At 40.2% G+C, this 56,818-nt stretch carries 58 protein-coding genes and 1 pseudogene; 28 read left to right on the top strand and 31 right to left on the bottom strand.

Annotated features, from left to right (window positions below):
- Window positions 1-149 precede the first annotated feature (149 nt).
- The 8 genes from BCU94_RS09595 to BCU94_RS09560 all read left to right on the top strand — a co-directional run bounded on the left by BCU94_RS09595 (window position 150) and on the right by BCU94_RS09560 (window position 7,998).
- Window positions 150-761 (top strand): phosphoglycerate mutase family protein, encoded by a 612-nt coding sequence (locus BCU94_RS09595; RefSeq protein ID WP_198589282.1) that lies wholly within the window; start codon window positions 150-152, stop codon window positions 759-761.
- A 203-nt stretch (window positions 762-964) separates the two neighbouring features.
- Window positions 965-1,399 (top strand): acyl-CoA thioesterase, encoded by a 435-nt coding sequence (locus tag BCU94_RS09590; RefSeq protein WP_102438169.1) that lies wholly within the window; start codon window positions 965-967, stop codon window positions 1,397-1,399.
- A gap of 288 nt (window positions 1,400-1,687) precedes the next feature.
- Window positions 1,688-2,350 (top strand): response regulator transcription factor, encoded by a 663-nt coding sequence (locus BCU94_RS09585; RefSeq protein WP_076537614.1) that lies wholly within the window; start codon window positions 1,688-1,690, stop codon window positions 2,348-2,350.
- Window positions 2,320-2,961 (top strand): DUF938 domain-containing protein, encoded by a 642-nt coding sequence (locus tag BCU94_RS09580; RefSeq protein ID WP_102438171.1) that lies wholly within the window; start codon window positions 2,320-2,322, stop codon window positions 2,959-2,961. The genes BCU94_RS09585 and BCU94_RS09580 overlap by 31 nt, the downstream gene beginning before the upstream one ends.
- 189 nt (window positions 2,962-3,150) lie before the next feature.
- Complete coding sequence (locus tag BCU94_RS09575; protein ID WP_102438173.1) at window positions 3,151-3,996, top strand: D-hexose-6-phosphate mutarotase; 846 nt, start codon at window positions 3,151-3,153, stop codon at window positions 3,994-3,996.
- Window positions 3,997-4,201: 205 nt separating this feature from the next.
- Complete coding sequence (locus tag BCU94_RS09570) at window positions 4,202-7,438, top strand: YdbH domain-containing protein (RefSeq protein WP_157937394.1); 3,237 nt, start codon at window positions 4,202-4,204, stop codon at window positions 7,436-7,438.
- Window positions 7,439-7,465: 27 nt separating this feature from the next.
- Window positions 7,466-7,648 (top strand): YnbE family lipoprotein, encoded by a 183-nt coding sequence (locus BCU94_RS09565; protein ID WP_241901002.1) that lies wholly within the window; start codon window positions 7,466-7,468, stop codon window positions 7,646-7,648.
- A gap of 17 nt (window positions 7,649-7,665) precedes the next feature.
- A complete protein-coding gene (locus BCU94_RS09560; protein WP_102476248.1) occupies window positions 7,666-7,998 on the top strand; it encodes a YdbL family protein in 333 nt (110 codons plus the stop codon).
- Window positions 7,999-8,154: 156 nt separating this feature from the next.
- Here BCU94_RS09560 and BCU94_RS09555 read toward each other — a convergent pair whose 3' ends face one another.
- From BCU94_RS09555 to BCU94_RS09545, 3 genes are all read right to left on the bottom strand, one after another.
- Window positions 8,155-8,562: a hypothetical protein gene (locus tag BCU94_RS09555; protein WP_102438181.1), complete on the bottom strand. Its 408-nt coding sequence runs from the start codon at window positions 8,560-8,562 to the stop codon at window positions 8,155-8,157.
- Between the two features lie 13 nt (window positions 8,563-8,575).
- Window positions 8,576-9,214, bottom strand: coding sequence for a GNAT family protein (locus BCU94_RS09550; RefSeq protein WP_102438183.1), 639 nt, complete (start codon window positions 9,212-9,214; stop codon window positions 8,576-8,578).
- A gap of 223 nt (window positions 9,215-9,437) precedes the next feature.
- Window positions 9,438-11,333, bottom strand: coding sequence for a choice-of-anchor I family protein (locus tag BCU94_RS09545; RefSeq protein ID WP_102476247.1), 1,896 nt, complete (start codon window positions 11,331-11,333; stop codon window positions 9,438-9,440).
- 264 nt (window positions 11,334-11,597) lie between these two features.
- Here BCU94_RS09545 and BCU94_RS09540 point away from each other — a divergent pair, with 264 nt between their 5' ends.
- Window positions 11,598-12,809 (top strand): multidrug effflux MFS transporter, encoded by a 1,212-nt coding sequence (locus tag BCU94_RS09540; RefSeq protein ID WP_102476246.1) that lies wholly within the window; start codon window positions 11,598-11,600, stop codon window positions 12,807-12,809.
- Window positions 12,810-12,862: 53 nt separating this feature from the next.
- On the opposite strand, the gene BCU94_RS09535 is transcribed toward BCU94_RS09540, so the two are convergent.
- Window positions 12,863-13,468, bottom strand: a complete 606-nt coding sequence (locus BCU94_RS09535) for a LysE family translocator (protein ID WP_102476245.1) — start codon at window positions 13,466-13,468, stop codon at window positions 12,863-12,865.
- A gap of 412 nt (window positions 13,469-13,880) precedes the next feature.
- Between BCU94_RS09535 and BCU94_RS09530 the strand changes: the two genes are divergently transcribed.
- Together BCU94_RS09530 and ilvN are read left to right on the top strand one after the other, a co-directional pair.
- Complete coding sequence (locus BCU94_RS09530; protein ID WP_102476244.1) at window positions 13,881-15,599, top strand: acetolactate synthase 3 large subunit; 1,719 nt, start codon at window positions 13,881-13,883, stop codon at window positions 15,597-15,599.
- Window positions 15,599-16,093 (top strand): acetolactate synthase small subunit, encoded by a 495-nt coding sequence (ilvN, locus tag BCU94_RS09525; protein ID WP_076537586.1) that lies wholly within the window; start codon window positions 15,599-15,601, stop codon window positions 16,091-16,093. The genes BCU94_RS09530 and ilvN overlap by 1 nt, the downstream gene beginning before the upstream one ends.
- Window positions 16,094-16,501: 408 nt before the next feature.
- Here ilvN and BCU94_RS09520 read toward each other — a convergent pair.
- Window positions 16,502-16,666 (bottom strand): annotated as a pseudogene (locus BCU94_RS09520) (transposase); the annotation flags it as partial.
- Window positions 16,667-16,874: 208 nt separating this feature from the next.
- Between BCU94_RS09520 and BCU94_RS09515 the strand changes: the two are divergent.
- Window positions 16,875-18,296 carry a DEAD/DEAH box helicase gene (locus tag BCU94_RS09515; RefSeq protein WP_102476243.1) on the top strand — a complete coding sequence of 474 codons (1,422 nt, stop codon included), beginning with the start codon at window positions 16,875-16,877 and terminating at the stop codon, window positions 18,294-18,296.
- 174 nt (window positions 18,297-18,470) lie between these two features.
- Here BCU94_RS09515 and BCU94_RS09510 read toward each other — a convergent pair whose 3' ends face one another.
- The 3 genes from BCU94_RS09510 to BCU94_RS09500 all read right to left on the bottom strand — a co-directional run bounded on the left by BCU94_RS09510 (window position 18,471) and on the right by BCU94_RS09500 (window position 19,636).
- On the bottom strand, window positions 18,471-18,863 hold the full coding sequence (locus tag BCU94_RS09510; protein WP_102476242.1) for a VOC family protein: 393 nt from the start codon (window positions 18,861-18,863) through the stop codon (window positions 18,471-18,473).
- 83 nt (window positions 18,864-18,946) lie between these two features.
- Entirely contained in the window at window positions 18,947-19,366 is a 420-nt protein-coding gene (locus BCU94_RS09505) for a VOC family protein (protein WP_102438333.1), read from the bottom strand.
- A gap of 27 nt (window positions 19,367-19,393) precedes the next feature.
- Window positions 19,394-19,636 (bottom strand): hypothetical protein, encoded by a 243-nt coding sequence (locus BCU94_RS09500; RefSeq protein WP_102476241.1) that lies wholly within the window; start codon window positions 19,634-19,636, stop codon window positions 19,394-19,396.
- 115 nt (window positions 19,637-19,751) lie between these two features.
- Here BCU94_RS09500 and soxR point away from each other — a divergent pair, with 115 nt between their 5' ends.
- On the top strand, window positions 19,752-20,201 hold the full coding sequence (gene soxR / locus BCU94_RS09495; protein WP_102438202.1) for a redox-sensitive transcriptional activator SoxR: 450 nt from the start codon (window positions 19,752-19,754) through the stop codon (window positions 20,199-20,201).
- A gap of 234 nt (window positions 20,202-20,435) precedes the next feature.
- On the opposite strand, the gene BCU94_RS09490 is transcribed toward soxR, so the two are convergent.
- From BCU94_RS09490 to ushA (BCU94_RS09475), 4 genes are all read right to left on the bottom strand, one after another.
- Window positions 20,436-20,903, bottom strand: a complete 468-nt coding sequence (locus BCU94_RS09490; RefSeq protein WP_102438204.1) for an Hsp20 family protein — start codon at window positions 20,901-20,903, stop codon at window positions 20,436-20,438.
- A 306-nt stretch (window positions 20,904-21,209) separates the two neighbouring features.
- On the bottom strand, window positions 21,210-22,886 hold the full coding sequence (ushA, locus tag BCU94_RS09485) for a bifunctional UDP-sugar hydrolase/5'-nucleotidase UshA (protein WP_102476240.1): 1,677 nt from the start codon (window positions 22,884-22,886) through the stop codon (window positions 21,210-21,212).
- Between the two features lie 337 nt (window positions 22,887-23,223).
- Window positions 23,224-23,898 (bottom strand): carboxylesterase, encoded by a 675-nt coding sequence (locus BCU94_RS09480; RefSeq protein WP_102476269.1) that lies wholly within the window; start codon window positions 23,896-23,898, stop codon window positions 23,224-23,226.
- A 148-nt stretch (window positions 23,899-24,046) separates the two neighbouring features.
- Window positions 24,047-25,759, bottom strand: coding sequence for a bifunctional UDP-sugar hydrolase/5'-nucleotidase UshA (gene ushA, locus BCU94_RS09475; RefSeq protein ID WP_102476239.1), 1,713 nt, complete (start codon window positions 25,757-25,759; stop codon window positions 24,047-24,049).
- Window positions 25,760-26,232: 473 nt separating this feature from the next.
- On the opposite strand from ushA (BCU94_RS09475), the gene BCU94_RS09470 reads away from it, so the two are divergent.
- Window positions 26,233-27,240, top strand: a complete 1,008-nt coding sequence (locus BCU94_RS09470) for a glutathione S-transferase family protein (RefSeq protein ID WP_102476238.1) — start codon at window positions 26,233-26,235, stop codon at window positions 27,238-27,240.
- Window positions 27,241-27,277: 37 nt separating this feature from the next.
- Here the strand turns inward: BCU94_RS09470 and BCU94_RS09465 are convergent, their stop codons facing one another.
- The 3 genes from BCU94_RS09465 to BCU94_RS09455 all read right to left on the bottom strand — a co-directional run bounded on the left by BCU94_RS09465 (window position 27,278) and on the right by BCU94_RS09455 (window position 29,506).
- Window positions 27,278-27,505: a DUF3389 family protein gene (locus BCU94_RS09465; protein ID WP_102438220.1), complete on the bottom strand. Its 228-nt coding sequence runs from the start codon at window positions 27,503-27,505 to the stop codon at window positions 27,278-27,280.
- Window positions 27,506-27,588: 83 nt separating this feature from the next.
- Entirely contained in the window at window positions 27,589-28,071 is a 483-nt protein-coding gene (locus BCU94_RS09460; protein WP_102476237.1) for a peptidylprolyl isomerase, read from the bottom strand.
- 220 nt (window positions 28,072-28,291) lie between these two features.
- Window positions 28,292-29,506: a lytic murein transglycosylase gene (locus tag BCU94_RS09455; RefSeq protein WP_102438224.1), complete on the bottom strand. Its 1,215-nt coding sequence runs from the start codon at window positions 29,504-29,506 to the stop codon at window positions 28,292-28,294.
- A gap of 197 nt (window positions 29,507-29,703) precedes the next feature.
- On the opposite strand from BCU94_RS09455, the gene BCU94_RS09450 reads away from it, so the two are divergent.
- The gene (locus tag BCU94_RS09450; RefSeq protein ID WP_076537554.1) at window positions 29,704-30,063 is read left to right on the top strand and encodes a DUF2750 domain-containing protein; all 360 of its coding nucleotides are present in this window, start codon (window positions 29,704-29,706) and stop codon (window positions 30,061-30,063) included.
- Between the two features lie 100 nt (window positions 30,064-30,163).
- On the top strand, window positions 30,164-30,802 hold the full coding sequence (locus tag BCU94_RS09445) for a hypothetical protein (protein WP_102476236.1): 639 nt from the start codon (window positions 30,164-30,166) through the stop codon (window positions 30,800-30,802).
- Between the two features lie 69 nt (window positions 30,803-30,871).
- On the opposite strand, the gene BCU94_RS09440 is transcribed toward BCU94_RS09445, so the two are convergent.
- Complete coding sequence (locus BCU94_RS09440) at window positions 30,872-31,813, bottom strand: chemotaxis protein CheV (RefSeq protein WP_102476235.1); 942 nt, start codon at window positions 31,811-31,813, stop codon at window positions 30,872-30,874.
- A 218-nt stretch (window positions 31,814-32,031) separates the two neighbouring features.
- Here BCU94_RS09440 and BCU94_RS09435 point away from each other — a divergent pair, with 218 nt between their 5' ends.
- The 5 genes from BCU94_RS09435 to BCU94_RS09415 all read left to right on the top strand — a co-directional run bounded on the left by BCU94_RS09435 (window position 32,032) and on the right by BCU94_RS09415 (window position 35,559).
- Window positions 32,032-32,580, top strand: coding sequence for a lipocalin family protein (locus tag BCU94_RS09435; RefSeq protein ID WP_198590872.1), 549 nt, complete (start codon window positions 32,032-32,034; stop codon window positions 32,578-32,580).
- Window positions 32,581-32,665: 85 nt separating this feature from the next.
- On the top strand, window positions 32,666-33,214 hold the full coding sequence (locus tag BCU94_RS09430) for an LON peptidase substrate-binding domain-containing protein (RefSeq protein ID WP_102438229.1): 549 nt from the start codon (window positions 32,666-32,668) through the stop codon (window positions 33,212-33,214).
- Between the two features lie 248 nt (window positions 33,215-33,462).
- Window positions 33,463-34,125: a sigma-70 family RNA polymerase sigma factor gene (locus BCU94_RS09425; RefSeq protein WP_102476234.1), complete on the top strand. Its 663-nt coding sequence runs from the start codon at window positions 33,463-33,465 to the stop codon at window positions 34,123-34,125.
- On the top strand, window positions 34,118-34,795 hold the full coding sequence (locus BCU94_RS09420) for a ChrR family anti-sigma-E factor (protein ID WP_102476233.1): 678 nt from the start codon (window positions 34,118-34,120) through the stop codon (window positions 34,793-34,795). The genes BCU94_RS09425 and BCU94_RS09420 overlap by 8 nt, the downstream gene beginning before the upstream one ends.
- Window positions 34,796-35,385: 590 nt before the next feature.
- Window positions 35,386-35,559: a hypothetical protein gene (locus BCU94_RS09415; RefSeq protein ID WP_102438235.1), complete on the top strand. Its 174-nt coding sequence runs from the start codon at window positions 35,386-35,388 to the stop codon at window positions 35,557-35,559.
- Window positions 35,560-35,790: 231 nt separating this feature from the next.
- Here the strand turns inward: BCU94_RS09415 and BCU94_RS09410 are convergent, their stop codons facing one another.
- Window positions 35,791-36,786, bottom strand: a complete 996-nt coding sequence (locus BCU94_RS09410) for a 1-aminocyclopropane-1-carboxylate deaminase (protein WP_102476232.1) — start codon at window positions 36,784-36,786, stop codon at window positions 35,791-35,793.
- Between the two features lie 243 nt (window positions 36,787-37,029).
- Between BCU94_RS09410 and BCU94_RS09405 the strand changes: the two genes are divergently transcribed.
- Entirely contained in the window at window positions 37,030-37,443 is a 414-nt protein-coding gene (locus BCU94_RS09405; RefSeq protein WP_076537536.1) for a YccF domain-containing protein, read from the top strand.
- A gap of 108 nt (window positions 37,444-37,551) precedes the next feature.
- On the opposite strand, the gene BCU94_RS09400 is transcribed toward BCU94_RS09405, so the two are convergent.
- Together BCU94_RS09400 and BCU94_RS09395 are read right to left on the bottom strand one after the other, a co-directional pair.
- A complete protein-coding gene (locus tag BCU94_RS09400; RefSeq protein ID WP_102438239.1) occupies window positions 37,552-38,007 on the bottom strand; it encodes an EVE domain-containing protein in 456 nt (151 codons plus the stop codon).
- A 44-nt stretch (window positions 38,008-38,051) separates the two neighbouring features.
- On the bottom strand, window positions 38,052-38,984 hold the full coding sequence (locus BCU94_RS09395) for a LysR family transcriptional regulator (protein WP_102476231.1): 933 nt from the start codon (window positions 38,982-38,984) through the stop codon (window positions 38,052-38,054).
- A gap of 248 nt (window positions 38,985-39,232) precedes the next feature.
- Between BCU94_RS09395 and BCU94_RS09390 the strand changes: the two genes are divergently transcribed.
- On the top strand, window positions 39,233-40,393 hold the full coding sequence (locus BCU94_RS09390) for a homogentisate 1,2-dioxygenase (protein ID WP_102476230.1): 1,161 nt from the start codon (window positions 39,233-39,235) through the stop codon (window positions 40,391-40,393).
- A 72-nt stretch (window positions 40,394-40,465) separates the two neighbouring features.
- Window positions 40,466-41,506, top strand: coding sequence for a 4-hydroxyphenylpyruvate dioxygenase (gene hppD / locus BCU94_RS09385; protein ID WP_102476229.1), 1,041 nt, complete (start codon window positions 40,466-40,468; stop codon window positions 41,504-41,506).
- 80 nt (window positions 41,507-41,586) lie between these two features.
- On the opposite strand, the gene BCU94_RS09380 is transcribed toward hppD, so the two are convergent.
- The 10 genes from BCU94_RS09380 to speE all read right to left on the bottom strand — a co-directional run bounded on the left by BCU94_RS09380 (window position 41,587) and on the right by speE (window position 50,633).
- Window positions 41,587-42,303: a pseudouridine synthase gene (locus BCU94_RS09380; protein ID WP_102476228.1), complete on the bottom strand. Its 717-nt coding sequence runs from the start codon at window positions 42,301-42,303 to the stop codon at window positions 41,587-41,589.
- A 163-nt stretch (window positions 42,304-42,466) separates the two neighbouring features.
- A complete protein-coding gene (locus tag BCU94_RS09375; RefSeq protein ID WP_102438249.1) occupies window positions 42,467-43,345 on the bottom strand; it encodes a RimK/LysX family protein in 879 nt (292 codons plus the stop codon).
- Window positions 43,346-43,399: 54 nt separating this feature from the next.
- Window positions 43,400-43,750, bottom strand: a complete 351-nt coding sequence (locus BCU94_RS09370) for a DUF3802 family protein (protein ID WP_102438251.1) — start codon at window positions 43,748-43,750, stop codon at window positions 43,400-43,402.
- Window positions 43,751-43,807: 57 nt separating this feature from the next.
- The gene (locus tag BCU94_RS09365) at window positions 43,808-44,383 is read right to left on the bottom strand and encodes a YceI family protein (RefSeq protein WP_076537515.1); all 576 of its coding nucleotides are present in this window, start codon (window positions 44,381-44,383) and stop codon (window positions 43,808-43,810) included.
- Window positions 44,384-44,514: 131 nt separating this feature from the next.
- Window positions 44,515-44,964, bottom strand: a complete 450-nt coding sequence (locus BCU94_RS09360; RefSeq protein ID WP_102438255.1) for a YaiI/YqxD family protein — start codon at window positions 44,962-44,964, stop codon at window positions 44,515-44,517.
- A gap of 60 nt (window positions 44,965-45,024) precedes the next feature.
- The gene (gene pdxH / locus BCU94_RS09355) at window positions 45,025-45,663 is read right to left on the bottom strand and encodes a pyridoxamine 5'-phosphate oxidase (protein ID WP_102438257.1); all 639 of its coding nucleotides are present in this window, start codon (window positions 45,661-45,663) and stop codon (window positions 45,025-45,027) included.
- Window positions 45,664-45,869: 206 nt separating this feature from the next.
- Window positions 45,870-46,802 carry an agmatinase gene (speB, locus tag BCU94_RS09350; protein ID WP_102476227.1) on the bottom strand — a complete coding sequence of 311 codons (933 nt, stop codon included), beginning with the start codon at window positions 46,800-46,802 and terminating at the stop codon, window positions 45,870-45,872.
- Window positions 46,803-46,832: 30 nt separating this feature from the next.
- The gene (locus BCU94_RS09345) at window positions 46,833-47,762 is read right to left on the bottom strand and encodes an adenosylmethionine decarboxylase (protein ID WP_102438261.1); all 930 of its coding nucleotides are present in this window, start codon (window positions 47,760-47,762) and stop codon (window positions 46,833-46,835) included.
- A 50-nt stretch (window positions 47,763-47,812) separates the two neighbouring features.
- Entirely contained in the window at window positions 47,813-49,726 is a 1,914-nt protein-coding gene (gene speA / locus BCU94_RS09340) for a biosynthetic arginine decarboxylase (protein ID WP_102438263.1), read from the bottom strand.
- Between the two features lie 28 nt (window positions 49,727-49,754).
- On the bottom strand, window positions 49,755-50,633 hold the full coding sequence (gene speE / locus BCU94_RS09335; protein WP_198589280.1) for a polyamine aminopropyltransferase: 879 nt from the start codon (window positions 50,631-50,633) through the stop codon (window positions 49,755-49,757).
- Between the two features lie 498 nt (window positions 50,634-51,131).
- Between speE and BCU94_RS09330 the strand changes: the two genes are divergently transcribed.
- The 4 genes from BCU94_RS09330 to BCU94_RS09315 all read left to right on the top strand — a co-directional run bounded on the left by BCU94_RS09330 (window position 51,132) and on the right by BCU94_RS09315 (window position 54,609).
- Complete coding sequence (locus tag BCU94_RS09330; RefSeq protein WP_102438265.1) at window positions 51,132-51,965, top strand: S1-like domain-containing RNA-binding protein; 834 nt, start codon at window positions 51,132-51,134, stop codon at window positions 51,963-51,965.
- Window positions 51,966-52,043: 78 nt separating this feature from the next.
- The gene (locus BCU94_RS09325; protein WP_102438266.1) at window positions 52,044-52,706 is read left to right on the top strand and encodes a DUF480 domain-containing protein; all 663 of its coding nucleotides are present in this window, start codon (window positions 52,044-52,046) and stop codon (window positions 52,704-52,706) included.
- Between the two features lie 170 nt (window positions 52,707-52,876).
- Complete coding sequence (locus BCU94_RS09320) at window positions 52,877-53,710, top strand: ABC transporter permease subunit (RefSeq protein ID WP_102476226.1); 834 nt, start codon at window positions 52,877-52,879, stop codon at window positions 53,708-53,710.
- Window positions 53,707-54,609, top strand: coding sequence for an ABC transporter ATP-binding protein (locus BCU94_RS09315; protein WP_102438269.1), 903 nt, complete (start codon window positions 53,707-53,709; stop codon window positions 54,607-54,609). The genes BCU94_RS09320 and BCU94_RS09315 overlap by 4 nt, the downstream gene beginning before the upstream one ends.
- 698 nt (window positions 54,610-55,307) lie before the next feature.
- Here the strand turns inward: BCU94_RS09315 and BCU94_RS09310 are convergent.
- Together BCU94_RS09310 and rlmA are read right to left on the bottom strand one after the other, a co-directional pair.
- The gene (locus BCU94_RS09310; RefSeq protein WP_012155714.1) at window positions 55,308-55,514 is read right to left on the bottom strand and encodes a cold-shock protein; all 207 of its coding nucleotides are present in this window, start codon (window positions 55,512-55,514) and stop codon (window positions 55,308-55,310) included.
- A gap of 279 nt (window positions 55,515-55,793) precedes the next feature.
- A complete protein-coding gene (gene rlmA, locus BCU94_RS09305) occupies window positions 55,794-56,663 on the bottom strand; it encodes a 23S rRNA (guanine(745)-N(1))-methyltransferase (RefSeq protein WP_102476225.1) in 870 nt (289 codons plus the stop codon).
- Window positions 56,664-56,818 lie beyond the last annotated feature (155 nt).

Here is a 56,818-nt window from a genome sequence, read left to right as displayed (position 1 = left end):
GACTCATGTTACTTTACTAAGGTAAAGTGACTCATGTTATTTGACTAATGTAAGGTGACTCATGTTACTTGACTAAGGTTAAGTGACTAATATTAAGCGACTCTCGTTAATTACTTAATCAACAACTCCCCCCGAAAAGCGATAATAAAATGATGAGCTACCCTTCAGTAAAAATTATATTTCAGTTAAGCATCATATCGATAATTTTCATTGGATTAAGTTCGCCAATTCTCGCCACAGCCAATGAAAAAAACGCCGCAGTAAATAGCCATAATACTCCTGCTATGTCTAACGCTAGCGCATCAACGTCCCATAAAACCAGCACCATTTTTTTGGTTCGCCATGGTGAAAAACAAACTGGTGAAGATCCACAATTAACAGAACAAGGTAAAAATCGCGCCCTTGCTTTAGCGAATACCTTATCAGCAATTAAGCTTGATGCCGTTTATAGCACTCAATACCAGCGCACAGAGCAAACAGCGCTGCCAACAGCTAACTCACAATACCTCAAAATCAGTTACTATAATCCCAGAGAGTTAGCTGAATTTGCCAGCCAATTACAGCTTAATAGTGGCGCTAAGGTATTAGTGGTTGGACACAGCAATACCACCCCTAAACTGGTGAATTTACTGGGCGGCGAACCCGGCACTGAGATTAATGAAAAATCTGAATTTGACCGTTTATATATAGTAACGATATTTGCCCCAAGCAGTTCAGAAAAACCAGCAGCGCAGGTTAGTACCACATTGCTAAAGTATTAGCCTACTAAAGACCTGTGTTATTGGCCTTGTTGATTTAACCTAAAACAAGTTAGAGGCTCATGAAACTTGTGCATATTATTAATTAAACTTTGCTAATCTAAGGCTACTACTCCCTCGCACAGCTACCCTTTATTCCCGCTTAAACGTATAATCGCGCCACCTTGGCGAAGCCGCCACATAAAAGCATAATATTAGGTCGTTATATGCCCTCCACTAGTCAAACAGAAATCACATCACAGCTTAGTTTTCATGAAGATGTCGCTAAGCGAATCGAACAATCAGAGTCGCGAGTGATTAAAGCAATTTTCCCTTCCAATACCAACCATCACAACACCCTTTTTGGTGGCGATGCATTGGCGTGGATGGATGAAACCGCCTTTATTGCGGCCACCCGTTTTTGCCGTAAGTCTTTAGTTACTGTTAGTTCTGATCGCATTGATTTTAAAAAAGCGATACCGGCAGGTAGCTTAGCTGAGTTAATTGCCCGCGTTATCCACGTCGGTAACACATCAATTAAAGTTGAAGTGAATATATTCCTTGAAGATATGTATCAAGACAAGCGTGAGCATGCCATACGCGGGGTATTTACATTCGTCGCCGTTGATGAGCAGCGCGCTCCAACTCAAGTGTGGCCATAAACTCAAATTGCTATAAAAAACTGCCCATCATAAATCGTGATTGACCCTATTCAATGGCGAGTTGCTTATCAAAAAGCAGGTTTAAGTAACGGAATGACTCTTTCGCTCCGTTACTTTCTGTTTTTACGTACAATCATGCCTTTAACCCATAAGCTTATTAGACAAAAGTCTAAAATAATGAGTTAAATTGTTCGTTTGCCGCTTTGTATTTGATAAACCCTAGAATTTTATCTTACTTATCTGTTACATTAAATCTTCTTCACGTGCAAACAAGACTATTAAAAAGCCATGAAGCTACATAACTTAAATATAATTATTGCCGATGACCATCCATTATTTCGAAATGCATTAAGACAAGCGTTAAGTAATGCCTTTCAAGGTACCAATTGGTTTGAAGCAGACAGTGCTGAAGCGCTGCAACATATACTTGATGATAAAGCCAGTGAGCTTGACCTCATTTTACTTGATCTTCAAATGCCGGGATCCCATGGGTACTCTACGCTAATACATTTACGTGGCCATTACCCTGACATTCCTGTGGTGGTGATTTCAGCTCACGAAGATATCCAAACCATCAGTCGTGCTATTCATTACGGTAGCTCAGGCTTTATTCCTAAGTCGGCATCTATGGATACCCTTAAAGAAGCCCTTGATGGCGTTCTTCAAGGAGATATTTGGCTGCCTAAAGGAACTGAAGTACTCCCCGTTTCTGATGATCCTTCAAGCCAAATGGCCAGTAAGCTTTCAGACTTAACCCCGCAGCAATATCGGGTATTGCAAATGTTTGCAGAAGGCTTACTCAATAAGCAAATCGCCTATGACTTTGGTGTATCTGAAGCAACAATTAAGGCCCATGCCACAGCAATATTTCGTAAACTCGGGGTGAGAAACCGCACCCAAGCAGTTATCGCATTGCAGCAATTAGAAATGGAAAAGGTCGACCTATCTTAAGCGAACTCTCTCAACTGCCGTTTTCCCAAGCTTGTGAAAATAATAAAAAACCGATTTTAACTGAGTTAAAGTCGGTTTTTTCAAGTTCAACACAAGTATTAGAAATCGGCAGTGGTACTGGTCAGCATTGTGTTTATTTTGCTAAACATTTACCTCACTTAATCTGGCAAGCTAGCGATCAAAGTGATTACTTAGCCCAGCTTAATAGCCGCATCCACATTGAAGGTCCTGAAAACCTACTAGCCGCAATCGAACTTGATGTCACCAAGGCTTGGCCAAGTGCACAAATTGCGACAAACATTGATGGTTTATTTAGCGCCAATACTCTTCACATTATGAGCGAATCTATGGTAGTCGCCTTTTTTGAAGGCTTAGGGCAATATCTTAATTTACATGCTAATGTCGCAATTTATGGGCCGTTTAATTATCAAGGTCAATTTAGTAGCGACAGTAATGCGCAATTTGATATGTGGCTTAAGCAAAATAACCCTCAAAGCGGTATTAGAGATATAGAGTGGATAACATCACTTGCAAGCGATCAAGGCCTAAGCTTACAAGCCGACACCTCAATGCCGGCCAATAATCGCTTATTACATTTCAGCCGCAGCTAAATTAAATGATTATATTAAAGCACATCACTTAATACTTAATCTCGGCAACATTAGCATTATTGCTTATCGCTTTTGCCGAACACTAAAACCATAAAATCAAAGCCCAAATAGCTTAAGTTATGTCGCAAAACTTTGTAAGCTAGAGCTTAGTTATTTCTCTAACGATATCTACAACAAGGAACACGCATTATGGGTTCGGTTACCACTAAAAAACACCCAAACGGTTTGGAATTTGTCGAAGTTAATACCCCACTTTGTCAGGCACGTATATTTCATCAAGGGGCTCAAATAGATTTTTTCCAGCCCAAAGATAAAGCGCCTTTGTTATGGGTCTCTGATGCTGATGATTATCAGCCGGGTAACGGTATTCGCGGCGGCATTCCAATATGTTGGCCATGGTTTGGTGCCAGTGACATTGAAGGTTTCCCGCAGCATGGTTTTGCCCGCACCAGTTTATGGTCTTTAGCATCCGTTAAAATGCGCAATCAAATTGTTGATTTAGTGTTTACCTTGAAAGTTTCAGCCGAGCAGCAACAGTATTGGCCACATGATACTGAGGTAAGTGTATTATTTTCACTGTCTGAAACGTTAACTGTCAGCATAGTGAATAAAAACAATGCTGATTACCCAATTAACTTTACCCAAGCATTGCACAGTTATTTTCCTATTGAGGATATTCATCAACTTAAAGCCTCAGGCTTTAAAGATTCCAAATACATAGAATTTGCCAAAGGCCCTTTTGCCCAAGAGTCTGACGACGTGTTATTTGACCGTGAAACTGACCGAGTTTATACAGGTTTAGCACAAACCCAGGTACTGCATACTGCAGCTGGTGATATTGAAGTCAGCCGTGAAAACAGCCAGTCTGCGGTGTTATGGAATCCGTGGATTGATAAGTCCCAGCGTTTATCTCGCTTTAATGATAATGACTATCTCACTATGGTTTGCCTTGAAGCGGCTAACGTATTAGAAGATGAAGTTCACTTGCAAGCAGGTGAAAGTCATACCCTCACAACCCACATTCGCTGGCGATAAGCATAATTTGCATCAGTTATTTCCCTGTTAATAGCACAGCTTAACCTGCTGTTGTTAACAGGGTGATATCAGCGAGTAAACTGCTGTGATAAACTAGCTTACAATCAATATCTTAAAAGACTACTCAGCCCAAATGACAGTTCGCCTTTTTACTGTTAAACGATTCTTTATCCTATGCTTTTTTACCATTGCATTAGGCTTGCTTGTGCTGCAACAAAATTTTCGCCCTATCGCCTTAAAAGTACTTAACACCCTCACCTCGGCTTATGATATTCAGGTTAAAGATCTCGCGGTTAGCTTTGATACTGTTAATAAACTCAATTTTAAATTTATCTCCCTTGAGTATGAAGATAGTGTAATTAGCTTACACAATGCCGAGCTAAGATTAGTCGATGGCTATGGCGCATTAAAAAACATGGCTCTGACAATACAAGATTTTGAGGCTGTTACCGTAGAAAGAATTGATGTTAACTTAGGTTATTCATTTCTTAAGCGCCGTTTTGTGGGTAAAGATAACCAAGCAACAACTGACGCTGATGTCGGCCTGAGTATCAATCATTTGCCGTTCATTGAGCTGGCTAAGATAAATATTTACTGGGCTGATGATAAAGACTTAACTCAGCCGTTAATCGAGGCGCATAATTTAAGCCTTGCTGCCAGTGGTCAAAATCAAAACATAGCAGTTAATCAAACAAGTCGTAAAAAAAGCGCTGCTACATCTTTTGCTAGTTCAACTTCAACAATACTGACAGGTAAGCTGTTGCTTATGCAGCAAGAGTTTATTGATATTGCGCTAAGCCTAAATCCACGTGAGTGGCAGCTTAATTCCGATGTCGATATCAATAAAGTGCTCCAAAGCCTGCAATTGCTGGAACAGTCAGTGACTCAGAGAATAACGGCCACCACGAATACAGATGAACAGCAGGGATTACAACTATTATCCCAAGCTTTAGCCCCTGTAATAACGCCTATTTCAGCGGCAAATTATCAATTTAATGGCAACTGGTTAGGGCAAACACGATTAGATTTACCAAGTGGGTCAATCAGCAGTCATCACGAAATTAGCAATATTGAAATCGCGCCAACTGCTGACAATAACGTTAATAGTACTATTAGCTTTAAACCTGAAATGCCCATCAGCCTCGAGGTTAATTATCAGCCACAAGATACACATAATGCTAATCAGCGGGTATCAATTTCTTTAGCGCCGTTTTCGTGGCAGCAATCCACCAGCCCAAAGGCGCTTATAAAACTCAGCGGTTACTTAAATGATATTCAAGGTAATCGTGCAGATAGCGTTGCCAACGTGAATCAAAAAGTCGAAGATCGCCAAAATCTCGAAAAAAACCAAAGTGAGAACAATATACAGTCATTACTGACTCAAGTTGCTAAGCTTAGCCCCGAGACAAATACAGGATTACCTAAGGGTGACGCCACTATTGACTGGTCTTTGGCGTTTAACTCACCGACTTACATGGATATCACACTGGCTAACGATAGCCCAAACTCAAATAGCCATTATGATTTACATATAGCTTCATTCAATGCACAAATAGCCCATCCACTGCTTACTACTCAGCTCATTTTTACTGATAACAGCGCCGCTATTGCTAATGAAAACTACCAAGTAAAAAGCGCAATAAATGTTGATATCAACCAAGTTAAACCAATTGATTTAAGTCACTTAGATAATGTCGACAGTACTTTAATTATTGATGGCGCAAGCTTAACAGGCCAATTAGCTGTTGAGCATCAGCTAAGTCAAAATCACCCCACAACCAAAGTTAGCCTCAAACAAAACGCTCAATTACAGCTTAGTGATTTAAGCTTAATATCTGCCAACAAACTTATTGCCTTTGAGGGACTGAACTGGCAACAACAAGGGGCTAGCGAGCTTAGTTCAACCATTGACGGCAGCCAAATAAAGCTCAATGACTTCTCATTCGGATTTGATAAGTTTCATCTTCAAGATCTAAGCACGGCAACTGATACGATTAACGCCAAAGAATCGCTTGAAATACATTTAGGCCAATTTGCTGTTGATGCTAAACAAGCAATTGAGTTATTTATGCCAGCGACGTTACCCGTGGATGAATTAACCTCAAAGCTCTTACCTTCAAGTATGAACCAGCCTAAGAATCTAGCTAGTAACAATTCAACTAATGACATCAAAAGCCAACCAAGCTTACTTACGTCATTATTAAATCAGCGCAATAGCAGTGATTTAATCTGGCAATTAAACGATATCCGCATCGATAAATTGATCCCGACTAAATCAAAACTGCGCCGCTATCCACTACTGCGATTAGACAGCTTAACCCTTGAACAAAACCTGCAGTTACACAGCCAGCTGCTCACAGGTAAAGAGCTTTGGCAACTTGATGAGCTAGCACTATCGAGCTACCACCTACTGCAACTACCTAAAAATAATAACCCTTTATCATTAGCCGGTCAGTGGCACACTGACTCTGATTTAGCCCCTCTGCTTGGAGTGTTAGCGCAAACTCAAATGCTGCCGAGTGATTTATCCATTGCAGGCCATAATAAATTGGATGCTGGTTTTGCCCTTGTTGAAAGCCAAGGGGTATCCTTATTTGAAATGAAATTTACTCAGTCACTCTCTGATGTTGAGGCGCAGTACAACGAAATGTTTTTTGATAATGGCAGTATCAATGCCCAATGCCAATTTAACTGGCAACAAGCCCATAGCTCACAATTATTAACAAAAACCTACAGCCAAAGTCGATTATTGTGTCAACAAACCGAGCTAAACATTGCTAACGCCTATGTCGGCATAAACTTAGATGAACTCAATCTCAAAGCCGATATTTCATTAGGTAAAAATGAGCAAATACCTGCCAAGAACTGGTTACAAGAAATCACAGGTTTAAGTGATACAGACGTCAACTTAACAGCACGGGGCAATTTACTGGGTGGCGAGTTTTTAATACCTGAGTTTTTTTTAAAATTACACGATAAGTCAGAAGGCTATTTGATGCTTAACGGCATTAGTTTACAAACCTTACTGGCAGCACAGCCTCAAGTAGGCGTATATGCCGATGGGATCTTTGACGGAGTCTTACCCGCGACTTTAGTTGATGGAAAAATTAATATTGCCGGAGGCCATTTAGCCGCCCGAGCCCCTGGCGGCTTAATCAAAGTCTCTAATAACCCAGCACTTGAGCAAGTGAAAGCAAGCCAACCTCATTTAGAGATAGTGGCGCAAGCATTAGAACACTTGCAGTATTCCGAGCTAATAAGCACACTTGATATGCAACAAAATGGCGATGCCCAATTAGCCGTTCAAGTAAAAGGACAAAGCAAAGATATTGAACGACCTATTCATTTGAACTACTCTCATGAAGAGAACCTATTTCAATTATACAAAAGCACGCAGATTGGTAACCAACTGCAAAATGATATTGAACGTTCCGTGAAGTAAAAGGACACCTTTGTGAACACTCAGTCGATTTACCGAATATTTCTTATTGCCGCATCAGTACTGCTGATAGGCGCCTGTACCCCAACCGTTAAAATTGAGCCACCAGATAAGCCTATTGTCATTAATCTTAATGTAAAAATTGAGCATGAAATCATTATAAAAATCGATAAAGAGCTCGATATTCTTTTAGAAGATGATGAGCTGTTTTAATCAATAAGGAAGCAATAATGAACACAAAAATCATGGCTTTAGTTTTAACGTTACTTCTAGGGTTAACACTGAGTTCAAATGTAGCTGCGTTGACATTGCAACAAGCTAAAGACCAAGGATTAGTTGGTGAGCAAACTAATGGTTATCTTGGTTTGGTGGTCAATGATAACGACGCAAAAACATTAATAACTGAGGTAAATAGTAAGCGAAAGCTACATTATCAAAAAATTGCCAAAAAGAATAAATTATCCACTGAAGATGTCGCTGCAAGAGCCGCGCAAAAAGCCATTGCCGCAGCCAGAAAAAGTCATTTTATCCAAACAGCTAAAGGGAAATGGACTCAAAAATAAATGACTAAATACCGATTTCAGTCGATCGATTATGGCTTGGAGCTTGGTATGAGAATTAACTGCATGAGGGATAATTGCATTATATGTACTAGCTCAGACTTTAAAAAAACTAACGCGCCTTGGTTTAAAATACCTTGGCGCGCCGCAAACTTAAAATTACATAGTGACCATTGCCCAGTAATCGAGACGCGCCTTAGGATCTAACACCGCTTTTTTACACACTTCTTTGTATTTATTCATTAACGGACCTAAGCCGCTTTGGCCTTGTAAACTGGCAAGCTGCTGGTTTTTCGCTTCTGTGACCGCTTTAGCCGCCTTTTCGGCACTTAAGTAGCCCGCGGCTAATTTTTCAGCTTCAACTGCTGATGTTTTCAATCTTTCACCAACCGGTTTCATCTGCGGCGCATTCATACCCATAATCATGCTAGAGCTAATTTGATAATATGCGGCACATTGGACTAATTCATTAGTAAATGCGGCTTCAGCTTTATCTTGCGCCTGTACGCTTAAGCTAGTGGCAACTAACGTGATCGCAGCGGCGAACTGATATCCTTTTTTAAACATACTGTATCCTTTCTTAGTAATTAATTTCTGAGTGCGCAATGCTATTGCTAAATTGTTGTTGGTAATGAGCTAAACGATGCTTTAAATGCTGCTTAACCGTTGGCCATTCTGAATCAATAATGGAGTAAACAACTGTGTCTCTGACTGTGCCATCTTTCAAAAGTTTATGGTTTCTTAACACCCCATCTTGCTTAGCCCCAAGACGCGTAATTGCCTGCCTTGATGCTTGATTGTGCCAATGGGTGCGAAATTCCACCGCCATGACATCCAAGGTTGAAAACGCATAATCGAGTAATAACAATTTGGTTTCGGTGTTAACACCGGTGCGCTGGGCACGTTTTGCATACCAAGTGTAGCCAATTTCTAAGCGACGATTAGGTTGATCCCATTGGCAGATACGGGTGCTACCGATCACCTCACCTGAGGTTTTGTCCCGCACGGCAAAAGCCAATGCTTCGCCAAGTTGTTCTTGGGCTATGGCTTTTTCAACATAAGCTTTCATATCATTGGCATGGGGAACCGAGGTATACCAAAGCTCCCATAAGTTGCCATCAGCAGCTGCAAGACTTAGCGCTGGCACATGCTCGAGTGTTAACGGCTCTAAAATGACATGTTCACCCATTAAAAAAGTATGACTGTCTGCGTATGCCATTGAGTGCTCCTAGATAAATAGTTAACTTGATCAAACAATGACAGAATACATGATCTAGATCAGAATAAAATCACCTTTTTGCTATTAAAAACAACAATAATGTCTTGTCTCATACGAACCAAAAAACCAAAAAGACCAATATCAATTGATATTGGTCTTTGGAGTAAGTGTTCTGAGTCAAGATTGCTGCTCGAGTGTAACGATGGATTTCGCTTATTTTGTGCTAATTAAAACTTATTTGATAAACACTGGTGCTGCCGCTTACTTCATTGCCAATAATTAATAATGGCAAACCTGTAGGGCTATCCTCAGCTAGAATAAATTTCATCCCTTCTGGGCCTAAATCACCCACAAGCTCAGGTTGCCCACTCATGGTTTCGCCGTCTATTTCAAAGTCGATATCAAAATCACGGTTCACCACATAGTCAATAAAACTGACGTCAAAAGGATTAGTAATATCGTAAATCATTATCCCAGATGTACGCTCTAAGCCGATGAAAGCATAATTTTTATCACCGATTCTACCTATCGCTAGCGCTTCAGGCTCAGGACCTTTATCATCACTGCGACTATCGCCTTTGCTTTCTTCATTATGATTGTTGAAGTTTTCACCTAGCACTGCTGCGGTAATCCTCTCAAAGTCATTACCACTATCAAAGACTAATTGACCAGCATGACTCCAGATAGAAAATGAGCGGCCACCATAAGATACAATTCTATCAAAATCGCCGTCATTATCATCATCACCCATGCTAGTGGTAACCTTTAATCGGCCTAATTGAGTTTTATCTTGGGCGGCTAATATTTGCGGGTGGCTTGAGTCTAAAATCAAATCATCGGCGCGGGCTTCTTCAGAAAAACCATCATAATCACGAGCATCACCTTCATTGGCTGTGACAATAAAGTCTTGTCCATGCCATTGATAACTGGCGATAGTGTCAGGCTGATACATCCCATAGACACCAGCATAATTAACGATATTAATGGCATCATCTTTGTCGCTGGCATCAAGCTCATTACCTGCTTTACCGTAATCTTTAAGGCCTAAAGCATTAATGGCTTCGACGGTATTATTCTCTAAGTTAATCACTGCGATAGCATTGTTTTCTTGTAAGCTGACATAAGCAAACTGATTATCTTTGGACACTGCAATATACTCAGGCTCAAGATCCTGTGAAACTGAAGCGTTTGGTCCATTAATCTTAATCATATTACTAAGCTCATTATGGCGAGCTTCACCTAGATTAAATTCATTAAAATCAATCAAAGTAGCAGTATCTGCTGGCAGACCATCGGTAATCTCTATCAACGCAATAGTACCTTCTGGGTCAACGCTATAATCAGAGTTTGGCTCACCTTCATTTGCTATAACCAGTTTGGCACCATCATGGGTAAAAACCACATTATCCGGTAATGCCCCTACTTCTACGGCCTTAATAAATTCAGGCTCTGCAGTGGCTGATAATTGATAAAATGCAACGATACCATTGCCTTGGGTCGCATTGCCGGCACTATCAGATCTCTCAACGGCGGCGGCTAATAAGTCGCCATAAATACTGACACTGTTGACGCTGCCTAAATCATTAATTTCAGCATCTTCAGCAACGTTTACACTTAAGGTTTTAGTGAGGTTGTTTAATGTTATCGCCGTTATGTCATCTGAATTAACCCTTGCTAACGAAGATAAGTCTAGGACATCTAACATGCCACTTTGTGCATTAACTACATATACGCTGTTGCTAGCCTGATGAAAGTCAACAATTTCTGCTGCGCTTTGGCCATAAATTCCTGATTCATAACGACCGATTAGCCCTAACTGCAATTGACCTTGAGCTTCAGCACATAGTATTTGAGTTTGGCCAGCAAGCACTTCATCTGTGTCTAAAACACCATTTATGTTTACATCAATCCCCGTGTCGATCTGTTGACCACCAAATGGACACTGGCTATTGCCAGCAGTTAATTCAGTGATTGAGATTAACGAGCTTAAACCATTCGTACCATCAACACCTTGAACGCCATTAAGACCATCATCACCATTACAGCCTGCTAGCAGCATCATTGACATTACTGTGGTTAACGGCAAAAGTGTGGTTAACGGAAAAATTTTCGTTTTCATGCTTTAGTCTCTATTAAGTAATTGTTGCAAAGTTGGGCGCTAAGCTACTCAAGTTCGATGACACTAAAACGACAACAATGTTACTTTAATGTTAAACCTCAACAGTCTGATTTAGTAAAGATTAAAATACACTTAATTCCTGATATTTTTCGATGCTGATCACCTTTTTCATGGTAAAATTTTGCCAGAATTTCGTACTCTCTTTCCTATAAAATTCTTCGATGTGATCCTATTTTATGTCTATCCAATGAGGTTTTTGTCAGCATGTCTTCTAACTCTCCTTCTGTGACCTCGGCGCAGAACTCCCCAAACCTTGCCATGCTTATTCCGATGCTGGCTGCGATTGTGGCCATCACCCCATTAGCCATCGATATGTATTTACCAGCAATGTCTGCCATTGCTGACAGCTATTCAACCCATGTCACCACAGTGCAGCAATCGTTAAGTATTTACCTTGCGGGCTACGCGCTAGGGATGCTCACTTTTGGCCCGCTTGCTGATCGCTTTGGCCGTAGGCCCTTGGTCATTTTTGGCTTAAGTGGGTTTACCTTAATCAGTTTCTTTATTTCTATCACCGCTAATATTGAGTTATTTTTAGCGCTGCGTTTTGCCCAAGCATTTATTGGCGCAGCTGCCACGGTTGTGGTACCTGGTTATATTAAGGAAGTTTATGGTGACAATACTGCCAAAGGAATGTCTTACGTCAGCTTAATAATGATGTTAGCGCCGTTACTTGCGCCCAGTGTAGGCAGTTTAATTTTAGAAGTGGGTGAATGGCCGTTAATCTTTTTAAGCCAAAGTTGTTATGCTATATTTTTGCTTTTGTTGGTTATTTTTAAATTAAAAATGCCCAGCGACAAAGCAAAAGATGCCCGCAGTAATAAGTCTTTTTTAAACGCCTATAAAACCGTGCTGAGCCGCCAAGGTGTGAAACTCAATATTAGTTGCGGAGTACTGACTTCCTTTGCGTTTTTCTGTTATTTAACAGCTTCGCCTTTCATTTATATGGAAGTCTTTGATTTAGATAAAACCTTATTTTCAATATTATTCAGTACTAATGTCGGCGCTCTGATGTTGGCGAACATTTTAAACTCTCGAATTGTCGGGCGTTTTGGCTCAAACAGAATGCTGTTTGCTGCAACCGTGTTTGCCACCTTAGCAGCCGCAGGTTTGTTGCTGGTGAATCTTTTAGGCTTGAGTTACCACTTTACTGTCGCCATGCTGATCCCATTAATGGGCTGTTTAGGAGTGATGTCAGTTAATGCCGATGCCATTGTGTTGATGAAATTTAAACAAGAAACCGGTACTGCAACGGCTGTAATTGGCACTCTGAGATTTGGCTTTGGCTCATTAGCTGGCCCTTTATTGGCTTTCTTTTATACTGGCACCGCGGTGCCATTTTCGGCGATGATGTTGTTATCAGTAATGCTGGTAATGGGTTGTTTATTGTTTCAACGTACCCAGCCAAGAAACTAATCATCTAGCGGCTTGAACTTGTAATAAAACGGCTCATAAAGAGCCGTTTAAATTCACACTAACACCATAGGTAATGTGCTTAGTAACATCGCCGCCATCAACCAATTAAAATTTCGCTGACGAATAGGTGTGTTTAACTTCTGACTGATAGAAGAGCCTATCAGTACCCAAAGCAATGACATTGGTAGCCCTACAATATTGAATACCAGCACCCCACCAATTGCCGTTGTCCAATATAAATCACCACTAATAGTAAATGCGCTTAATAAGCTAATTGAAGCCATCCATGTTTTAGGGTTTATCCATTGGAAAAAGGCCGCTTCAACTAAGGTTATCGGCTTAGCCCTTTCGCTGGCTTGATTGCGTCCATGTTGCGTGGCTATTTTGACCGCGAGATAGATCAAATAGCCAATGGATGCATATTTTAACATCTGATGCAGTAGCGGCCATGACTCAAATAAAGACCCTAACCCCAATAACATAGCCACATGCAAACTGGTTTGGCCTAAACGGATCCCAATCATATGCGGTACGGTTTGTTTAACACCAAAATTAGCACCAGAGTTAGCCAATAGCACATTATTAGGCCCTGGCGTACCCGTCATGGTAGCGCAAAATAGTGCGGCCGATAGCATCAACATGACAACAGATGGGCCCATACATTTCCTATTTAAACATTTTTAATCAAATCACCTTAAACTCAGCAAATACCTGTTCGAAAAACAACACGATACAAGCAAGCGTAATATACTCGGTTTAATTCAAGTTTCTGCAGTTTTCACGCTTTTTAATTAATTTAAAACGCCTAACTGTCATTTATCTTAAACAATCATGAAATACTTTCACCTAAATTACTTTATTTCAACAAGACACTTGTATCGTGCTCAAAAATAAATATGATGAAGGTATCTTGGAAATCAGCAAGATACATATTTAGTCAAATTATCTGAGGCGGTTTTCTACTGCGTAGATAAGCGAGTTCGAATTACCGTTCGGGCTTATTTTTAGAACGATTACCGTCGTTGTAGCAAGATACTGTTTACCATAACGGTAACTTAAGAGGATTTAGCAATGGAAAAATTATCCGGCGCCAGCATGATAGTGCGCTCGTTAATCGATGAAGGCGTAAAACACATTTTCGGCTACCCAGGTGGCTCAGTACTCGACATCTACGATGCGCTGCACAAAGATTCTGGCGTAGAGCATATCCTAGTAAGACATGAACAAGCAGCTGTGCATATGGCTGATGGTTATGCCCGCGCCACCGGTGATGTGGGTGTCGTACTGGTAACCTCTGGTCCTGGTGCTACTAACGCCATTACCGGTATTGCTACCGCCTACATGGACTCTATTCCTTTAGTGGTTTTATCAGGCCAAGTTCCGAGTAATTTGATTGGTAATGATGCTTTCCAAGAATGTGACATGATTGGGATCTCACGCCCTATTGTCAAACATAGCTTTTTAGTTAAAGATCCCCGTGAAATCCCCGAAATCATCAAAAAAGCTTTTTATATTGCAGCAACCGGTAGACCTGGCCCTGTCGTAGTTGATTTACCAAAAGATTGCTTAAACCCTGAAGTCCTGCACGAATACATTTACCCTGAAAGCGTTAATATGCGCTCTTACAATCCGACAACCGCAGGCCACAAAGGTCAGATACGCCGTGGATTACAAGCGCTGTTATCGGCTAAAAAACCTGTGTTATATGTGGGCGGCGGCGCTATTATTTCAGGTTGCGACCAACAAATTATTCGCCTAGCTGAAAAGCTCAATATTCCAGTCATTAATACCTTAATGGGCTTAGGCGCATTCCCTGGCACTCACCCACAATGCTTAGGTATGTTAGGCATGCACGGTTTATATGAAGCTAATATGGCGATGCACAACTGTGACTTAATTTTTGGTATTGGGGTGCGTTTTGATGACCGTACCACCAATAATGTAGAAAAATATTGCCCTAATGCCACCATTTTGCATATCGATATTGATCCGGCATCTATTTCTAAAACCATACGAGTGGATATACCGATTGTTGGCTCTGCTGAAAATATCCTCGATAGCATGTTAGCTTTACTTGATGACACCGAAAAAACCAACGACAGCGAAGCGCTTGATGCTTGGTGGATTGAGATTAATCAATGGCGCGAAAAAAATTGTTTAGCCTATGACAAATCAAGTAATCGCATAAAGCCACAGCAAGTGATCGAAACACTGCATAAATTAACCAATGGCGATGCCTACGTCACCTCTGATGTGGGTCAGCACCAAATGTTTGCCGCGCTTTACTATCCATTTGATAAGCCACGCCGTTGGATTAACTCAGGCGGGCTTGGCACCATGGGCTTTGGTTTACCTGCTGCCATGGGCGTAAAAATGGCGATGCCAGATGAAACCGTAGTGTGTGTTACGGGTGATGGTTCAATCCAAATGAATATTCAAGAACTTTCAACTGCGCTGCAATATGACACCCCAGTAAAAATCATTAATTTGAATAACCGTTTCTTAGGTATGGTTAAGCAATGGCAAGACATGATTTATTCAGGTCGTCATTCACACTCTTATATGGATTCAGTGCCTAATTTTGCCAAAATCGCTGAAGCTTATGGCCATGTTGGCATGACGATTAGTGATCCTAACGAATTAGAGTCAAAGTTAGCTGAAGCATTGGCAATGAAAGACAAGTTAGTCTTTGTTGATATTAGCGTTGATGAAACAGAGCATGTTTATCCAATGTTGATCCGTGGAGAAGCAATGAAAGATATGTGGTTAAGTAAAACGGAGAGAAGCTAATGCGTCGTATTATTTCTGTATTATTAGAAAACCAACCAGGGGCATTGTCTCGTGTGGTTGGACTGTTTTCTCAGCGTGGCTACAACATCGAAAGCTTAACCGTTGCGCCAACAGAAGACACCACCCTGTCACGCCTTAATATTACGGTGAATGCTGAAGCTGATGTTCACGAACAAATTGAAAAGCAACTTCATAAGTTAATTGATATTTTAAAAGTCTCTAACATAACTGAAAATGCCCATATTGAGCGAGAACTGGCATTGGTCAAAGTTAAAGCCCAAGGAGAGATGCGTGAAGAAGTCAAACGCACTGCTGATATCTTCCGAGGTCAAATAGTGGATGTCACCGCCAGCTTGTATACCATTCAAATGGCCGGTACCAGCGAAAAAATAGATGCCTTCATCAGCGCGCTTGCTGAAGTCACAAAGGTAATTGAAGTTTCTCGCTCAGGCGTTGTAGGTCTTGCCCGTGGCGAGAAAGTCATGAAAGCATAGCAGTTCACTTTTTGCATGGCTAGTAACAAGTCTATGCTTAAAAAAGTGTCACAATAAAGGGAGCTGATTAGCTCCCTTTATTATGCTCATTATTGACCCCTCCTGAGATAACCTGTTTTTGAGGCTAATTGATTCACTGTTCATGTTTGAGAGCAATAATGTTTGATCAGAAATGGCAGGGGCTTGCTTATTTATTGAACTTCGACTTGATGAAATTTGATCGTTTTCACTAGCTGAAGTGAAGTTATTGTCAATTGAAAACAATATCGTTTGATCATTTTGTAACTCACCTCTGGACATTTCCGAGTTAGATCTCTAAATCTAATTGGTGAATTTAGGATTAAAATTTCTATGCTAAGTGAGTTCAACTACAAATGAGTGGCCAAATTCACCTTGTCACTACACTAAACGTTCATTTCCTACAAATGGTAGTAACTCTTTTGGTTGCTCACCTTTAATCGCTGAATTTATGCGTCGTTGAATACTGGTGTAATCTGAAGTTTCAGGTGTTGCAGCCATTTGTGCGCGAATTGGATTCAAATCAACATACGCCATACAGGCAAGAACTGCTGCGTCAAAACTTTATTGACTGCCGACAGATCATATTGATTCACCTTGTTAGCTTTACGCTTAAAGCGAAAACAGCCCTACCCTATATTTTGCTCACTCTGTTATACTAACCAGCTATTCTTTACCACTGCGCCATGATTAACGCTAAACCAAACATTAATCATTGCTGACAGTGTTGTTAATTATCATTTTACTTTACCCGAGATTACACATGCCATTTTCGAAGCTGGGATTAAGCGATCCAATAATCAGTGCACTTAGTTCTTTAGGTTATACCAAGCCGACTCCCATTCAATCTAAGGCTATACCTGTTGCTTTATCGGGTAAAAATATCATTGCCGCGGCGCAAACCGGCACCGGTAAAACAGCCAGCTTTGTACTGCCTATTATCGAACGCTTTAAAGCCCCCCATAAGGTACGTGGCAAACGCGTCAAAGCACTGGTATTAGCACCTACCCGTGAACTGGTGATTCAGGTTGAGCAAAACATCAAAAAATACAGCCAGAACTTATCAATAAATTCAATGGTCATGTATGGCGGCGTTGACAGTAATGCCCAAAAGCAAAAGCTCATTGAAGGCATTGATATCCTGGTGGCAACGCCTGGCCGTTTGCTGGATATGTATACTCAACGTGCCGTTAACTTTGACGAGCTTGAAGTGTTAGTGCTTGATGAAGCCGATAGAATGCTGGATATGGGCTTTATTGAAGACATTAACCGCATCATCGAATTGTTGCCTGATGAACGTCAAAACATGTTGTTTTCAGCCACTTTGTCTAACCAAGTTCGCGCTCTGGCTAAATCAGCTATGCGTAACCCAGTGCAAATTTCAGTGGTTGAAGATGCTGACGCAGCGCCAAAAATTGATCAATGGTTAGTTACCGTTGATAAAGAAAAGAAGTCAGCATTACTAAGCCAGTTAATTAAAGACAACGATTGGAAACAAGCGCTGATCTTTATCGAAACTAAACACGGTGCAGCAAAGCTGGTGACTCAATTAGAAAAGCGCGGCATTATTGCAGAGTCTTTTCATAGTGGTCGTAGCCAGCCGATACGTGAGCAATTACTTAAAGATTTTAAAGATGGAAAAATCACCTATCTTATTGCCACTGGTGTTGCTTCTCGTGGTATTGATATTGATGACTTACCTATCGTCATTAACTACGACTTACCATACCCTGCTGATGATTATGTGCATCGCATTGGTCGTACTGGCCGTGCTGGGGCGTCTGGTATTGCAGTGTCATTGGTGTCAAAAGATGACTTTAAAAATCTCTGCGCAATTGAGCGCCGTTTGGGTCACTTAATTGTCCGTAAAGAAGTTGAAGGCTTTACTACGCGTAAAGAAGTACCGATTTCAATCTTAGATTTTGTCCCTAAGAATGCCAAAGTGCCAAAAGCGAAAACTGATGACAAGCCAACGCTTTCTCGTGGCAAGTCAGATAAGCCAAAGAATAATCATTACGATAAAAATAAAGCCAAACGCTTTAACAAAGAAAGCGCAGCTAAAAGCCCATATAAAACTAGTGACCGCGGCGAGAATAGAAGCTCAGACTCTCGCAAGCCTAGTAAAAATAACACCAGCAGATCAGTGCCCAATGGCACTGGCGCTGTAAACCCTTGGGGTAAATAGGCTGATATTTTTATAGCCGCTAGGTTAAAAGCCACACTTGGTCAATATTGTTTAAAGCGCCGCTAATTTAATAGCGGCGCTTTTTTAATGCTGATTACCTCAGTATGAGTATCTGTAGTTAATGGTTAATGGTTAATGGTTAATGGTTAATGGTTAATGGTTAATTGTGAATGGTTATTTATCGCGAATAGTCACTCGCCACGGTGGATTTAATCGATTCTCTCCTGCCCAATACAGCTTTATCTTATTACCTGCAGGATCAAACAGCCTTGCTTCACGCCATAAATAGTCTTGATCTGTGGGCAAAGTTTCAAATTCGATGCCTTTTTTAATCAGCTGATTAACCCATTCATCTAGTTGCTCATGTTCAAAATAGATAACGGTTCGGTTATCACTCATATTCAATTGCAGCTCATCTAAGGTTAATGAAAAACTGGCCTCACCATCAGGACACATAAAACGAGCGTAATGGGCAGTATTAACGATTTGAGTAAAACCGAGAGTTAAATAAAACTCACAGGCTTTAGTCATATTATTAACCGTTAAGGTAACTTGATTAAGATGCATACTGACTCCGACTTAAGATAAATCTCCAACTAATACTGTTCGTTTTTACTGTTGCTTATACTATTTATAAGCGCCAATGAAACTTAAACATAACGATTTCGTTCACTGGGAATATCCGTTAAATACTGGACAAACTCTACCTCAATGCCATCAGGGTCAAGATAATAAACACTGTCAGAGTAAGTATCTTCACGGCCTTTAATCGCTATTTCAAAACCAGCTTGCTCCATTCTTGCCATTAAACTTTTAAGATCTGACACCACATAAGCAAAATGGGCTAAGCCTAAATCATAACCTTCATTGGGACGCATTTTTCCTTTACCGCCATCGTTAAGCGATAAGTAATTATATTCATCACCAAAGTGCAGCCATTTACGCTGCACCCCATGCCACTCACCTTCACCACCGCCGCGAACTTGCCAATGGGGAAAAGCTGCCCGATAAAACGCTAAGCTAGCGTCTAAATTTTGTACTACTAAATTTAAATGCTCTAATCGCATAATCATATTCCTTGTTTTAAAAAGCTGACATTACTTATTAATCATCACTTGATTGAATAGGGTTCGGCTTAGTTCAATAACCGCTGTGATTGCGTTTTCTGCTGACAAATCATGATTCTTAGCGCCACTTGGGGAGCGGCTTGGGTCATCTGAAGCATCATAAGCTTGCTCAGTGACCACTTCCTTAGAGGGTTTGATTACTGTGGTAACCGGAGTTGTTGTTCGATGACTGAATGTATTCACTTGTTCAGTTTTAAAAATTAAATACGTCATTTTGCCTCCTGCATTGCAACGATTTTTAAATCAACTTGTTGTAATATAGTGCCACTATAAAACCTCAACCTTGGTTGAGGTAAAGTATTATTTTTACTGTAATAGGAATATTTTGATGCTTGATGAAATGGATTTAACAGTCGGGCAAGTGGCCAAGCGTTGCGGCATAAAAGTCTCAAGCCTGCATTTTTATGAATCAAAAGGCTTGATCACCAGTTTGCGCAATCAAGGCAATCAGCGCCGCTATCGCCGAGATGTGATCAGGCGGATATCCGTGATAAAAGCCGCCCAAACCATGGGAATAAGCTTGCAGGATATCAAGCAGGCATTTAGCCACCTTCCCAATGAACGCACCCCAACCCCTGAAGACTGGGCGTTGCTATCGACCAAGTGGCAAAATCAGTTAACTAGAAAAATCAATTATTTGACTAATTTACGTGACTCTCTAGATGGCTGTATTGGTTGTGGATGTTTATCAATGAAAAACTGCCCCATATACAATCCTAATGATGAACTGGGTAACAATGATGCTGGTGCGGTCATTTTAGATAGAGCGCTTAAATAGGGGCTTGTGACTTTTACGAGCAGTGCTTTTATTGAAAGCGACGTTATCGCGAAGTGCTTTTGTTGAGAGTGACTTTAATGTGGGATCAATAATGTGGCGTCAATTTGTTGTGAGGGGCTTTATAAACAGTCATAAGGCAAAAAGCCCAACTAGGAAAATGAATCTAGTTGGGCAAAAATCAGGGAAGAGATGAAACTAGTGCCCTTTATTATTTACCTAAAGGGCGGTAACGCATTAACTTTCAATCGTATTACTGGTAGCGCTGCGCGCAGAATTGATTTGAATTTTACGTGCTTTTAACGCTTCAGGGATTTCTCTTACTAAATCAACATTTAATAAACCATTTTCTAATTCAGCACCAACAACCTTGACATGGTCTGCTAACTGGAAAGTGCGCTCAAATCCACGCTCTGCGATACCTTGATGTAAGTATTTACGTTCATCGTTTACTGCAGCCACTTTACTGCCTTTGATAAGTAACTTGTCACCTTCGCTAGTGATATCAAGTTCTTGCATACTAAATCCAGCAACCGCCATAGTGATACGGTAGCGATTTTCGCCAAGTAATTCGATGTTGTATGGAGGGTAACCGGTGTTACCATTTTGTACTGCGGCGTGTTCAGCCATTTTAGCTAAACGATCAAAACCAATCGCACTACGATAAAGAGGAGTTAAATCTGGAGTTAAATTAAATTTACGCATTGTCATATCCTTGTCTAAAGCAATATGTGAAAAATAAAATGCCATTATTGGCTGTTTGTCATTACCCTTGCGGCGTAATGCTAGTTAGTACCTCTATTGAGCGTGCCTAACTTACAACTAGATATGAGAACGATATTTTATTTTTCAAGTAAATTAGCAAAAATAATTTTTCCTTCAGCCAATTAATTTAAATATAACCATTAATAATCAATATCTTAAAAAGATAAAAATTTTCAAATAAAAAGACAACCAAGTGGTTGCCTTTAGGTTTAAATGCTAACAGAAGCTAACATTAACTCATGGATACTAATAAATACTGCAGCCTAATGAACTTTTAGATTGGGTAAATTTCACTTCATTTTTCGGATTATAATCCTCAATTTGAATATTTTTCTCTTTCTTAACGTATTCATAAAGCTCAATGGCATCTACATAACCCGCTTCAAGAATATTAATCTTAGGGTAATTGTCACCACCTGCTGCGCTAAAACTTGGAATAGAGAACTGATAGGTTGCCGATATATCAAAAGGCTGACCATTAATACTATGAATTTCAACGTCTTGATCACGACATTTTACAGTCATATCAATACCGTAAAATTGCGCATAAGCACCGCTAGTTCGGGTATTGGTAGCCACTTTTGATAAATAGCTAATTAATTTGTCACCTGACATTTCTGCTAAACCAATAGTATTTGAAAATGGTTGCACCGTGAGCACATCACGATAAGCAATATTTCCTGCCGGAATAGAGGCTCTGACGCCACCAGAGTTCATGATACCAAAGTCAGCGCGCACTTTATTACTGTGTACTTTCGCAATTAACCTACCTAAATTGGTTTGCTGGGCACGCACCACCTTGCGATCGCCTTGTAATAGCCCATCTACTTTACCTATGATCACATCAAGCTCTGCGCTGCCTTTTTGCTGATAAGGTAATAACGCCGCTTCAACCTCAGGGTTACGCTCAACATGCTCACCTACTGGCCAAGCAAGCTTTTTACCAAAAGCCATTCGCTTTAAGTTAATTGGAATTAATCGGTAGTCCACTAAATACAATTTACCGTTAATGTATTCAAAATCAGCGCGGCCAACAAAGCGTCCCCACTCATGGGCTTGCATAATCCAAGTGTCATTTTGTTTGTCTGGACGACAAGAGTCACCCGCGGTGAAGGTTTTATCATATTCACTGTTGCGACCAGCCATACACACTGGATTTTGCGAGTGCCCGCCGATAATGGCGTCTAACTGCCCTTCCTCTAACGCTCTAGCCATCGTGACATCACCAGGGGCATTACTGCCAAAATCTGCATCCTGATAATGGCCCATATGGGTAGCTGCAAACACTAAGTCTACAGTTTCATTGGCTTTTATTTGCGGTAACAACTGCTTCATTTCCGCGATAGGATCGGTAAAAATCAACGATTCTGTATGCAATGGATTAGTTAGCTTTGGTGTGTCGTTAGTGGTCAACCCCACTACAGCAATGTCAATATCACCCACTTTGAACACTTTATAAGGTTCAAAATAACGTTGATTAGATTCTTTATCATAGATATTGGCAGCCAACATTGGAAATGTCGCTAACTCTGCTTGCTCTGCCAATACTGACAATGGGTTATCAAATTCATGATTGCCCACCGCCATGGCATCATAACCAATCATATTCATGCCAATAAAATCGGGGATGGCGTTTTGTAAGTCGGATTCTGGTACACCCGTATTGATGTCGCCACCTGATAACACTAAGGTATGCCCACCATTTGCGGCGACCTCTTTACGAATACCATCAATGACAGTAAACCGCGCTGCCATGCCATACTCACCCGCTTTGTTATGCCAAAAACGACCATGATTATCATTGGTATGCACCACAGTAAATTTAGTGCAATTATTATCTTCGCAGTCAGGTTTTCGATCACACGCAGTTAAACTGGTTAATACACCGATGACGACCAGTAGACTCGGAATTTTTCTTATCATTATGTTATCCGTAAACCTTCAATTTAATACAAGTTGCCTGCAATTTGTTTGCAACTAGTTTCACTACATAAAACGAGCTGTATTTTAACAAAAGTTTACTAAATATTGTGATTTATTTTTAAGTTATCACTTTAAATAACAATGATTTAGTTTTTATTAATACACGCAGATTGTCCAATATAATAAAAAGGGATTTAGACAAATGATTGAGCTGTTCGAATATAAAAAAGGCTCAGCGCCATAACAGCGCTAAGCCTCTTGTTTTTTATAGCATTTAACTATCACAAGTTAATAGTGACATTGTACTTAATTTGAAACAGCCACACTAAAGTGCCAGTTATGCTTTCCCGAGTTTATCGGTTAGCCATTGACCAATGTGGGACAACTGCGCAGGTATAACACTATGTGCCATAGGGTAAGTAAGCCACTTGCTCGAATAGCCTGCTTTAATTAAGGCATCATGGGCCATTTTTCCAGCAAATAATGGCACCACTTCATCTTGCTCACCATGGTTTTGTAATATCGGCGTATCACTGTTAGCTTCGCTTAAGCCCTCAGGTAAAGCCTCTCCTGCGGGTAAATAACATGACAATGCCATAATGCCTGCAAGTTTTTGCTCAAACCTCAACCCAGTAAATAAACTCATGACGCCACCTTGGCTAAAACCTGCCAGCACAATGTTTTGAGCGCTAATACCCGATTCAATTTGTTCATTGATCAGCGCTTTTACTGCGATTTCAGAGGTTAACACCCCATTGATATCGGCTCGATCATGTAAATCCATGCTTTTAATATCATACCAAGATCGCATGATATAGCCGCCATTTATGGTCACCGCTTGTTCTGGTGCATGGGGAAAAACAAATCGAATACTATGACCACTTGGTAAACCTAAAACAGGCACGACGGGCGCAAACCCGGCCCCCGAGTCTCCTAAGCCATGTAACCAAATGACACATGACTTCGCAGGTGTAGCTGGTTCAACTGTTATACGTTCTAGTAGGGTTGTCACCGACGACATAATTAAATCCTTTATGATGAATTGCGGCTATCTTATACCAATCCATAAGCACCGTTAAGCTTGAAACAAAAAAGGTAGCCGTAGCTACCTTTTTCAATTTACACCGTTTTTAACTTACTCATTAGTTAATCAAAAGAAATTATTGAGCACAACTTTTCACTAACGCGCCATTACGGTAGAAATTTAATTGACCTTCTACAGGTGCATAATCGGCAGCTGATAATACAGGGTTTGCCACAAAGTACTCACGAAAAACTGCTGCATCAGTTAATTGGGTATCTATGTAGTTTTTATGTTGATTAATAACTGGATAATCGTCACCACCAGCAGCACTGAAATGGATTAACGAGAAGGTATAATCATCTTCTAAATCGAAACTACGGCCACCAAGAGAAGCAATATCGACGGTTTCAGCATCACAATTCACATCCATAGCTACATGGTTAAATTGTGGGAAACCACCGCCGGTTTTAACTGCCACAGCCGCTAAATAGTCTTCAACTTCCGCACCCGTCATCGTGACATAAGATACGAAATTACCAAATGGTTGTACAGTTAACACATCACGGTATGAAATATCACCTTCAGCGATGGAAGCACGGACACCTCCTGAGTTCATTACACCAAAATCTGCGGTGACATTGAAGTTATTGCTAACAAATTCAGAATAAGCTGTAGTGAGCAGGTTACCTAGGTTTGTTTGCTCAACACGTACGACTTCACGGTCGCCTTCAAACTTACCATCAGTATAGGAAATCACCACATCTAACAATTCTTGACCGCGCTGTTGATATGGCAATAAGGTGTCATATACTATTTGGTCTTTTTCAATTTCTTCAGTAATGAATACTAACTCGCCACTTTCATCTTCTTGCTTTAAGTTAATTGGGATGAGTGAGTATTCTGCCAGCGTTAGCTCTCCATCCATGTATTCAAAATCAGCACGTCCAACGTACTTGCCCCATTCATGGGCTTGCATGATATAAGTCCCATTTTGCTGATCAGGTTTACAGTCATCACCTGGAGCAAAGTCGGCGTACTCATCCCCTTCCATACACACAGGGTTTTGTGAATGACCACCTATAATCGCGTGCAGTTGACCTTGCTCAACAGAGCGAGCTAGCATCACATCACCAGCGGCTTCTGTACCATGATTACCGTCAGCATAATGACCCATATGGGTTACAGCAAACACCATATCAACGTCTTCATTGGCTTCGATTTCAGCAAGAACAATAGGCAGCTCGTCTTGAGGATTGGTAAATGTCAGTCTGTCGACATTTTCTGGATTAACAATTTTGGGGGTATCAACAGTGGTAAAACCGATAATCGCAATTTTTACGCCATTAATATCAAACACTCGGTAGGGTTCAAAATAGCGCGCGTCTGCATTTTTGTCATAGATGTTAGCTGCAAGCATTGGAAAATTAGCCAATGTTGACTGCATATCAAGGGTGCTTAGAGGATTGTCAAACTCATGGTTACCCACTGCCATAGCGTCATAACCTAATAGGTTCATCCCCATGAAGTCAGGAATGGCTTGCTGCATGTCTGACTCAGGTACACCAGTGTTAATATCACCACCCGATAAAAGAATGGTTTCACCGCCAGCACGCTCTACTTCATGTCGAATTTGATCAATCACAGTTTTACGCGCAGCCATACCATATTCGCCATTGCTGTTTTCCCAAAAACGGCCATGATTATCATTGGTATGAATAACAGTAAAGCTAGTACATGCATCACCAGCAGCTTCACAAGCTGTTAGGTTTTTATCATCGTCATTACTACAACCTGACAATGTCGCGAGTACAGCAGAGGCCACTAAGCATTTGCACAAGATGTTTTTCATGATCTAACCCTTAATCAATTTAATTTTTATAATGTACGAGCTATCCAGCCCATTGCTGAATGCTAGCAAACATTGCATAAATCTCATGTCAGTTTGATTACAAAAAACCACAATTTACCCAGCCACAACAACAAGATACATCTTGGCAAACATTAAAATCAAAAACAAAACACTCGCACAAAAAAAACAAAACAAGTCAGACATTTCAAGCTGTAACAACACAAATTGTATCTGGTTGATATTTGAACCCATATAGCCATATTTTTCTATTGATGTGAGTTTTTTGTTAAAAGCACCGCAATTAAAGCAACCAATACTCGCTATTCCAATTCAATATTTTCAGTAACAGTAAATACATTTAGGCTCAAGCAGCTTCGAATTAATCGAACGTTATAGCCCATTTAATCCGCTTTTTTTGCTAAAATTTATCACTTAAACTCAGTCATAGAAGTTGAAATTATCAGGTGGCAATGATGGGGTTATTACAAAATGGACACTGGGTCGATCAATGGTACCCAACGAAGGAAAATGGCGGCAATTTTCACCGAGAAGATGCACAATTTAGGCATTGGATAACACCAGACGGCAGTGCAGAAGTAAGTGGTGATGCAGGCTTTAAAGCTGAAGCTGGACGTTACCATTTATACGTTTCATTGGCTTGTCCTTGGGCTCATAGAACCTTAATTTTTCTACAACTTAAACAGTTAACCCAAATGATTGATGTCACTGTGGTTGAGCCGCACATGCTCAGTAACGGCTGGGAGTTTGCAGGATCTAATCAGTCGGCAGCTGCTAATGCCATTGAAGGCGCTAATACCGATCCTTTGTTTAATAAAGATTACCTGTATCAAATTTACCAAATGGCCAAAGCTGATTATAACGGTCGTGTCACTGTGCCCGTATTATGGGATAAACACACTAATACCATAGTCAGTAATGAATCATCTGACATTATTCGTATGTTTAATCGGGCGTTTAATCATCTTACGGCTAACCATGACGACTATTATCCAGCAGCACTACGTCAAGATATTGATGAACTGAATGCCATGATTTACGACAACATTAATAATGGTGTATATCGCAGTGGTTTTGCTACTACTCAACAAGCATATGAAGCAGCAATAACGCCACTGTTTGCCAGCTTAGCGCAATTAGAACAACGCTTAGCAACAAAACGCTACTTAATGGGAGATGTGATAACTGAAGCAGATTGGCGTTTATTTACCACTTTAATTCGCTTTGATTGTGTTTATGTAGGCCACTTTAAAACCAATATTAGAACCATTGAGTCCTACCCTTGCCTTTCTGGTTACCTCAGGGACTTATACCAACAGCCTGGCATTGCTGACACGGTAAACTTTGAGCACATCAAGCAGCATTACTACTTTAGCCACCAACAAATTAATCCAACCCAAATCGTGCCAGTTGGCCCAGAGATTGACTATAGCAGTCCCCATAACCGAGATTCACTAGCCTAGGTGTTCCTGTAGTGAAGCTTGTCGCAGCCGAATCAGATTATTCGGCTGCAATGCCCATTATTTCGATGGCTTCATAAAATTGCTGGGCATTATCCAATTTTAAACTCCAGCGCACAGCGCCAGCATCTGCGATTAACATTAAACTGTCACTAAGACATTTCATGTCATCGACCATTGCGGTCAAGACGATGTTATTGGTATTTAATCGACACTGGATTTCAAATGGCGTTACCACTAATTTACCTTGGGAAAATTCAATTATCATTCGGATGCTTCTTTTATTTCAAACAAAAATCCCAAGTATATTAACTACACTTGGGATTACATTTGGGGTAATGCAGCAATAAATTAGTGCTGATGACCACCCTCACCGTGTGAATGACCGTGGGCAATTTCTTCATCAGTTGCATCACGAAAATCAACCACTTCGATATCAAAGGTTAACTCACGACCGGCTAATGGGTGGTTAGTATCGATGGTCGCCATGAATTTACCCATTTTAACGATAGTCACTTGGCGTTGGCCTTCTTCAGTATTGACAATAGCAGACATGCCCACTTTCCATACTTTAGCGCCTTGTAGGTGTTTTACTGAAACACGTTGCTCAGCACCTTCCATACGCTCACCATAGGTCTCAGCAGCTGGTAATGTAACGGTGAACTTTTCACCCGCATCTTTGCCAGCAATGGCATTTTCTACACCTGGCATCATGTTGTCATGGCCATGTAAATAGGCGATTGGAGAACCACCTTCGTTACTTTCAATCACTTCACCTTGTTCGTCACGAAGGGTGTAGTTGAATCGAACTACCATATTGTCTTGAGCGCTCATCGAATGTCCTTAGTTTACTTCGATATCAATAGTTTCCGCAGCTTAACAAATACCCGATTAAGCTGCCAGTAAAAGCCGAGATAATCGATTGCTATGCTTTTAGCTTATGCTTTTAGCTTATTCTTTAAGCTTATGAACTGAGTTTAAGCACTAAGCCTGCGAACTGGCAGAGAATAAACTCTCAGCGATGCAATCATTATTTTTTAATTGAAGCTACGGATTATAAACTGATCTTAATACCTAACGCGGCGAAGGTTTTTTGATCGGGAAAGCCATCAGCAATCAAGTTTTTACTGCGCTGAAATGCCTGCACTCCTGCAATCGAGTTTCGCCCGAGTACACCATCTGGCTTACCAACATCAAAACCCAGTTCATTTAATTTTGCTTGCATAAGCTTAATGTCGCTGCGATTAAATAGACCATGATCCGGCGCGCTTACTCTCAGCGGCGCTGCACCATTCACCCTATCGGCTAAATGGCCCACGGCAATGGCGTAAAATTCAGAGCGATTCCAGCGCATAATGACATCAAAGTTATCGTAACCTAAGAATGCTGGCCCGGTATGACCAGACGGGACATACAATGAGGCTTCCATCTCTGGAGTCGTCAACGGTGTGCCATTGGCTTGCTTGAGGTTTAATGCAGCCCAATCGGTTAACGGTTTAGGGTGCTTGCGGCCAAGGTATTGGTAATCATAATTTTCAGGCAATAATACTTCTCTGCCCCAGCGTTCATTCGCTTTCCAGCCCAGTTGCTGCAAAAAGTTTGCCGCAGACGTTAGGGCATCGGCAGTGCTATTCCACAAATCGACTTTACCGTCACCATCACCATCAACGGCATATTTAGCGTAATTGGTTGGCATAAATTGAGTATGCCCCATCGCGCCAGCCCAAGAGCCTACCATAGTCGCATCATCAAATTGATACTTTTCTTTAAGCTTTAAAGCTTGCATTAATTCATTGGTAAAATAGCTACTACGACGAGGATCGCAGGCTAATGTCGCTAACGAATTTAACACTGACATTTTGCCCTTATAGCCACCAAAGTTGGTTTCCAGCCCCCAAAAAGCAATGATATATTGGCCTGGTACCCCATACTCAAGGGTAAGCTTATTTAATAATTCTCGATGCTCGGCTAATAAACGCCGCCCCTCTTTAACACGCCAATCAGTCACACGCTTATTGAAGTAATTACCAAAGGTGGTGCTAAACTCTGGCTGCTGATTATCAAGCTCAATCACTCTAGGAATGTACTTTAGATTAGCGACACTGGTATTTATCGTTTGCTCGGATAAGCCTTCACTGCGGGCTGTAACTTTAAGCTTATCCACACACTGGGAAAAATCATCGGACGCTGCAATTGCTTGAAGACTAACAAAGCAGCTAGAAACCACTACAGCCGATTTTAGTAACGCCGGAAATTTGAAACTCACCATAAAAAGAATACTTCGACTAATCAATGAATAGCCACATCCTGACTTATCAAGCAAAAGGAAACAAGATCAAAAACCGCTAAAACTGTGATAATTTGTATTTGTTTATTTCATTTTGCGATAGAAGATTAATAGTGTTTTGTATTGTTTAGCGTTAACGTATAATGCATCAGTTAATTGAAATTTCTAAGAGACTAATCATGATTGAACTAACCCCTGCAGTTGTAAGCTTTATTGAAAATGTGAAAAAGCATCAAGTCCTTTGGGGCTTAGCGGATGAGACTGGTGAAGGTTGGGTTGTCTGTGACTCTTCTGAATTTGAACAAACTGATGTGATGCCTTTATGGTCAACACAAGCTGCGGCGGCAAGCCATTGTACTGAAGAGTGGGCAGACTATGTCGCTGTTGAGATCAGTGTGAATGACTTTTTAGAATTTTGGGTTGGCGATTTAAATGAAGACGGTGTATTAATCGGTCTTGATTGGGTTGCAAACGAAGAATGTTTAGAAGTAGATCCAATTGAATTAGCTAAAGAGCTAGTTGATATTGAAGCCGAATAATTACATTCTTGGCTAAATTAAGCTGCTGCAGTTCGTTACGAACTAAAGCAGCTTTTTTATAAGAAAAATTTACTTGCCAGTTATAACTTAAAGGCCTGTTTTGAATCATTTACCTCCCCTAATTGATATCCCTTTCGATCTTCGCCATCAATGCTGGTTTTGCGCCGAGCCTAGTAACGATGTGTTCAGTTATTATGCTAAAGCATCAACCCCGCACCCTTCATTAACACTGCCAGCATGCAGTGAGTGTGCAAGGTTAGCTAAAAAGAATTTACTGACTTCTATTTGGGATTGCAGAGACGCAGTAAAAGATGACTTAATGCAGATTTATCATAAAGATCTCGCCATTGGCATTAATTGGACCGAAGAAGAGTTGGCTGAGTCAGGTTTTGATTGTCGAATATTATCTGGCTTTAAAGAAAGTGCATGGATGATGTACAACATTGCCAAAGGCCGCATTAATGCAAAAGGTTGGCCCTTGGTGCTCAATGGCATTGATATTGAACAAGGTTATAGCGCGGTATTTGAATTTGATGGTTTACAGTTTAATAGCCTAAATAAGGCAATTAATCACTATTGTGACACCTTAGCGCTCAACAAATCGCTGTTATGTGAAATACTCAATATTGTCGGCAAAGACAAGTTTTCTTATGCGGTAAGGTTATGTCGAATGAACATTGGCATTACCAAAGAGCATCAAAAGCTGCTTATCGAACAGGTTCAAGAAGAGTTTACTTAAATTTGAGCGACTAAAACAGAAAGCCACAACAGAGCGAGCGCTAACAACCGCATCGCTCTGAAGATACACTTAGTCAAGGATCATCTTTAAGCGCTGCTGCACCGCATCAACCAATAAGTCTGGCTGGAATTTAGAAATAAACTTGTCACAGCCCACTTTTTCAACCATAGCATTATTAAAGCTGCCACTTAACGAGGTATTAAGGGTGATATACAGTGACGCCATGCGCTCATCGGCGCGCACTTCAGCTGTGAGTTTATAGCCGTCCATTTCAGGCATTTCTGCATCGGTAATCATCATCAATAACTCATCGGCAACGCTTTTACCTTCTGCTGCCCAACCTTTAAGCATATTCAATGCTTGCAAACCATCAGAGGCCTCTATGATTTTAATCCCCAGTTGACTGAGGGTGTCGCGTACTTGTTTTCTAGCCGTGGCGGAGTCATCAACAATTAATACTTTTCGGCCCGGCATGTGCGCCACTAATTGTTGATCAAGTACGCCTTCTGATAAGGTAATGTCGTAATCAATGATCTCAGCTAGCACCTTTTCGACATCAATAATAGAGACCAATCTTTGTACATCATTATCTTGCAGTTTAGTGATAGCCGTTAAATAGTTATTAGCCCCAGCAGACTTTGGCGGCGGCATAATATCGCCCCAGGTCATATTGACAATATGCTCTACCTTGCCAACTAAAAAGCCCTGCACACTGCGGTTATACTCAGTAATAATCAAATTACAGTCATCTGAGACTGGCATAGGGCTAAAGCCAATAGCACCGCGCAAATTAATCACTGGAATAGACATACCACGAATGTTGGCAACACCACTAATGTTTGAGTTACTGCCAGGTAATGCGCTTAAAGGCGGAAGCTTAACGACCTCTTTGACTTTGAACACGTTAATAGCAAATAATTGGGTGGCACTAATTTTGAACAACAGTAACTCTAAACGGTTCTCACCGACTAATTTAGTACGTTGATCGACTGAATCCAGCATTTTTTTCATTATTATTTCTCGTTAACTCGACCTTGGTTCTACTAGCCATTAAAAAATTTTTAGCGGATACAACAGCGACATTGACTAAATAAGGTTGGCTGTAAAACATCATTTAGAACAGATATTAACCTAATAAATTTTAATATAGATCTTATCGGCAGCATCGTACGTAACATGAGTAATTAGTGCAAATTCAACTCAAGATAAAACTATAGGGATCACAACAAATGACATCGACCAAGGTTTATAACAACATAAAAAGCATCGCCTTGTGTGCCTTGCTAGTTAGCGGAACAAGCGCTTGCACTATGCTCGATAAAAAAGTGACTGTGGTTGAAAACTTTAAACTCAACAATTACCTCGGTAGCTGGTATGAAATCGCCAGACTTGACCATTCATTTGAAAGAGGCCTTTCAAAAGTCACAGCCAACTATTCTGTTGATGACGATAAAGTTGTGGTCATCAATCGAGGTTATTCAGACGAAAAAGCACGTTGGAGTGAAGCAGAGGGTAAAGCCTACTTCATTGAAACGGACAATATTGGCCGTTTAAAAGTCTCTTTTTTTGGGCCGTTTTATGGTGCCTATCAAATCCATGATTTGATGGAAGATAAAAACGGAAACTATATAAGTTCGTTAGTGATAGGTCCAAACAATGATTATGCGTGGATTTTATCGCGCACACCTAACATCTCTGCCGAGCATAAACTCAGATTCACAGAAAAAATGACCGCATTAGGCATTGATACTCAGCAATTAATTTGGGTAAAACAATAGTGATCATTACCCTCAATATCACCGTATAAACTATTGAAAACATGAATACTACATTCATCATTAAGTTAGTAATAAAGGTGCTGTTATGAAATTGCCTCTGTTCCCATTATCCATTTGCTTGTTACCTCAAGGCTTCACGCAATTGCGCATTTTTGAACCAAGATATAAACGTTTAGTGACTGAATCACTTAAATCAGGTGAAGGTTTTGGCTTATGCATGCTAACCAGTGACAACCAACTCATGCCTTTAGGAACTTGGGTTCATATTATCGATTTTGAAACGCTAGACGATGGACTATTAGGTATTAGTATCGAAGGTAAACAGCGGTTTAAAATCAATCAGTTCGATACTGAAGCTGATGGTTTAAAAAGAGGTGATGTCAGTTTAATCCCCGATTGGCCGCAAACAGATATAAAGCCCAAACAACATTTTTTAAAGAAAACCTTACAAGAGATTTTACAGCAGTACCCACAACAATTATCTCACTATAAAGATGACGACTTTAATAATTTGTCATGGGTCTGTCAGCGCTGGTTAGAGATAATGCCCATTAGCCCAGAGGAAAAGTACCAGTGCATTAATAGTCATAATCACGAAATGACCCAAGCCTTGATCACCAGCATTATTAAGTAATCTTAACGCATTCAAAATCAGGTGGTTAGCGACTTTAACTCAAAGCAAACCACTCAAATTTTTAACTCTTAGTAATAAATGATAAAAAAGTTGCACATTTTTAAGCCTTTTTTGAACCATCTTTCATCCTTTTGCGTATCAACAAGTAACTTTCGGATTTAGTCAGCTTTTAACCTGCTATATAAAACAGATTAATGCAATATATGTGACTAAAGCTCTCTTAACACTGACGATGCGAGTGAAAATAAATGCAAAATTTTCAATCACAAACGGTTCAAAGTCGTTATGATAAAGGTATGTTATCTAAAAATACAAAAGCAATAGATACTGCCATGAAATCAACCGATAAAAATGATGACGAAGCCCAGATGCTTGCAGGCTTAATGCTACGTGTTGCAAATCATAGAGATAAAGCTGCTTTTGCTAAACTGTTTGCTCATTTTTCGCCCAAAATACGTTCTTTTGGGATCCAACGTTTGAGCCAACAAGGCTTAGCCATGGACTTAGTTCAAGAAACCATGACCCGAGTATGGACTAAAGCCCATCTTTATAATGTTGATAAAGCTGCAGTAAGCACTTGGGTGTTCACAGTCATGCGTAATCAGTGCTTTGACATGTTGCGTAAAGTGCAACATAACCGTGAAGATGCGTTTGGTGACGATATTTGGTCTCTATTCGATTCTGATGGCAGCGATGAAACTGAAAATGACTTCAAATTGTCTGCCACCTTGCTTAAACACGTTGAGTCACTACCGCCGCTGCAAAAACAGGTGGTGCAAGGCATTTACATGCAAGAGCTCACTCAGCAAGAACTGGCAGATAAATTGAAAGTGCCCATTGGCACGGTTAAATCAAGACTCAGATTAGGATTAGAGAAGTTAAAAGGCTTCATGGAGAAACATTATGATTAATTATCACCCCGATGAGCAATTACTGTCTCTCCATGCCAAAGGAGAACTGCCTTTGTCTCTATCATTGGCCGTGTCAGCCCATTGTGAACTGTGTCGTCATTGCGCCGATAAAATTGAGCAACTAACTTTGGTTGCTGCTGAAAACAGCTTAAATGCGCAACCCACAGCATCACTAGATTCAAGCATAAATGAAGCTATGGATGCAGAGCTTGAAGCCATGCTTAACACTATGATGCAAATGGATGATGCCGTTGATGTATCGCCAAAGCAAACCAAGGTCGCAGTCAAGGTCAAAGGTCAGCAATACAATTTACCGGCTGCATTTCGCCAGCAAGTAGAAAACCATTGGCAAGGTATAGGTAAAGTCAGTCGGTTAAGACTCGACACCGGCGAGAAACAAGCAAGAGCGAGTTTACTGCATATTGATAAAAACGGCGAAATCCCACAGCACACCCATAAAGGCCAAGAGTTGACCTTGTTGTTAGCAGGCGAATTCAGCGATGAATACAACACCTACAGCGCAGGTGACTTTATGTTACTTAATAGTGACCATGAGCACAGCCCTAAAACAGTTGAGGGGTGTTTATGTTATACCGTTGTTGATGCGCCTTTATATTTTACTAAAGGGATCAGTAAGCTACTCAACCCAATAGGCGAACTGATTTATTAATCAACGGCTTAACACTGACTCTGATTTTAAAGATAAAAGAGTGCTTTAATGACACAAAGCACTCTTTTTTTGCGGTTTTTATAACAGTTATGCTTATCGTCGACTTAGCTAGATTATTTACCCTAACTGAGGATAAGTCGCCACAAAGTACAGTGTGTTGCTGCTTTTGTTGGATAAATATTCAAATAAAGGGCGATTAAGTTCACCTTTTATCCATTAATTGTCCTGAATTGTAAAAAATGTATTGCTATATAAAAAATATATGACTAATATCCTCTGTGTATTTAAGTTTTCTTGTAATTATTTGTTTACCCTTCTGTTAGTCACTCACTACATGCAGTAAACCCACACTACAAGTCATTTGCTAAGTTGTTCTCTGTCATTTGTTTGTCATATGCCTATGTTCAACTAACTACAGCAAGTAAATTGGCGATTAAAAATAGAATTGATCAAACCAGCCTACTTGTAAGTGTAATAAGCACAGTGAACTTAAGCACATAAATCTAAACTTACGCAACACAACTGCTTAAGGATAAATATTGTTATTACTTACTCACCAAAAAGGTGAAAATTAAAAAGGAGTGTGGCACATGTCATACAACATAAATGGTCATGAAATTACAGTTAATTTCCCTGTTAATTCAATATCATCAAATAAAAACTCAATAGCTTTTACCGATAGCCAAGGTAAAACTAAAACAACTTTTTCTAAGCGCACTGAAGCGTTAACATTTATGAAATGGTTACTTACGGCTAACAAGTAAGACTTTTAACGCTTGCGTTATTCATTTGCTCAGTTACTCAATAGACATCGCTTCTCGGTATTTCCTCTCACACCTTACCGGACGTTTATTAGAACTGAGCAACATGAAGTTACCCTCACCCAAGAGCACTTTTCAAATCCTTCTCTAAGCAACTCTCCAACGTCATAGTTCAAATCAATTTTCAATATTGTCTCTAATGAATGCTTATCTAGCCTAGATATAAACCCGCTATCATCCTTGCTGTTGATATTTCCTTTTGTAGCGCGCTAACATGCTTGGATTACCCAGCAAGCCCCCTTGATGTAAATACATCACAGGAACAGCAGCACCTTTGTTTAAGTCATCGCCGCTTAGGTTTGCAGTATTTAGATAATGCTCCAGCATGATGAAACCAACTGGGTCATACAACAATTCAAATTCAATACCTTGCTTATTGACGTGTTGCCACATGTCATAACACTGACGGTTCAACTTACCAAAATGATACTTTTTACCATTAGAGATGATCCTTGGATGATAGTCAGTATTATCGGTTAATTGATAAAACTGCTTAGTGAGATATTCATCACCGCCAACACAGCTGCAGGTTAATACCGTTACACTGGGCAGCGAGAGGTCTGAGCTGCTGGCTGTTTTACTGAATTCGACAAAAAAACGTTGTAAGTAAAGTGCCGTGGTACCTGTACCTGAAGGAAGAAATAGCTCTAACTTTTTCATATTATTTTGTTTAAGCCATTCAATAATCTCTCGCCCTAGTTGATCAAGCCCTAGCTGAGCATATTCACAACGCCCGCCTTCGGGAACAAACACCGTACTCTTAACGACAAGCTGTTTGTTCGATTCATACGGCGCTTGAATATCTTGTTGTACATAAGTCTCTAGGTTCAGCTCAATACCCGCTGGCTTTTCAATGATGTTGGCGCCGTTGTCTAAGGCCGCTTTATAGTTTCCTTGGGGGTTTTGCTTAAGATAGCCAGCTATATGGTCAACATAATAATCAAGTTGCCAGCCGCGCATTTTGGCTAAGGCAGCTAAAGAGTGCAGCGAATTTGCTTGCGCTGAGCCATAGCCAACCAGTTTTTTTACTAGAGGGAAATCTTGCTCGAGAAAATATTGAAATTTTCGTGCTTTGTTACCACTGAAATCCGGGTGGAGTAAATCATCGCGTTTTACAAATATCGCCTGCTCTGCAAATCGAATGGTTTGTACTGGTGTGGTGGCAAACATGTTTATCTCAACATCAATGAGTAGAGTTATTATTTTAACTAAAAAATGTTGTTTTTAACTAACCTATTTATGCTGAGAGTTTAAGAGACAATATACCTTATAGAATTATCGTTTAAATTCAGCAAGATAAAAAATATATATAATGTGGCACAGATTTCGCTTCAATAGTGCATAGTTCGACTAACAAACTGTACAAAGCACGATTAAAAATAGTAAGTTATTACAACAAGTAAGGGATTTTAGATGTCAGTATTAAGATTAGTTTTTAATATCGCTTGGTTCATCATGGGCGGCTTTATAATGGGCTTAGCTTGGTGGCTAGCTGGGCTCTTATGTTTTATTAGTATTATCGGTATCCCCTTTGGCCGAGCCTGTTTCGTCATTGGTGAAATGGCATTTTGGCCATTCGGCCAAGAAAATGTAAATCGTAAACACCTATCAGGCACAGAAGACTTTGGTACCGGTCCATTAGGGATGATAGGTAATGTAATCTGGTTTTTATTTTTCGGTATTTGGTTGGCCATCGGTCACCTCACCCATGCTCTAGCTTGTTTTATCACTATCATTGGTATTCCGTTTGCTATACAACATGTGAAGCTGGCTTTATTGAGCCTCACGCCGATTGGACAAACCATAGTGGCAAAAGAAAGCTATTAATCTAAACCAATTTTAATTGCTGTTACTATTGAATGTTAAAAAAGGAGCGCTAATTTTTTAGCACTCCTTTTTTATGTTTAAGGCATTTATAAAGCATTTATAAAGCATTTATAAGGCAACGATATAGTTGAACTCTTCTTCTGTCACTGGTTGAACACTCAACCTAGCGCCTTTACTTACTAATACCATGTCAGCAAGTTTTGGATCTGCTTTTAACTGCGCCAAGGTAATAATGCGGGTTAACTTTTGATTAAAACGAATATCTACTGCAACCCATCTCGGTTTTTGTTTATCTGACTTAGGGTCAAAATAAGCACTTTGACTATCAAAAGCACTTAAATCGTTATAAGCATCTGACGTCACTTCAGCAATCCCCACAACAGCGGGAACTTTACAGCTGGAATGGTAAAACAGCACTAAATCCCCTGTTTTTACCTCATCCCGTAAAAAGTTTCGCGCCTGATAATTACGTATCCCTTGCCAGGGTTCTGACTGTGGTAAACATGCTGCTAAATCGTCAATGCTGAACTCATCAGGTTCCGATTTCATTAACCAATACTTCATTTAAATCCTTAACAGTAAAACGATAATACTTATGCAATCCATAACTAACCAATGGCCGAATGACTAATTTTTTGATCATTAGTTGATTGATTAAAAGTTGCAAATTCTTCTGAAATTAACTCAGTAAATAATCGACCCGCCCGCCCAAGTGGCCTTTCTAGGGTAGATACTAACTGCGGGGTAAATCTAAATCTATGGCCACCAACAAAATCTACTATGGCTAAATTCTTGCCCGTAAGCTCATCATTAATAAGAAACTCCGGCATCCAGCCAAAACCTAGCCCTTTTAGTAAGGCATTTTTCTTCATAATAAAGCCTGATAAGTAAAACACTTTGTCGCCGCCAAACTGTAACTCGTCTCGGTGTAGTTTTTGCGGCGATGAGTCTTCAATGGTTAATTCTACATGTTGCTGCAGATCAGTCAGGGTAACACCGGATAACTCAGCAAGAGGATGCTGCGATGAGCAAACCAATAAACTGGTCACTGGTGGCAGTTGTTGGGCAGAAAAATAAGGCCCTGCAAGGTAATCCTTAACCAGCATTAAATCGGCTTTATCTCGCTCAAAACGATGTTGAACGCCGCCTAAAAATTCCATGTTAAGTTGTATCTTGGTAGGAATATTATGCTCAGACATGCGCTTTAACGCTGTCATGATAGGCTCCATTGGCAGCGCGCCGTCAATCACCAATTCAAGCTTTGGCTCCCAACCTTCGCTAAAACGACTGGCTAAATGTTCAATATTGGCTAAATGTTGCAGTAACCGTTGGCCTTCAGCCAAAATCACTTTGCCTTCTGGGGTTAATTCAGCCCGATATTGAGACCGATTAAATAAAGTCACCCCTAGGTGTTGCTCGAGTTTTTTTACTTGATAACTTACTGCTGATTGCGCTTTGTGTAGCCGCTCAGAGGCTTTAGCAAAACTTCCTTCTTCAACAAGTACTTGTAGCACATTAAATGCTTCTACATCGATTTTCATTTAAGCCTCCATGTCCCTATTCTGCCTTTAAGTGTTCTGCAGTCGTGACACTTATGTAAACTTTTATTAACCATCTAAAAATTAGATTAAGTTAAGTGGTTTATTATTCTTTTTTTTGTCCATCCTAGCAACTAAATTGTTAACTAGATCACAAATAGTTTATTAACGCTGCGCTAGAAAAACATTAACAAAGCAGATTAATGAAGCTCAATAACGACAACCAAACGAATAAGAGTTGAGGAGTTACGATGCCGGTTTATGTTCAACAAGGACAAATACCTTCTAAACGCCATATCGCTTTTAAAAAAGACTCTGGCGAGCTTTACCGTGAAGAACTGTTTTCTACTCACGGCTTTGCCAATATTTACTCCAATAAATATCACCATAATATGCCGACTAAGGCATTAGCGGTGGCTCCCTATGCTCTTGAGCACGGCGACGAGTGGCAAGACTCGTTAATCCAAAACTACAAACTCGATTCGCGCCAAGCTGATTGCAGCGGCAACTTTTTCAGTGCCCGTAACAAGATTTTTTATAACAGTGATGTGGCCATGTACACCGCCAAAGTCACTGAAGATACGGCTGAGTTTTACCGTAATGCCTATGCTGATGAAGTGGTCTTTGTCCACCAAGGTGAAGGAACGCTGTTAAGTGAATATGGTCAACTTCAAGTTAAGCAATGGGATTACTTAATCATTCCGAGAGGCACGACTTACCAGCTCAAGTTTAATGATTACAGTAATGTACGCTTATTCGTTATTGAATCAAACTCAATGGTTGAAGTACCCAAACATTTTAGAAATGACTATGGACAAATGCTGGAGTCAGCGCCATATTGTGAACGTGATATTCGCACCCCTGAACTTACTGATGCTACCGTTGAAAAAGGTGAGTTTCCTTTAGTCAGCAAGTTTGGCGATAAGTATCAACTCACCACCTTAGAGTGGCATCCATTTGATTTAGTGGGCTGGGATGGCTGCGTCTATCCTTGGGCATTTAATATCACCGAATATGCACCTAAAGTAGGAAAAATTCATTTACCGCCTTCTGACCATATCGTGTTTACGGCTAACAATTTTGTGATATGTAACTTTGTACCGCGTCCCTATGACTTCCACCCAGAATCAATTCCAGCGCCTTATTACCACAACAACATCGATAGCGACGAAGTGCTGTATTACGTTGACGGTGACTTTATGAGCCGCACAGGTATTGAAGCTGGTTACATGACCTTGCATCAAAAAGGCGTGCCACATGGGCCACAACCTGGGCGCACCGAAGCCTCTATCGGCAAAACCGAAACTTACGAATATGCCGTAATGGTTGATACCTTTGCGCCACTTAATTTAACCACCCATGTCAAAAACTGCATGAGTGATGATTACAACCGCTCTTGGATTGAAGATTAATCACCAACAGCATCCCTATTACACATCACCACAGAGTGATGAAAAATAAAGATAATTATTAAGGAAAACACCATGGCTAGCGAAACAAACCCACTTGGACTACTAGGTATTGAATTTACTGAATTTGCCAGTCCTGATACTGATTTTATGCATCAAGTGTTTGTCGACTTTGGTTTTTCAATGCTTAAACAAGCTAAACATAGCGATATCGTTTACTACCAACAAAACGATATCAACTTCTTATTGAACAAATCTAAGCAAGGCTTCTCAGCTGAATTTGCTAAGTCTCATGGCCCCGCTATTTGTTCTATGGGCTGGCGTGTTGAAGATGCACAATTTGCTTACACTGAAGCTGTAGCGCGCGGCGCAAAACCGGCTGATGATACGGCTAAAGATATGCCTTACCCTGCTATTTACGGTATTGGTGATAGCTTAATTTACTTCATCGATGTATTTGGCACTGACAATAATATTTATGCTAATGATTTTGAAGATTTAGTTGAACCTATCATTGTTGAAGAAAAAGGCTTTATGGAAGTCGATCACCTGACCAACAATGTTTATAAAGGCACCATGGAAAAATGGGCCAACTTTTATAAAGATATTTTTGGTTTCACTGAAGTGCGTTATTTTGATATTAGTGGTTCACAAACTGCGCTTGTATCTTACGCCCTGCGTTCACCTGATGGCAGCTTCTGTATTCCGATTAATGAAGGTAAAGGCAATGACAAGAACCAAATTGATGAATACCTAGGTGAATATAATGGCCCTGGTGTGCAGCATTTAGCCTTTAGAAGCCGTGATATTGTTGGCTCTTTAGATGCTATGGAAGGCACAGCGATTAAAACACTGGATATTATTCCTGAGTATTACGACACTATTTTTGAGAAACTGCCACAAGTCACTGAAGATAGAGATCGCATCAAGCATCACCAAATATTAGTTGATGGGGATGACGATGGTTACCTATTACAAATTTTCACCAAAAACCTGTTTGGGCCAATCTTCATTGAAATTATTCAGCGTAAGAACAACCTAGGCTTTGGTGAAGGTAACTTTAAAGCGTTATTTGAATCAATAGAGCGCGATCAAATGAAACGTGGTGTGCTTTAAGCCCGACTCACCAATTATAAATATTTATAACAAAGCCAGCTTAACTGCTGGCTTTTTCATATCTGAATTTTACTGGAATGCTAAAACGGCGCTTCACACACAATATCAATCATTTCATCGGTCACAGGATGTCGAAAGCAAAGCTGCTGTGCATGTAATAATAGTCGTGGGCCAAAGACTTCTTCAGCGAGTACTTGAGAATGCGCATTTTTATATAAGTCACAACCCAAAATAGGATGTTCAATATAGTGACTATGTAGTCTTAACTGATGTGTTCTACCGGTAATAGGTACAAATTTCACTTTGGTTATTGGTATCGCTTCTTGTAAATTAATTGACTCTATCTCTAACCGCTCTATCACTTCAAATTGGCTCTGTGATGGTTTGCCCTTTTCATGGCAAATTTTCATAAACGGAAAATTATCCACGTCTTTGGCAATAGGGGCGTCAATATAGCCAACTTCTTTATCTTGTTGCTGCTCTCCAAAAACATGACCGAACAAAATTGCACTGTAGTGTTTACTGATGCTTTTTTCTTGAAACTGCTTGGTCAGTAAGCCATTAATGGTTTTATTTAATGCCACCAGCATAATGCCTGAAGTGCCAAAATCGAGTCGATGAACTAATGTCGCAGTGGGAAAATCTTGAACCAGACGATAATGTACAGAATCTTTATTAAGTGGATTTTTACCAGAAAGACTCAGTAAACCGCTAGGCTTATTTATCAGTAATAAATGCTCATCTTGATACAAAATAGTGATGTGTTCTGAACACGGCGGTGCAATAAATTCAGACATGCTGGCCTTTTTTTGGGGGGGGCAAGGGTTAAGTTTGAAGTTTATGATAGATACAAGCGTTACACTAAATGCTGATGTAAAAATAACAACTTAACGCTAATCGTTTAAATAATATCGACAAAAAAAACCGCTCAACTGAACGGTATTGAATCTGTAAACAGGCTTACATGTCCACATCGACAATATAGTGGCCTTGCAGCCAATTACGTCCAATAAGCAATTTATAGGTCATTTTACTGCGATCACGTAAATTAACATCAACTTTGAACTCTTGGCCAGGTTCACCTAGCGTCAAGGTCACCATATAACGGATTTCACTGCCTTGTGCATTACGGATTAAGGAAGTGCTATGAATTCGAGCTGTGACCTGTGCTTTTTCACCCTTCTCGTTCATGGTGGTAAAAGTGACATCTTTACCGACATTGTTCTCCATGTTGCTTTTGTCTTCACCAATAATATGCAGGTTAGTAGCGTGTAATGAATTCTCAACGGCGCCGGTATCAATGCGGGTATCAAATATTAACCCTGACTCTACAATGCTAATGTCTGCAGTAGGGCCAATTAGTTTTTGCTCTGAAACATCAACCACATATTTACCTTTTAACCAATTGCGACCTATGAGTAATTTATAATCCATGGAGGCACGATTACGAAGATTAACCTTTACCGTACGGGTGCTGTCACCGAATGTTATAGGTAACTTAACCGCGTAGCGGGTTTCAGTGCCTTGGGAGTTACTGACGGTCGAAGTACCAACAATTTTGGCACTAACTTGCTGCTGCTGACCTTTTTCGTTTTCTGTGGTAAACGAAACGGTTTTACCAACATTATCCTTCATTTTCTTTGCACTGCCGCCTAACACCTTTATATTAAGTGCATGCAATGAAGAGTTTACCGCTCCAGTATCCATACGAGCCTCAAATACAATGCCGCCTTGGCTCACTGACATCATTTCAGTTTGCCCCAACACTTGTTTTTCAGCCGCCACTGATGAAAAAGACATACAAATGAATAGCATTGCACCAACAAGAGATTTAAACATGCAGGTTCCTAATAATGAATATAAATAATTAAAATAATGACGTTAAAAATAGGTTTATCTGAGAAGTTGCTCGATTTCTTTATCGAATAAGTTCTTAATAAGCCCTGAGAACTCAGTGATAAAAATACTCTGCTCCGCCGTAGCATTATGCTTAGCGACACTGGCGAGAATTTCTTCAAGATCATAAACAATGGCATCAATTTCTCGAATGATGTCATTTCTTTGTTCAAATGAAAGCTTGGGGTTTTGACCACATACCATGATGATTTGGGCTGATAACTGATCTTCAAATAATTCTAAAACCGTTTGATTGTTAATGCTGCTGGCTTCAGACTTTTCAAATAGGCCTAAATGTTCAGTTAAATATTGAATTAGATGAATATAACCGTCTTTATCTGTGACCATTACTTACCTTAATGAGGTGGCTTTTGTATGTGATTCACACAAAAGCCACAATTCGTTTTATTGCGATAACGTTAATACAAACGACACGGGTACCGCTAAGCTTATACTGCCAAGGCCAGCGATTTCGCGCAACTTATTCACCCCGTCAGTTAAACCAAAATCTGCCGCTTGCACAATGACAGGAGACATACTGGTCACTACCATTTTTGTGTCTGATAATTTAGCGATCAACACATCAAATGATTGTTTCTTGGTTTTACCATGTAACTCAATTGTGCCATCAATTTGGGTCACTAACGTTGAGCCAACACTCAAATCAGCCACGAGTTGTGGATTAACCATCGAACTTAACTGTAGTTGCGGATATTTAGCCACTTCAAATAACATGGCCTGCATGCGTTCATCACGTATTTCAATACCGGTATCAACACTGACCAAATCAATCGTTAAGTTAAAGGCCCCTGCTGAGGTCAAATTACCACTGACTTGTTTAAAATCATGTACTTCAGCAACATCGGCTTGTTTAATTGAAATGAAGCTCACTTTTGAATGCGCTTGTTTCACTTGCCAATCTGCGGCCAACACTGAGGTGCTGAGTAATACTAATGGTAATACTGCGATCCATTTTTTCATCATTAATCCTTTTTGTGAATAAAAACAGTTAAATTATAGATTAAATTTTCTTAACTGGCTGGAACGCTATTATTATCACCATGATTCCGGTAAGGGTGAAACCTTGCTCTATACAACGACTCAAGAAATTTTTACAAGCGACTCAACCATTTATCTAATGCTTGCCCAAAAGCGTGTTTATCGGCTTGTGAAAAACTATTGGGCCCTGCAGTATGCACGCCGCTGCTTCTTAGCTCTTCCATAAAATCTCTCATGGTCAAACGTTGTTTTATGTTATCAACGGTATAGATATCACCGCGGGGATTAAACACCACGGCGCCTTTTTCAATGGCATCTGCCGCTAACGGAATATCACCGGTAATAACTAAATCACCACTATTTAATTGCTTAACAATGTAATTATCAGCTTCATCAAAACCTGAGCTGACTCTGACCACAGAAATATTAGCCGATGCTGGCACGCGGATCAGTTGATTGGCCACTAATATCAATGGCACTTTTTTGCGGTCGGCGGCGCGAAATAGCATTTCTTTAACCGGATTAGGACAGGCGTCGGCATCAACCCAAATTGTTTTACTCATTCATTTTCTCGTCAATTTTTATCAGTACACATCAAACTTGCACGCAATTTAAGCCGTTTATCAAGGCGCAAGTCTATCGATAAGCCAATCGCTATCTTGTTTTTGATAAATAAAACGGTCATGCAAGCGGCGCTCGCCACCTTGCCAAAACTCAATACTGTCAGCTTTTACGCGGTAACCGCCCCAAAACTTTGGCAACGGCACTTCACCTTTGGCAAATTTATTCTTCATCTCATTAAATTTACCTTCAAGGGCTTGTCTTGCGCTAATTTTACTGGACTGTTTTGACACCCATGCAGCTATTTGACTGTCTTTAGGGCGGCTCATAAAGTACTTAGTCACTTCAAGCATGGATAACGGCTCTGCCACGCCAGTGACGGCGACTTGGCGCTCTAATGGATGCCATGGGAACAACAAACTGATTTTGGCATTGTGAGCCAATTGAGTGGCTTTACGGCTTTCTAGATTGGTGAAGAAAACAAAGCCATCATCATCAAACTTTTTTAATAGCACAATTCGTTGGAAAGGTTGCCCATGCTCATCAACAGTGGCTACGCACATAGCGGTTGGATCGGTTAATTGCGCGTCTTTGGCTTGCTCAATCCAAGTTTCAAATAACGTCATTGGATTAGCAGGGAGATCATTGCGCCTTAAACCACCTTGAGTATATTCACGGCGGATATCTGTTAAATCATTCATATCTTTGCTAAACCTCGTTAGATGCAACTGTCTTTGTATATGTTGCCATTATACTCACGAACACTGATATATGATCATGACAATATTGACAAATATTATCAGCATTGAAAAACAATTCATTTCCGATAAAAAAAACCAACGATGAACGTTGGTTTTATAAAGGAGCATTTTAAGTGTTTAGTCGTTAATTTAAGACTAATTTGCGACTATTTTTTTACTAAACCTTTGCCTGCAGCCCAAACGTGGAGCATTTCCAGCCCTAAGGTTGCCCCAGCTAAAGCGGTAATATCAGCAGAATCATAGGCTGGTGCTACTTCAACTACGTCCATACCAACTATGTTCATGCCACGTAAGCCGCGGATGATCTTCATCGCTTTATCACTGGTTAAGCCACCACAAACTGGCGTACCAGTACCTGGCGCGTAAGCAGGATCTAAACAATCAATATCAAAGGTCACATAAAGCGGCATATCGCCCACTCTCGCTTTAATTTGTTCGACAATTTGTTCAGCAGTTAAATCATTGGCCTGTGCAGCATCAATCACTTTAAATAGATGATCGGCGGCATTAAATTCAGTACGAATACCAATCTGAATTGAATTTTCAGGCGCAATTAAACCTTCATTAGGCGCATGATAAAACATAGTGCCATGGTCGTATTTACTGCCTTGGCTATATGTATCGGTATGTGCATCAAAATGCAGCAAAGCCATTTTGCCGTACTTTTTATGATGAGCACGCAGCAGTGGTAAAGTCACAAAGTGATCGCCACCTAAACTGAGTAGTGCTTTATCTGCATCAAGAATACGGGTGGCAAACGCTTCTAAACGGCTGGTGAAATCTTCTTGATCGCCACAATCAAACACTAAGTCGCCAGCATCAACAATATTGATGGTTTCGCTTAAGCTGAAATCCCATGGCCAACGAGTTTCTTCCCACGCAAGGTTGACTGATGCACGGCGAATGGCTTCAGGGCCCATGCGGCCACCAGAGCGACCCGTGGTGGCCATATCGAAAGGCAAACCAATAACCACCACATCGGCATCGGTTTCAGTGGGTTTAAAATCTAATGGCTGACGTAAGTAGCCAAATGCATTTGAATACAAAGAGTAATCTGCTTTTTCAGCAAAAGTGCTCATAAAAATCTCCGTAATGGCTTAAGCCAATAACTACAAATATTCTGGGATCAACACTTCATGACAAAGCTGCTGATAATGACTGAAATCAATGGTATAGCCTTGCTCAGTAGCTAATGAGCAACTTCCTAAACATAGATGTTCAGGGAACCCCTGAGTATTTCTCGGGGAGTTAAAGCCAATCACATCCCAGCTACCAGGGTTGAGAATGCCCAATAACTTGCCATAAACATCAACAGGATAATCTGCAAGATTGAGATTCGTTTCAAAGCTCACATAGGAGCTTTTTTCTTGCGGGGTGATATGAATGGTGAAATAGGACTCATCTTTGATGCCATTGATGGAATAACCAAAAGGCTCAAATAAAAAGTCATCAATAATAAAATCAGGAAATAGCACCGACAATTCAAGCAAGTCACGAATACCCTGTGCAGACTGATCTACGCCACGTAAATAATTCGCTGCAGCGCCATTAATGTGATACATCAATAGTTCATTAGTGACGTCAGTTGTTGGCGCAATAAATGGCTTTTTAGTACTGAACAAATAATGATGATGCGAGTCTAAGTGACCAATGCGATAGGCATTTCCGGTTACTGTTTGACGAATTTTAGTCAAATCTTCTTTAAATGAACTTGATTGTAAATGCGACAAATACTCGTTTTTACGCTGGTAACTGGCAAAAGCAATTGCTTGCTCCCCAACGTGGTCGATAAATGACATAACCGCATCAGCAAGGGTTGTCGTGCCGCACGTTAGCATCACAAAGCGATCATCCCAAACAAATAAGCTCGACTCGCTAAGCAAGTAGGCGTCGCAATAATCATTACTCACTGAAGATAAAATTTCAGCATTGGCACAAGCAACGATACCAGCCCAAAAAGGCTGGCCCAAATGCCGTAATCTAACATTGGAGTCAGCAATGATGACTTCAATTTTCTTTTCTGAACCTTCAAAAAACATAAATTAAACCTAAAACAGCGGCGCGCATTATCCGCGCCGCAAAAACACTTTTACGAGAAATCTTCTAAATAGGTATAACCTTTTAGACCTAACTGTAACTCTTCCAAAATTGATGCTCTTTCATCTTCAGCAATATGCTGATTCACAAGCTCTTCATAGGTACGCATAAATGCAACTGCATCAAGATTGACATAACGCAGCACATCAGCAACGGTATCGCCAGCCAACACAGACTCAATATTAGGTAAGCCATTGTCTTCTACACGCACAACCGCAGAATTGGTATCACCAAATAAGTTATGCATATCACCTAAAATTTCTTGATAAGCACCGACCATGAAAAAGCCAATCAAATATGGACTTTCAGCTGACCATGCAGGCACAGGTAACGTCGTTTCAATGCCTTGGCCATCAACATATTGATCAACAATACCGTCTGAATCACAGGTAATATCAAGCATGACCGCGCGTCTTTCAGGTGGCTTATCTAAACCGCTTAACGGCAATATTGGGAACACCTGATCAATCCCCCAAGCATCTGGAATTGATTGAAATAATGAAAAGTTAACAAAGAACTTATCTGCTAATTTTTCATTCAACTCATCAATAATAGGGCGATGGAAACGGTTATTATTACTTAATAAGCTTTTAAGTGCATGACAAACACGTAAATTGGTTTGCTCAGCCCAAGCGCGCTGCATTAAGGTCAATTGACCCATTGAGAATAATGAATGCGCTTCAGCAATATCACTTTGCGTATCATGATAAATTTCGATAATGGCGCGGCTATCTGGGCGCTCACTCATATCCGTCCATGACATCCACATGTTGTGCAGTAACTGCGGCGCACTCTCTTCAGGTGGATGGATCTCTTCAGGATAGTATGACTCGGTGCCAATCACATCAGTAATTAACACGGCATGATGCGCGGTTAAATGGCGACCTGATTCTGAAATAATTCGTGGCATAGGTTGGTCGTACTCATTACAAATATCGGTTAACACATTAACGATATTGTTAGCGTACTCAGCTAAGCCGTAATTCATCGAGTTATTACTTTGGCTTCGGGTACCATCATAATCTACGGCTAAACCACCACCGACATCGAAAGTATCAATCAAGGCGCCCATTTCACGTAATTCACAATAAAAACGTGCGGCTTCACTCACACCTTGGCGAATATCGCGAATATTGGCAATTTGCGAACCTAAGTGGAAATGGATAAGTTGCAATGATTCCATCTTATCGACGCGCTTTAACTCATTGAGCACTTTTAGTACTTGAGCTGCAGATAAACCAAATTTGGATTTTTCGCCGCCACTGGCTTGCCACTTGCCTTTACCTTGGAAAGCTAAACGGGTACGTAAACCTAAACGTGGTGTCACCCCAAGTTTTGCTGACTCTTCGAGAATTAGCTTAAGCTCTGAATACTTCTCAATGACGATATAAACTTTATGACCTAGCTTTTCACCAATTAAGGCTAAGCGAACATACTCTTTATCTTTATAGCCGTTACAAACAATAACTGAGCTGGCTTTTTGCGCCATCGCCAGTACCGCCATTAATTCAGGTTTACTACCTGCTTCAAGGCCAAGTTGTGGCACTTCTTTAGACTTTTGACTGGCAAGAATTTCTTCAACTACGGTTTGCTGTTGATTCACTTTGATCGGATAAACTAATAAATAGTCATTCTGATACTCGTATTTTTGTATAGCGGCATTAAACGCATCACATAAGTTTTCAACTCGGCGATGCAAAATTTGCGGAAAACGAACTAATACAGGTAACGACACCCCAGCTTTAACCATATCTTTGGCGAGTTCATTTAAGCCAATGGTACAGTTTTGTTTGGATGGATCTGGAGTAACAGTCACTTCGCCATCATCTGCAATACCAAAATACTGCTGGCTCCAATGAGTCACGTTATAGCTTGCACGTGCATTTTCGATAGACCAATCTTTCATATTTTTTATTCCGTCTATATCAAGCAAATTATGCAGTGGTTACTTGCGCACTTTTGACTGCATTTTCTACAAAAGCTGGCAATGCAAAACTTGCCATATGAAGAGCAGGCGTATAATAACGAGTATTAATGTTTGCCGTCTCGAACCGTTGGGTTAATGTTGCTAAATCTTGCTGTCTGGCACACACATTATCGGTAGCCCACGCAAATGCCATGGTGCCACCAATATAAGTCGGTACTGCTGCAGTGTAAAACCAGCAGTCTTTTACATAAGGGCTCATTCTACGAACCGTATCTTGTATTTCTTCAGGCTGTAAAAAAGCCACACCGTTTTGGGCCACAAAAATCCCCTGCTCAGTTAAGCAGCGTTTACAATTTTCATAAAATGGTGAACTAAACAGTACTTCACCAGGCCCCACCGGATCAGTGCAATCAGAGATAATCACATCAAACTTGTCTTGGCATTGGGCAATAAAATGCATGCCATCATCAATGACCAAGTTTACTCTTGGGTCTTCAAACGCACCTTGAGAATGCTGCGGGAAATAGGTTTTACACATCTCAACCACATTAGCATCGATCTCAACCATAGTAACCTGCTCAATCGCGCTATGTTTAAGCACTTGCCTTAGCATACCGCCATCGCCGCCACCAATAATGAGTACTCGTTTGGCTTTACCATGGGCAATAATAGGTACATGAGTCATCATTTCATGATAAACAAATTCATCTTTTTCAGTGGTTTGAATCGCACCATTTAACGCCATAACACGGCCAAATGTTTTATTTTCAAAAATACTTAAATGCCACTGCTGTGTTTTTTGTTCAAACAAAACCTGCTCAACCTCAAAATACTGACCATAGCCAGCGTGCAATGTTTCGTAATAAATATCTGATTTGTTTATCATGTTATAAAAGTCCAACGTGGTTATTTTTGTAATAACACCACGTAGAAATAAGTGAGCAAAAAGAGTCATACAAAGCGACCAAAACGATGTGGTCATGAACGACTCAGTTAATAGCAAACAATCAAGCCTCAATACCTGCTGTGCGCTAGCCATAAACATAGCAAACAGTCTCACGGTTATGACACAACAGAAACTTGAAAAGTGCAAATAAAAAAGCGGCGCAATTAAACCCTGCTAACCGGTTAAATGCAAGCAAGAAAAATCCATTTTAATATAAAAATATCTTAATATTTAGCCACTGCAAATTGATGATGTTTTTTTTGTTAAATAACAAAAACTTACTAACCAATAGCAATAGCATGTTATCTGACAGTATAGATGATCGTCATCACCTAAAATTAACTTCAATGAGTTTGTTTAGAAACCCAAGTTACAAGCAAGCTGATTGCGTATATAATCAAACTGTTTTTTCATAACCTAAGTTAACCAGAGTCGCGAATGATACAGATCGGAAAGAAATACTCCCTAGAGGTCGTTAAACAAGTTAATTTTGGCGTTTACCTAAATGCTGAAGAACTTGGGCAAGTGCTGTTACCCAATAAATTTGCCCCTAAAGGCTGTCAAGTCGGCGATATGGTAGATGTTTTTCTTTATCTCGATTCTGAAGATATTGTTATTGCGACCACCCAAACACCTTATGCACAAGTGGGTGAATTTGCTTATTTAGAGGCCATTGCTACTGGTCCTTTTGGCGCATTTTTAGATTGGGGCTTAGATAAAGATTTATTACTGCCTTTTGGTGAGCAGCATCGACACATTGAAGAAGGTAAGTCATACCTAGTTTATGTTCATGCCAATAGAGCCGATGAACGCATTATGGCATCAGCAAAAGTCGATAAGTTTTTAGACAAGACACCTGCTGAATATCAAGTGGGTGAAGAAGTTGACTTAATCATTGGTGGCACCACTGATTTAGGTTTCAAAGCCATTATTAATAATGCCCATTGGGGCGTGCTTTATCAAAATGAAGTATTCCAACGCCTAAGCTTTGGTCAATCAATCAAAGGCTATATCAAGCTAGTTCGTGAAGATGGCAAAGTGGATTTAATTTTACAAAAAGACAGCCAACAAAGCTTTGATAAAAATGCTGAAACCATTATTAATAAACTGCACCGCGCAGGTGGTTTTTTACCATTAAATGACAAAACTGATTCAGCGATTATTTACGAGCAACTCGCCATGAGCAAAAAAGCCTTCAAACGCAGCATTGGCGGTTTATTCAAAGCGAAACAAATTAGCATTGAAGCTGACGGCATTAGATTACTTAAATAGCAGCCTAAATAGCCAAATTATTTGATAAAAAGCATGGTTCTGTTATAACAAACCATGCTTTTTTATTTGGAGTAATTTATGGAACTTAGCAATCTGGAAGCCCGCATTATTGGCTGTTTATTAGAAAAAGAAATTACTACCCCTGAGCAATACCCGCTTTCAATCAATTCAATCACCCTTGCCTGTAACCAAAAAAGTAGTCGTGAACCCGTCATGGCATTAAGCGAGACTGAAGTACAAACCATTATTGATGATTTAGCCAAGAAGCGACTTATCAGTGAGCAGTCAGGTTTTGGCAGTCGAGTGGTAAAATACAAGCATCGTTTTTGTAATACCGAGTTCAGTGACTTACAGCTTAGTAGTGATCAACTTGCAGTGATAATTGTGATGCTGCTACGTGGGCCACAAACGCCCGGTGAGCTCAAAACCCGCTGTAATCGACTACATACTTTTGAAACGCCTCAGCAAGTCGAATCCACATTACAAGCGCTAGCCAGCCGTGAAGAGCCGCTAATCGTCCAATTGCCCCGCGAAGCTGGCCGTCGTGATAATCGTTACGCACAATTATTTTCTGATAAGCAATACCTTGAACAAGGCACAACATCATTCGATGCCAGTGTTGCAAGCACGCCATCATCAGCAGCAGATAAACAAGCCTTAGCCGCTAGAGTGGAGCTACTTGAAACCCAAGTCAGTGAGTTAACTCAGCGCCTTCAAGAACTCGAGCAATTATTAAACTAACACTGTTAATAAATAAGCATCTACACTCAAGCCACTTTTTATACTGCGTGCTCAGCAAACAACACTGTTGAGCACAGCTTGCCGGTAATTTAACAAAAATTAATCTGATAAATAGTAGCGATAAAGTATGATGACTAAAATATTATTGTATTTGCAAGGATTGATACTAAATGGATTCAACTCAAAGACCTTCAGCAATACGCCAATTATGGCTCATTGCCTCCTATGAGGTCAGTAAACGTTTTACCAATACCAAAGGCATTGCAGCATTAATCGCCTTTTCCTTGATCTGGGCGATTATCCTTTTATACCCAGTTAATAGTGCCTCTAGCTACCTACTCGAACCCGCAACCAAAGACTTGGTCCAAGGTCTATACGGCCCTGGCACCTTAGATCAATTATTTAATTGGTCTGTGGCTGAATTTGCAGTGTTTTGGTGTATTGCTTTATATCTGTTTCCTTTTTTCAGTATTTTCATTACTGCAGATCAATTTAGTTCTGATAAACAAAGAGGATCATTCCGATTTTTAAGCCTCAGAGTCAGTAGAGACAGTATTTTCTTTGGCCGTTTTTTAGGGCAAATGCTTATTCAATCAAGCCTATTACTACTGACCATTATCGCCACTCTTGTGATGGTAATAAGTCGTGATGCCAGTTTACTTGGCGATGCAGTAATTAGCGGCTTTGCGGTATTCTTGAGTATCACTATCGTCCTTTTACCCTATACCGCAGTGATGGCAGTGTTATCTTGGTACGCCAACTCTGCCAGAATGGCCAGCATTTATGCGGTAATCCTTTGGGCACTCAGCGGTATCGTCATAGCCATTATTAATAGTCAGCTACCTGCAGTTTCGTTCATTAGCTGGGTATTGCCGGGTTCACAGTTATCTTTAATGATTAATACTCAGGGTCTTGGCTCGCTTATTTACGCCCCGATCCCAATCATTCAAGCCATAGTTATCCTTGCACTTGGCCGAATTTACATGCAAAGGAGTGCACTATGAAGTTAATTACCTGTACTAATATTTCTAAGCAATATGGCAATAAAGTGGCGCTATCTAATATCAATCTGTCACTTGATGCTGGTGCGCCTATCGCGCTTGTAGGCCCTAATGGCGCCGGCAAAACTACCCTTTTTAGCTTACTTTGTGGTTTTATTCATCCCAGTAATGGTGAAATAAGCATTTTTGGGGAAAAGCCAGGCAGTGCTAAATTACAAAATATTGTCTCAGCTTTACCACAAGACGCCGCGTTAGACCCCAACTTTAGTATAGTGTCGCAACTTACTTTTTTTGGTAAATTACAAGGTATGTCAGGTAAGAAAGCTAAGCAAGAAGCACTTAGAGTGCTTGAATTAGTTGACTTAACTAGCTCAGCGCAAATGTTACCTAAAAGCCTCAGTCATGGAATGAGTAAACGAGTTTCGATCGCTCAAGCGCTGATAGGTTCGCCTAAACTGGTGTTACTTGATGAACCCACTGCAGGGCTTGATCCTGTTAACGCAAAAAAAATCCGTCAAATAGTAAAAGACTTATCAGTAGAAACGACTTTTGTTATTAGCTCCCATAATTTAGAAGAGCTTGAAAAACTGTGCGATCAAGTTGTCTATTTAGAGAACGGTCAGCTACAACAATCGGTGTCAATGAAAGCTGATGCTGAAACCGCCTTTTTAACCTTGACGATGCAGCAAGCAGACATTAGTGCACTAAGTGATAAGGTGCGTTTACTGCCTAATATCCTCAATGTGAAAATTAACAACGATGAGCAAATAATTATTGAGCACCGTATAGATGTAAGCTTTAGCTTAGAGTTGTCATTACTAACATTATTTACCGAGCAAGGATGGCAATATAAAGCAATGATGAAAGGACGAAGCTTAGAAGAAACACTGTTTTCAAATTAAGCAGCATTAAGTTGATTAAATCTAACAAACCCAGCAATTATTGCTGGGTTTTAATTTTTAAAAGCAATTAACAAAAACGTGACCCCCGTCACACCTAGCACCCTCAATAATTTCAAATCGCTCTTAATCTGCACTTGCTCCCAAAATAAAAATGTCGATTTTTTAACTGTAAAAACAACATTGAACGATGACTTTATCTGCTTAGTAAACCTGATAGAAGCGTATACATTTTGCAATTAGCTAAATCAAATCAACATAAGAAAACATACAGCTGAAACTGGCTGACTAGGACAAATCAGCAAATTGTAGATTTCCATAGGTGGCTATAACGCCCAAAATCCAAGGTTCAAATAACGAAAATAGAGTGAGAAACAGACTGGGAAAACACTAAGAAATCGGCAGTAACGAAATAGCAATCACAGTAAATAAATAGTAAAAGTATTTCAGATGCAGATAAAAGCGAGGCAAAAAATGGAGTGGATTGATGCTTCTAAGCTGATGGAATGCAACTAAAGAGAGAGTCACCAAATCAACATCTAAACTAGCAGAGCATACTGCAACAACAAGGGTTAAAACAACTTATCAACCTAAGTTATTGAAATAAAGGTATTTAAACAAAGGATAGTTAAAAAAAGCAAAAAAAAACTGTAGTCAAAGACTACAGCTTTATTAATTATACTAGCCGAAGCTAGAAATAATTAAACTACAGTAACGTTCTCAGCTTGAGGACCTTTTTGTCCTTGAGTAACAGTGAACTGTACTTTTTGACCTTCGTCAAGAGTTTTGAAACCGTCTGAGTTGATAGCACGGAAGTGAACGAATACGTCTGGACCAGACTCTTGCTCGATAAATCCGAAACCTTTATCAGAGTTGAACCACTTAACAACACCAGTAACTTGAGACATGATATAAATCCTGTATATATAAATTAAAGCCTTAACGGCAGTAGAGCTGAAAATGCCGGTTTTACTTATGTTCACAGGACGAAACTGGTCGTATTGAAACACATAAACTAAGCCCAACCTTCAAGCCCGATAGATTATGAACCTTTTTGCGGGTATGTCAACTAAATCGCTATATAATTTGATATAGATGCTACAACAACAATATTCAGTGCTCGGACTAACAAAATTCACAACTAAATATCAGATTCAAATAGTAAAATACCAGTTCTATATGACAAATCAATTACGGATGTGAATTTCGATACTAAAGTCTAACTCGCAGCTAAGCCCTTGATTTGAAATTTCAGCCTTTTGCTCAGCTGTTAATTTCCATGCATAGGGAGTCATATTCAAAAAGTTTTCAATATCAACGACTTTAGATAACTCAAGCCGATACTGTAATCGCTCCTGATGTAAGCAGCTAAAGCCCTCAATCTGCGCTTTGGCTTCATCATGAGGTTTGGGCTCACTGTAAATAATTTTTTTCATTGCAAAATGGTGCATTGGCCCAGGTGCTACGGTAATTAAAATAGCCCCTTTTTTAAGTACCCGTTGCAACTCTTCTACTTTTGACGGTGCATAAATACGAATAGCCAAATCAAACGCTGACGCTGAAAACGGCATCTCATAAGCGCTAGCAACACAAAAGTCCATTTGTGGATAACGTTTAGAGGCGTAACGTATCGCAGACTTTGAGATATCTAACCCTTGTAAGTGACATGTTTGTTCAACATTGGCTTTTGGGGCGGTATCAAGCGAATTATTGCTTGCATTTAAGGCGCTATTTTCATTTAAAGCGCTATGAAGCCTGTTACTGTAATACCCCTCACCACAACCGATATCAAGCACGCATTGTGCATTAGCAGCATACTTAACCGCGAGCTGATTCACTTTCTCACTGAGCTTTTCATAATAGCCTTGGTTCAGAAATTCTCGGCGCGCTAGCATCATTTCTTTATTATCACCGGGGTCTTTGGAGTTTTTCTTCTGCACTGGAAGCAGGTTCACATAGCCCTCTTTAGCGCAATCAAATTGATGACGATTTTGACAATGCCATGATTTTTGGTGCAGTGATAACTCTGTTTGGCAGATTGGACAAATATATTGCATGACATAACTCTATAGAAATGAAAAAGGTGATTAAGTTGAATTCTAGCTTGTGATTTAAGTTATATTTAGAGATTAGTTAAGACTACAACTAATATAAATAGCACCGAAAACTCAAAAATAGTCTCGGTTACTTATAATGCAGTTACTTACAATGC

This window comes from Shewanella sp. 10N.286.52.C2, from assembly GCF_002874545.1.
GTDB lineage: Bacteria > Pseudomonadota > Gammaproteobacteria > Enterobacterales > Shewanellaceae > Shewanella.
Note: the sequence above shows the minus strand (reverse complement) of the source record. Positions and strands in the feature narration are given on the sequence as shown.

Excerpts from the sequence above, each read along its gene's own strand:
- BCU94_RS09595 (WP_198589282.1), top strand. The coding sequence starts at position 150 with ATGATGAGCTACCCTTCAGTAAAAATTATATTTCAGTTAAGCATCATA.
- BCU94_RS09590 (WP_102438169.1), top strand. The coding sequence starts at position 965 with ATGCCCTCCACTAGTCAAACAGAAATCACATCACAGCTTAGTTTTCAT.
- BCU94_RS09585 (WP_076537614.1), top strand. The coding sequence starts at position 1,688 with ATGAAGCTACATAACTTAAATATAATTATTGCCGATGACCATCCATTA.
- BCU94_RS09575 (WP_102438173.1), top strand. The coding sequence starts at position 3,151 with ATGGGTTCGGTTACCACTAAAAAACACCCAAACGGTTTGGAATTTGTC.
- BCU94_RS09560 (WP_102476248.1), top strand. The coding sequence starts at position 7,666 with ATGAACACAAAAATCATGGCTTTAGTTTTAACGTTACTTCTAGGGTTA.
- BCU94_RS09555 (WP_102438181.1), bottom strand. The coding sequence starts at position 8,562 with ATGTTTAAAAAAGGATATCAGTTCGCCGCTGCGATCACGTTAGTTGCC.
- BCU94_RS09550 (WP_102438183.1), bottom strand. The coding sequence starts at position 9,214 with ATGGCATACGCAGACAGTCATACTTTTTTAATGGGTGAACATGTCATT.
- BCU94_RS09545 (WP_102476247.1), bottom strand. The coding sequence starts at position 11,333 with ATGAAAACGAAAATTTTTCCGTTAACCACACTTTTGCCGTTAACCACA.
- BCU94_RS09540 (WP_102476246.1), top strand. The coding sequence starts at position 11,598 with ATGTCTTCTAACTCTCCTTCTGTGACCTCGGCGCAGAACTCCCCAAAC.
- BCU94_RS09535 (WP_102476245.1), bottom strand. The coding sequence starts at position 13,468 with ATGGGCCCATCTGTTGTCATGTTGATGCTATCGGCCGCACTATTTTGC.
- BCU94_RS09530 (WP_102476244.1), top strand. The coding sequence starts at position 13,881 with ATGGAAAAATTATCCGGCGCCAGCATGATAGTGCGCTCGTTAATCGAT.
- ilvN (WP_076537586.1), top strand. The coding sequence starts at position 15,599 with ATGCGTCGTATTATTTCTGTATTATTAGAAAACCAACCAGGGGCATTG.
- BCU94_RS09515 (WP_102476243.1), top strand. The coding sequence starts at position 16,875 with ATGCCATTTTCGAAGCTGGGATTAAGCGATCCAATAATCAGTGCACTT.
- BCU94_RS09510 (WP_102476242.1), bottom strand. The coding sequence starts at position 18,863 with ATGCATCTTAATCAAGTTACCTTAACGGTTAATAATATGACTAAAGCC.
- BCU94_RS09500 (WP_102476241.1), bottom strand. The coding sequence starts at position 19,636 with ATGACGTATTTAATTTTTAAAACTGAACAAGTGAATACATTCAGTCAT.
- soxR (WP_102438202.1), top strand. The coding sequence starts at position 19,752 with ATGCTTGATGAAATGGATTTAACAGTCGGGCAAGTGGCCAAGCGTTGC.
- BCU94_RS09490 (WP_102438204.1), bottom strand. The coding sequence starts at position 20,903 with ATGCGTAAATTTAATTTAACTCCAGATTTAACTCCTCTTTATCGTAGT.
- ushA (WP_102476240.1), bottom strand. The coding sequence starts at position 22,886 with ATGATAAGAAAAATTCCGAGTCTACTGGTCGTCATCGGTGTATTAACC.
- ushA (WP_102476239.1), bottom strand. The coding sequence starts at position 25,759 with ATGAAAAACATCTTGTGCAAATGCTTAGTGGCCTCTGCTGTACTCGCG.
- BCU94_RS09470 (WP_102476238.1), top strand. The coding sequence starts at position 26,233 with ATGGGGTTATTACAAAATGGACACTGGGTCGATCAATGGTACCCAACG.
- BCU94_RS09465 (WP_102438220.1), bottom strand. The coding sequence starts at position 27,505 with ATGATAATTGAATTTTCCCAAGGTAAATTAGTGGTAACGCCATTTGAA.
- BCU94_RS09460 (WP_102476237.1), bottom strand. The coding sequence starts at position 28,071 with ATGAGCGCTCAAGACAATATGGTAGTTCGATTCAACTACACCCTTCGT.
- BCU94_RS09455 (WP_102438224.1), bottom strand. The coding sequence starts at position 29,506 with ATGGTGAGTTTCAAATTTCCGGCGTTACTAAAATCGGCTGTAGTGGTT.
- BCU94_RS09450 (WP_076537554.1), top strand. The coding sequence starts at position 29,704 with ATGATTGAACTAACCCCTGCAGTTGTAAGCTTTATTGAAAATGTGAAA.
- BCU94_RS09440 (WP_102476235.1), bottom strand. The coding sequence starts at position 31,813 with ATGAAAAAAATGCTGGATTCAGTCGATCAACGTACTAAATTAGTCGGT.
- BCU94_RS09435 (WP_198590872.1), top strand. The coding sequence starts at position 32,032 with ATGACATCGACCAAGGTTTATAACAACATAAAAAGCATCGCCTTGTGT.
- BCU94_RS09430 (WP_102438229.1), top strand. The coding sequence starts at position 32,666 with ATGAAATTGCCTCTGTTCCCATTATCCATTTGCTTGTTACCTCAAGGC.
- BCU94_RS09425 (WP_102476234.1), top strand. The coding sequence starts at position 33,463 with ATGCAAAATTTTCAATCACAAACGGTTCAAAGTCGTTATGATAAAGGT.
- BCU94_RS09420 (WP_102476233.1), top strand. The coding sequence starts at position 34,118 with ATGATTAATTATCACCCCGATGAGCAATTACTGTCTCTCCATGCCAAA.
- BCU94_RS09415 (WP_102438235.1), top strand. The coding sequence starts at position 35,386 with ATGTCATACAACATAAATGGTCATGAAATTACAGTTAATTTCCCTGTT.
- BCU94_RS09410 (WP_102476232.1), bottom strand. The coding sequence starts at position 36,786 with ATGTTTGCCACCACACCAGTACAAACCATTCGATTTGCAGAGCAGGCG.
- BCU94_RS09405 (WP_076537536.1), top strand. The coding sequence starts at position 37,030 with ATGTCAGTATTAAGATTAGTTTTTAATATCGCTTGGTTCATCATGGGC.
- BCU94_RS09400 (WP_102438239.1), bottom strand. The coding sequence starts at position 38,007 with ATGAAGTATTGGTTAATGAAATCGGAACCTGATGAGTTCAGCATTGAC.
- BCU94_RS09395 (WP_102476231.1), bottom strand. The coding sequence starts at position 38,984 with ATGAAAATCGATGTAGAAGCATTTAATGTGCTACAAGTACTTGTTGAA.
- BCU94_RS09390 (WP_102476230.1), top strand. The coding sequence starts at position 39,233 with ATGCCGGTTTATGTTCAACAAGGACAAATACCTTCTAAACGCCATATC.
- hppD (WP_102476229.1), top strand. The coding sequence starts at position 40,466 with ATGGCTAGCGAAACAAACCCACTTGGACTACTAGGTATTGAATTTACT.
- BCU94_RS09380 (WP_102476228.1), bottom strand. The coding sequence starts at position 42,303 with ATGTCTGAATTTATTGCACCGCCGTGTTCAGAACACATCACTATTTTG.
- BCU94_RS09375 (WP_102438249.1), bottom strand. The coding sequence starts at position 43,345 with ATGTTTAAATCTCTTGTTGGTGCAATGCTATTCATTTGTATGTCTTTT.
- BCU94_RS09370 (WP_102438251.1), bottom strand. The coding sequence starts at position 43,750 with ATGGTCACAGATAAAGACGGTTATATTCATCTAATTCAATATTTAACT.
- BCU94_RS09365 (WP_076537515.1), bottom strand. The coding sequence starts at position 44,383 with ATGAAAAAATGGATCGCAGTATTACCATTAGTATTACTCAGCACCTCA.
- BCU94_RS09360 (WP_102438255.1), bottom strand. The coding sequence starts at position 44,964 with ATGAGTAAAACAATTTGGGTTGATGCCGACGCCTGTCCTAATCCGGTT.
- pdxH (WP_102438257.1), bottom strand. The coding sequence starts at position 45,663 with ATGAATGATTTAACAGATATCCGCCGTGAATATACTCAAGGTGGTTTA.
- speB (WP_102476227.1), bottom strand. The coding sequence starts at position 46,802 with ATGAGCACTTTTGCTGAAAAAGCAGATTACTCTTTGTATTCAAATGCA.
- BCU94_RS09345 (WP_102438261.1), bottom strand. The coding sequence starts at position 47,762 with ATGTTTTTTGAAGGTTCAGAAAAGAAAATTGAAGTCATCATTGCTGAC.
- speA (WP_102438263.1), bottom strand. The coding sequence starts at position 49,726 with ATGAAAGATTGGTCTATCGAAAATGCACGTGCAAGCTATAACGTGACT.
- speE (WP_198589280.1), bottom strand. The coding sequence starts at position 50,633 with ATGATAAACAAATCAGATATTTATTACGAAACATTGCACGCTGGCTAT.
- BCU94_RS09330 (WP_102438265.1), top strand. The coding sequence starts at position 51,132 with ATGATACAGATCGGAAAGAAATACTCCCTAGAGGTCGTTAAACAAGTT.
- BCU94_RS09325 (WP_102438266.1), top strand. The coding sequence starts at position 52,044 with ATGGAACTTAGCAATCTGGAAGCCCGCATTATTGGCTGTTTATTAGAA.
- BCU94_RS09320 (WP_102476226.1), top strand. The coding sequence starts at position 52,877 with ATGGATTCAACTCAAAGACCTTCAGCAATACGCCAATTATGGCTCATT.
- BCU94_RS09315 (WP_102438269.1), top strand. The coding sequence starts at position 53,707 with ATGAAGTTAATTACCTGTACTAATATTTCTAAGCAATATGGCAATAAA.
- BCU94_RS09310 (WP_012155714.1), bottom strand. The coding sequence starts at position 55,514 with ATGTCTCAAGTTACTGGTGTTGTTAAGTGGTTCAACTCTGATAAAGGT.
- rlmA (WP_102476225.1), bottom strand. The coding sequence starts at position 56,663 with ATGCAATATATTTGTCCAATCTGCCAAACAGAGTTATCACTGCACCAA.